The following is a 57,671-nucleotide window of genomic DNA, read 5'->3' as shown; positions in this document are numbered from 1 at the left end:
TTTTAGCCGGCCTTTGCCTGTTAATTACGTCATTGTCTCTCATTGGTTTTTCTGTTTATAACGCAGTGAATAACCAACAAGCAATAAAACAACAAAGTTCAGATTCTGTGATCAATAAATCGCAGCAGTTATTAGAAACTCGGGCGCGGCTCAATGCCACCGAAGTATCTGAATATCTCAGTGAAGCCATGTATCGGGCTCAGATGCTTGCTGATACGGCCTTGTTTTTCAAATCAAATACCGAAGAAAATTTTGGTGAAAGCGAAGCGTTAAGGACATCTTTAGATGAAATGGTTCGCAAGACGGTAGTCAATTATCCCAATGTTCAGGGGGCTTATCTCGTCTTTAAGCCAAATTTGCTCGATAGCGAGGATGACAACTACCAGAATGCTGACTATGTAGGCTCAAATGAAATAGGTCGATTCGCTGCATACTGGATAACGTCCTCCAATGGTGAAAATGTGGTGGCAAATGTATTAAGCGAAGTGGCATTGAAGGATGAAGGAAACAGTGAGCGTTTCGCCTGCCCGTTAACAACAGCTAGTGCATGTATCTCATCGCCTAAAATCGTGATTCAAGACAATGAAACGTTTCTTACTTCTTCTCTCTCTGTGCCCATTTTGATTGATGGCGTTGCGATTGGCTTTTTTGGCATCGATTTAAAGCTTAGCCCACTGGTAGCTATTGCACTGAGTTCAGATCAAAGTCTATTTGGCGGTAGTGGTAAGGTCTTTATTGTCAGCTTAAATAACACGCTTATTGCGACTGATGAGCGTGAATTAACCTTAGGCGCGCCACTGGCTGATTCCGTTTTGACTACAAAGGAGATCGCCAATCTTCTAGCCGAGGGTAAAGTCCATTCTCAATGGAATTCAGATCGGCAGTGGTTGTCTGTCTTTGCTCCTATTCAGGTGGCGAACCAGACTTGGGGCGTGGTTTTTGAAATGCCGACATCGAGTGTGCTAGCTGATGCCAATCAACTGGATCAGATCATTACTCAACAGGTAGAGAATGGCGTTAGAGCGGAGTTATTAGTCGGCGCATTGCTAGTCTTTTTAGGGCTCGCAATCATTGCGCTAGCTGCCACCCAAATTGTGAAACCTATTCGAGCGGTCGTGGAGCGGTTACAAGATATTGCTTCTGGCGAAGGGGATTTAACTCAGCGGCTTGTCATCAGTAGCCATGATGAAATCGGTGATTTGGCACGCGGCTTTAACCAGTTTTTAGACAAATTACAGGCTATCATTCAGCAGATCGTAGAAAGTGCGAACCAAGTAGCTCAAACGACTGAACAGGCACGGCAGTCTGCCGTACAAACACGTAGCCGTAGTGAGTCTCAATTTAAAGAGATGGATATGGTGGCGACTGCCTCTGAAGAAATGACACAAACAGCAAGTCTCGTTGTGCAAAATGCCGAGGCTGCGGTGCAAGCCGCTTCGCAAGCTAATCACTCCGCACTGACTGGGCAGGATGTCATCCGTGCCTCTGAAGCTGAGATGCATAAGCTGGTGGTGCGAATGAGTGATGCGGTGCCGGTTGTTGAAGAGTTGGCTCAAAACAATATCAATATTACCGAAATTTTAACGGTCATTGAGGGAATTTCACAGCAAACCAATTTGCTCGCATTAAATGCGGCTATAGAAGCGGCTCGGGCCGGAGATCAAGGGCGAGGGTTTGCTGTTGTCGCCGATGAGGTACGTAATTTGGCCCAGCGGACTCAGAATTCTGTGGGTGAAATACGCAAAGTGATAGAAAAAGTTCAACAAGGTACTGAGGGCGTAGTTGAGGTGATCCAGCAAGGAAACGCGTTAGCAAATGGAACTGCGATACAAGTCCAAAAGGCCGTTGCTGAATTAGAAATAGTGTTTGAATCCATCTCAGCAATTAACGATATGAATAGCCAGATTGTGAAAGCGGCCCAAGAACAGCAAGCCGTCTCTGGTGAAGTCAACCTCAGCCTATCCAATATTCGTGATCTTAGCGCGCAGATATTGACACTGGTCGGTGAATCAGAATCGGTTGGTGCTCAGATAAGCCAACTCTCGGCTAAGCAGCAACAGTTGGTTGGGCAATTTAAAGTCTAACGGCTGAAAGAGTAAGAAGTAGATGTTTGCTTCTTACTCTCTCGCAGTATCATCCAGTTTACGCAATAAATCCTGCTGTACGATTTTCAGCGCTTCAAGTGCGGTGTGTGGTTCAATCTGATTGGTTTCTAATAAGTAGATGAGATCGACAGCGAGCTTTATCTCTTCAGACGCACCGTCTAGCGGTACAGTAGGATCATTCATTTTATTGGTTTTTCTCCCTGAACGTAATTTGTTTCTCAATTTTGGCTTTGGCTTCTTGGCAACGCTTGAGCCGCTGCTCTACGGTCAATAACGCTTTTTGTGCTTGCTGCTGACTAACAGCAGAATTTTGCTTGAGCCCGAGCTCTTTTTCTCTCACCATATCCATCAGCCTCCGCTCCCATTCTTGGTGCTGGGCCAGCTCTTGATATAACGCGTTGATCGGTTTGCGATAATAGCTGCGATGCTTGGGCTCACTTTTTCTGATCGATACTGTCGATATTTCGCGTTGGATTGCCGCAATTTGTGCAAGCAGTCGATCGGTTAGATATTGAGCTCGTTGACTGGTTAGCCGTTGGCTCTCTTGTTCGCGCACGATGGAATCAAAGGTCGCTTTTGCTTCCATAACACAAGGGATTAATAAGTGCGCTTTACAGTGGAACAGGCGCTCATCAAACAGAGCCTGATGGTGTTCACCACGAGTTCGGTCAACACTGGCGGCTTGTTGCTTCAACTCTTCAATTAAGGACTTCAATTGAGAAAAATGGTTCATAAGCCTGCAAACCACGCATCATAAGTCAGCTTAATTGCAAGCACACTGACCACACTCACAAACACCGGACGAATAAATTTAGCGCCGAAACGAATCGCTGAATGTGCGCCAACAAAAGCTCCAACCATCAAACAAACTCCCATAGTCAGTCCCAACACCCAGTCAATATGCCCCAAAATGGCAAAGGTAACCAATGACGTTACATTACTGGTAAAATTCATCGCTTTAGCAAGGCCAGAGGCCAATAAAATGTTGAGTCGGTATAACGCCATCGAACTGACTGTCCAAAATGCGCCAGTCCCCGGCCCTGCCAGCCCGTCATAAAATCCAAGTATCAAGCCTTGCGCATACTGCTTTTTGTGAAGTACAGGGCAGGGGGGCGGGCTGACATTCTGGTGTGCATGTGGTGTTTTATGCCATATCGTATAGATAGCGGCAGCTAGAATAATGAGCGGCAGCACTTTTTGTAGCCAATCGGTGCTGATCGCATCGACAGCAAAAGTACCTATGGTTGCGCCAATTAAGGTGGCAATGAAAGCTCTGACCCAGCAACTTGGTTGAAACAACTTCTTCTGATAGTAGGTTAATGCGGCAGTTGATGAGGCAAATGTTGCTGCCAGCTTATTCGTTCCTAGTGCGATGTGCGGCGGAAGACCGATTGATAATAACGCGGGTACAGTAAGCATGCCACCGCCGCCAGCGACGGCATCGATAAAGCCAGCAATAAAAGCAACAAGCGCCAACACAATCAAAGTGGTTGGCTCAACAAATTCCATGAATAAAATCGGTCCTGAGTAATGAGATGAAAGGGTGCAGCGTTAAGCCCCTAGCTAATATTCTATTGTTCTTTTAAATGGAGGAAGCGAGTCCAATAATGATTTTCCGTAGCGTTTTGAAACGATTCGGCGATCGAGAATCACGACTCTACCAGAATCACGCTCTTTGCGCAGCAATCTCCCGACGGCTTGGATCAGCTTTTTGCTGGCTTCAGGAACGGTTATCTGAATAAAAGAGTTTCCGCCTCGCTTCTCTATGTATTCGGCGTGAGCTTGCTCAACTGGAGAGGTTGGTACGGCAAACGGAATTTTTGTGATCACCAGATTCTCCAAAAGTTCTCCTGGTAAGTCTAGCCCTTCCGAAAAGCTACTGGTGCCAAACATCACGCTCGTTTTACCACACTGCACTAGCATTTTATGTTTATTTAGAATTTCTGTGCGTGATATTTCACCTTGGACTTGCAGCGCCCAGCCTCGTTTAACAAAATCTGTTGATATTTTTTCAGCCACTTCGCGCATTTGCCAGTAAGAAGCAAATAGCACTAAATTAGCTTTGTTTGGCTGAATAAACTCAGCGAGCCGCTCTACCAGATAATCAGTATACTCTTTCGCTTGCGGTTCAAAACGCATGGCTGGAATGAGTAACTCGGCCTGATTTTGATAATCAAACGGTGAAGCGAGTGCTAGGAAACGTGTGCCATCTTCGGCCTTTTCACTGATCCCTGCTTGCGAGCAAAAGTAGCTGAACGAGTTAAGAGCTCGCATCGTCGCAGAGACTAAGATTGCGCCGATGCAGCGGCTCCAGATCTGTTGATCAAGTTGCCAACCAATTTCTAGCGGTGAAACGTTAACAATGAAATCACCTTCACGTTCAGGGTGAATTTCAAGCCAACGTGCCAAAGGGGCTCCTTTTTCTCGCTTAGGTTCCGCCATCAGCAGCCATACTTGGGCAAGGTTCTCTAAACGTTGAATATAAAAGCCTAATTCAGCCAGTGCTGGTTCTGCCAACCGAGCGGCGAGTTCGCCTTCTTTAACTCGCTCAGCAATCAAGTCCGCAATTTTAGCGACGGATTGATTGGCTTTTTGAGAGAGCCGCTTCAGGGTTTTAGACTCTTCTTCAAGCCATTGTGGCAGTTCGCCATGCTCAAAACGGTATCGCTTTTCTTCAAATTGTTCGGGTACAAACTGCTTTGTCAGTTGGCTCAAGCTTGGGATAAGTTGTTGCAGTGTCTCTTGCAGTTCATTACGAAAACGTGCCACTCGTTTTTCTTCGGCTAAGCTTGAAAACTTGGTTACGGATTGATTGAGTTTTTCTAACCAACTTGCTGCGCCTTTCAAGCTTGCGGACGCTGAAGCGTGATCTCGTGCTACATGAGGTAAGTGGTGTGCTTCATCAAAAATGTAAATGGTGTTTTCGGGCTCAGGCAGAATGACACCACCGCCAAGGTCAGCATCCGCCATGACCAAGCTGTGGTTGGCAATAATGACATCGGCTTTATCCAGTTCTGAACGCGCCTTTTGAAAAGGACAATCTCTGTGGCCAGCAAAGCTACCATTACAACTATGCTTATCACTAACAATCAGTTGCCATAACTCATCTTTAATCGCTTTTGGCCACGAGTCGCGATCACCGTTCCATTTTCCTTGAGTCAGTTTTTCATACATGGTGGTGAATAATTCAACGTCTTTTTTTTGTGGCTTTGATTCGAACAGGGCAATTTGTGATCCATCTACTCCACACGCAGCCGCGAGTTTTTCGGTGCAACAGTATCGTTGACGTCCTTTGGCAAGGATAAAAGAGAATTGACGATCAGTGATGCGTCTAAATAAAGGCAAATCTTTGCTGATCAGCTGTTCTTGAAGTGCCACTGTGGCTGTCGAAACAACAACCTTTCTATTATTCAACACTGCAACAGGAACCGCTGCCATTAAATAGGAGAGTGATTTCCCTATTCCTGTACCCGCTTCAGCAATCAAGATTCGGTTGGACTTGTGATATGAACCACACAATGTTTTTGCAATCTCAGCAACAAGATAATTTTGTCCTCGACGAGGAATGAAGTTTTCGAGCTGAAATTGCAGGTTTTGATAACTATCCCGAATGGATTTTTGGATTTTTGTTGTAAGCATACACAGACCTAAATAGCAGAGTGCCGAGTCTAGCACAGTTCACTAAAGGATACGCAGTTCACGAAATCGTATGCTTTTAGATCAAATCTAGATCTTGTTCACAAAAAAAAACTGAACCTTCAGGAACTTATGTTTAATTCTCATTGTGGAAAATATAAAACTACCCATTCGGTTAAATGATGGCCTTAATATCTATTTAATCTTGCCAAAATGAATTTTATTGGTGTTTAATTCTGATGCTTCATGGTTGTTAGTTTTTAGATTGTGTGATGTTTTTGCTTGGAAGTCGCCCGTAATTTTATGAAAACATCATGTAACCATATGTTTTTAATTGTTTTTACCTTTATTTTTGTTTGTTTTTTAGGATATTTGACATGCAGGATAATCTTTTGCAATCTAATCCTTGAGATTTAATGGCGGCAACGAACCGAGTTTAAATTTGGAAGTTGCCAGCAAAAACAAAGGGAACCGGATAAGGAATTCCCATACATAAGAAAAGGCAGTGGATTAATTATGAAAAAGACTCTATTAGCACTAGCAGTGCTTGCGGCAGCAAGCTCAGTTAACGCAGCAGAAATTTACGCTAACGACACGACAGCCGTGAAGCTCAAAGGCGAAGTTGATGCTTATTTGGCAACAACTAAATCTACAAATACCGCTCAAGTAGAAACAAAAACCGATCCAGATGTTAATGTTTGGGGAAAAATCCAGCTTGATGCAGAAACAAAACTGACTGATACCCTGAAAGCGTTTGGTTCTTTTGAAATAGAGGCTGGTTCTGATTACGAGTCTACTGATAGCAAAGCATCATTTGACGATTTGTATGTCGGCGTTAAAACTGAGACTTGGGGTGTTGCTGTAGGTGAAGTTGGAGATCTAGCTGACTCTATGGATGCTATCCAAAAAGATGATATTACCAATGAAGGTAAATACATGGGCTCTACAGGTGGTCACCGTAGCGAGTCAACAGGTCACGGCGCTGTATTTAAAGCTAAAGTTGTAGACGGTTTAGTATTTGTAGCTGATGTCAATACAGAATCTAACGAAAATATTGACAATACCTACGGTGTATCACTTGACTACACTGTAGATATGTTTTCTATCGGTGCTTCATACCTAACAGGTGAAGCTGCAGCTGATACTGATTACTCTGTAGCAGGTATCTCGGCTTCTGTTGATGTATCTGGCTTTTTCTTCGCTGTGACTTATGGCCAATATGAAGGTAACAACAAGTATGGTTTCTTCACAGCCTCAGATTTCTATTCTGGTGATGCGATTGGTGTAGCTGCTTCTTACTCATTTAATGATGTACGCCTCTATTCAACTTATGCTGTTATGAGTATTGATGAAGTTACTAAAACCGGTGTAGATGCTAAAGGTGATACAGAAAACCTAGTTGTCGGTGTTGATTATGCTCTAGCAAGCAACATTACGGTATTTGCTGAATATCAAACTGCAGAAACATCAAATGATTTTGCTGCAGGTGGTAACCAAGAAAAAGATGTTGCTCTAATCGGTGCTTACTACACGTTCTAAAATACTTTAATTTTTAAGTATCATAAAAGCCAGTGCAGTGCATTGGCTTTTTATTTATCGGGAGATTTGATTTGTTGTTGAGAGCCTTTATTTGTATTTTAGTTTTCTTATGTAGCTCAACAGTGGCTAATGGGTATGAATTGTCTGTAGACTCTGGCATCGAGATACTTTACGTAAATGGGCAGAAGGCTGATAACTCTCTGACCTTTGACAGTGAATATTTGCAACTTGTTCTCCGGTATTCTGGACGCCTAAAAAGTGGTGGAAAAATGGAGTATTATGCTACCTACCCTTATTTGGTTACCCTGACATTCCAGGGGCAGAAAGACATAAATAGTAAAGCATTTATAAAATTGATTTCTAATCGTTATGACAAAATTAATGCTGAAAACGAACGGAAAAAACCAGTTTTTGATATTCAAACTTCTGAGGATGTGAGTGTCGAACAGAAAATTCTTCCTTCGACAGTCGAAGTATTCCCATATATGGATGTGGGATCTTTAGTTAAATCATATAACATTGACAACGCAATATTTTTTTCTGACAACCTCAAGAAAATAGATATGGTGAATAATTCTGATGCCATTAGCACAACTGAAGACTCTCTGACCCAACTTCAAATATGGTATCTAAAGTCAACAAAGGAAGAGCGCAAATCGTTTCGAAAATGGATTATCGAACAAGAGTGATCGCCATCAAATATGAAATGCCAAATTTCTCTAGTTTGGCGTTTTAATTTAAGCACAACACTTCTTAAATTTCTTGCCGCTACCGCAATGACATGGGTCATTTCGTCCTAGCTTCGTTGGTGTGTTCTCCTGTGGAAATTCACCGTCAACGTAGAACCAGATACCATTTTCTCGTATAAATCGTGAACGTTCTTGCAGACAAAATTGCTGTTGATTCTGTGTGTAATAGGCTTTGAAATGAACGAAGCCTTCATTTTCGTTGTTGCGGATACTTGCGGAGATGACGTCTAGCCCACACCATTGACTGCTGATTGATTCTTCAATCGCGTCACGTTGCTGTGGTGCATTGCAACTCGGATGATAGGTATTGATGACGAAATCAACCAAACCCAGAACATGGGCACTATAGCGGGCTCTCATCAGTTGCTCTGGATAGATGGCTAAAGCTGAATCACTGTGGATTGGTTCACAACAGTGTTGGTAATCTAAATGACTACCACAATAGCATTGGTTCATAAATCCTCTCAAATTGCCCATTCATATAAGACGGGGAAGTTTAAGGAGATCTAAACTCGATGTCTACTCAGGAGTGGACACCCAGTAAATCGGCTGTCCATTTCACAGCTTCGTTGTAACACTCTTTCACCACGGGCTCTTCGATATTTAACGCATTAGCAATTTTCTCAACCTTTTGCCAGTCAGCCTGTTCATAAGCTCGAGTTAACTCGAGTACCAGACCTAATTCTCCTTTCCCTTCTATTAATGCAAGTTTAACGTATTCGTCGATAGGCATCTCTTCCATGATACTTTCTAAAGGTTGATCAAGTAGGCTATCGAGTAGCGAAAACATTCCTGTCAGGAAGGCCGAACCGGGTTCGACGTTCATTTTTGCTTTCACACCGATCAGCTCGCAATATCTTGCCCTTTGAATGGATAAACCATACAAATAGTCCGGTTTAGATTCTTGCGTCGAAGCAATAGCAACCAAGGAGATAAACTTTCTCAATCGTTGTTCACCGAGATAAATCAGCGCTTGTTTAAATGAATGGATTTTTGAACTGACTGTTGCGGATGAGTTAACAAAGGTTAACAGTTTGTAAGATAGGGTCAGGTCGGTGGCGACAAGCTCCTCAATGGCTTTGTAATCTAGGTTAGATTTGGCTATTTCTTTGAACAGTTGCACCACAGTAAGAAATGCGGGCTCTAACGCTTTGCGCTGTAACATCTCTGGTTTGCTAAAAAAGTAGCCTTGAAAATAGGTAAAGCCCGCCTTTTTAGCTTGCTTAAACTCTTCATAAGTTTCTACTTTTTCAGCAAGGAACTCAATTTTCGTTGCGCCAAGTTTTTGAATAAAGCGAGCTGCTTTTTCAAGGGAAACAACACGGATGTCAAATTTGATAATTGACACATAGGGGAAGAAGACGAGCCAGCCTGAACTGGGTACAAAATCATCAAGCGCAATTCGGTAACCAAGCTTCGCCATCTTTTTAATTGCTTCTAATAACTCTAAAGTTGGTTTGCAATCTTCCAATACCTCAACGACCAAATTTTGCGCAGGAAAAAGCGTAGGCACGAGGTTAATCAGACTTTGATAAGGAAAATTGACAAACCCTAAATGCTTACCCAGCGTATTGTAATGAGTGGATAAAAAATGATCAGAGAGTAACCGGCTCGTTGCTAAGTCTGGGTCTATATCTGGAAAGGTGTTCTTAGGGCCGTCTCGAAATAGCAGCTCGTAGCCGATAGTTTTTCGGTCACGATCGAGTATAGGCTGTCTGGCGATATAGGAGTATTTCAAGGCAAGACTCTTATCTAATTATTGATATCATTGATATTACTTATTATAGCTTAGCTTTTGATACGAACAATTAATAGTATCAGAGTGCGACTTGGCATCAGTTTTTAGAACTAAATGGCCGAGTTTGCAGTTCGTAACCATCATTAGCATAGACTAAGACTGAGCCTTGAGTGTACCAGTCACCCAAAACAATTCGCGTTGCGGTGCCATGAAGTTGATTTCTGTGATGAATCTCTGGTCGATGAGTATGGCCATGAATCATTAAATCGACCCTATACTGGGTCAGAACTCTATCCACTTCACTTTGTGTGACATCCATAATATCCATAGATTTCATTTGTTTATCATTATGGATGCCCGACTGTACTTTACCCACAATACGAACCTTTACAAAAAATGGCAGCCGATTAAATACCCATTGTAGCCAAGGCTGGTGAACCTTCTTTCGATAGGCTTGATACTTTATATCGTCAATACAGAGTGTGTCGCCATGCAACACCACGGCTTTTTTTCCGTAAAGGTTAATTACTTGTTCTTCTTGGAGAAGGGTGATTCCGGTTTCTTTCGCAAATCGTTTGCCAAGCAAGAAGTCGCGGTTTCCTTGAGTAAAATAGCAAGCAACCCCTTTGCGAGTCAGTTGCTTAAATTCCGATTTTATTTGGTTGGCGAAAGGTGAATTATCATCGTCACCTATCCAAAATTCGAAAAGATCGCCAAGCACGTACAGTGCATCGGCATGAATGGCTTCTTCGCGCATGAAACGGATAAAACACTCAGTGATATCTGGTCGAGAAGGGCTTAGGTGTAAATCAGAAATAAATAGTGTATGCATAATAAAAATAAGGAGCGCATAGCGCTCCTTTTACCTTTACTCTTCGATGGTTGTGCCAGAAATGAACACTTCTTCTAGTGGAACATCTTGATGCATGCCCATAGAGCCTGTGCTCACTGCTTTTATTTTGTTCACAATATCCATACCTTCGATCACTTCAGCGAACACGCAGTAGCCCCAGCCATCTCGGCTTTCTGAACGAAAATCTAGGAATGTGTTGTTGTTCACGTTGATGAAAAACTGAGAACTTGCAGAGTGTGGATCCATAGTGCGCGCCATGGCAAGAGTACCGATCTTATTGCTTAGGCCATTGTTGGCTTCGTTTTTAATCGTTGCGCGAGTTGTTTTTTCTTTTAGGCCAGAGGTCATGCCGCCGCCTTGAATCATGAATCCATCGATAACGCGGTGGAACAGAGTGTTATCGTAAAAACCGTCACGGCAGTACTGTAGAAAGTTTGCGCTTGTTTCTGGTGCTTTTTCTTCATTAAGTTGAATTTTAATATCACCAAAATTCGTGTGAAGGATGATCATGATAGTTACCTTTATCTATTTTTCGTTGAGGCCCGGATTTTAACTGAACTTTGGACACATTCAAATCAACAAATGTCTTTAGGGGCCGTATTATTGCGAGAGAATAAGGATGACCAAGCTAGGCTAGAGTTGTTATACTGTGAAGCCATTTTAGTTCAAACAGTTATTAGATAGAGATCATGCTGAAAATATATAACTCAATCACTAGACAAAAAGAAGAATTCAAACCAATTCATGCCAACAAAGTGGGTATGTATGTCTGTGGAGTCACCATTTATGATCTCTGTCATATTGGCCATGGTCGCACCTTCGTTTCTTTTGATGTGATTTCTCGTTACTTGCGCTACTTAGGCTATGACCTTACATTTGTGCGTAACATCACTGATATTGATGACAAAATCATTAAACGTGCTGCCGAAAATGGTGAATCTTGCGATTCGCTAACCGAGCGCTTAATCGCAGACATGCATGCAGATTTCGATGCATTGAATATGAAACGTCCAGATGTCGAGCCTCGTGCAACCGCTTATATCCAAGAAATCATAGGCTTGGTGCAACGACTGATTGAACGCGGTTTTGCTTACGTTGCTTCTAATGGTGATGTGATGTTTGAAGTCAGCAAATTTGACGAATACGGCAAGTTATCCAAACAAGATCTCGATCAGCTTCAAGCGGGCGCTCGTGTTGATGTTGATCTTGCTAAGCGTAGCCCACTTGATTTTGTGTTGTGGAAAATGTCGAAGCCGGGCGAGCCCACTTGGGAATCCCCATGGGGAGAAGGACGCCCGGGTTGGCACATCGAATGTTCGGCGATGAATTCAGCGATTTTGGGTAATCACTTTGATATTCATGGTGGAGGCTCTGATTTGCAATTTCCTCATCATGAAAATGAAATTGCTCAATCATGCTGCGCACATGACACTTCCTATGTGAACACATGGATGCACAGTGGCATGGTGATGGTGGATAGAGAAAAAATGTCTAAATCATTAGGGAATTTTTTCACAATCCGCGATGTACTTGCTCACTATGATGCGGAAACGGTGCGCTATTTCTTGATGTCGGGCCATTATCGCAGCCAATTAAATTACAGCGAAGATAACCTAAAACAAGCGCGAGCCTCGCTAGAGCGTCTATACACAGCGTTGAGAGGGTTGGATTTAACCGTAGCAGTTGCGGGCGGTGAAGAGTATGTCAGTCGCTTTACGATAGCGATGAATGATGACTTTAATACGCCAGAGGCTTATTCCGTCTTGTTTGATATGGCACGTGATATCAACAAGCTGAAGACAGAAAATCTCCAACAAGCCAGCGCTCTTGGCGCACTTATGCGTGAGCTTGCCGATGTGATTGGCATTTTGCATCAAGATCCAGAAGCGTTTCTTAAAGGGGATGCTAATGGCGACGAACAAGTGGCTGAAATTGAAGCTTTGATCAAACTGCGTAATGACTCACGTGCAGCAAAAGATTGGGCTAATGCTGACGTGGCACGCGATAAGTTGAACGAACTCGGCATCATTTTAGAAGATGGCCCAAGTGGGACTACTTGGCGTCGTAAATAATCAGGCAGTTAACTTGTCGATGATGGGCTTGAACTTTATTGGTTAAGCCCATTTTGTTTTTCGTCCACGATTAAGGTTTTCATGTCAATTATTTTAGGTATAGATCCCGGCTCGCGAATCACAGGTTATGGTGTGATCAGGCAGCATGGACGATATTTGTACTATCTTGGTAGTGGATGTATTCGTACCTCCGAAAAAGAGTTACCTGGGCGGCTCAAGCAAATTTACGCTGGTGTGACGGAAATCATCACACAGTTTCAGCCTGATGTTTTTGCCATCGAGCAAGTATTTATGGCAAAGAATGCGGACTCAGCACTCAAACTCGGGCAAGCAAGGGGCAGTGCTATTGTGGCGGCGGTGAATGCGGATCTTCCAGTCTATGAATATGCCGCTCGATTGGTTAAACAATCTGTAGTTGGTACGGGTAGTGCTGATAAAGCACAGGTGCAACATATGGTCCAGCAAATGCTCAAATTATCGGCTAAGCCACAAGCGGATGCCGCCGATGCTCTGGGTGTGGCAATTTGTCATGCGAATACCAATAAAACCTTGATCGCGTTAGCTGGGCGGGCAAGCAGTGCTAAAAAAGGTCGATATCGCTGAAAAACCGATCTCGAGCGAGGTGGTATTTTTCTACTGGCTATACATCCAGTTATTTATTATCATCCGAGTCAAATAACCTCATTTCTCTAAGGAATTTCCTGTGATTGGACGTCTTCGCGGCATTCTGATTGAAAAGCAACCTCCAGAGCTATTGATTGAAGTCGCTGGCATTGGTTATGAAGTCCAAATGCCAATGAGTTGCTTCTATGAACTCCCTAAATTGGGCGAAGAAGCGGTCATTTATACCCATTTTGTGGTCCGAGAAGATGCGCAGCTTTTATATGGTTTCAACACGGTAAAAGAGCGAGCTTTATTTCGTGAAGTGATTAAAGCGAATGGCGTCGGGCCAAAATTAGGCTTGGGTATTTTGTCCGGAATGACGGCCGGTCAATTTGTTTCATGCGTTGAGCGTGAAGATATCTCCACATTAGTTAAGCTTCCTGGCGTGGGTAAAAAAACCGCTGAACGTTTGGTTGTTGAGATGAAAGATAGGCTGAAAGGTTGGGGAGCCGGTGACCTCTTCACTCCCGCTACTGACGCTGCGCCAGTCGATAACAATTCCTTGGAAGCGCTCACGAGCAATGCGGAAGAAGAAGCGATCAGTGCGTTACTTTCTTTGGGTTATAAGCCTCAACAAGCTTCTAAAGTAGTGGCACAAGTAATGAAAGCTGACATGACCAGTGAAGCGCTGATTAAAGAAGCCTTGAGAGCAATGGTATGATTGAAGCTGATCGCTTAATTGCCCCTGATAGCCCTATTTTTAAAGATGAAGATATTATTGATCGCGCGATTCGTCCCAAAAAATTAGCGGATTATCGTGGCCAAGATCATGTACGTAATCAAATGGAAATCTTCATTAAAGCGGCACAAATGCGCAGCGAACCACTCGACCATCTCCTGATTTTTGGCCCTCCAGGGCTTGGAAAAACAACATTAGCCAATATCGTTGCCAATGAGATGGAAGTGAATATCCGCACAACTTCTGGTCCGGTATTGGAAAAAGCAGGTGATTTGGCGGCATTACTGACTAACCTTGAAGAGAACGACGTTCTTTTTATTGATGAAATTCATCGATTAAGTCCAGTGGTTGAAGAAATTCTTTATCCCGCAATGGAAGATTACCAGCTCGATATAATGATTGGCGAAGGTCCAGCCGCTCGGTCCATTAAAATCGATTTACCCCCTTTTACGCTGATTGGGGCAACAACTCGCGCTGGCTCGTTAACCTCACCCTTGCGTGATCGCTTTGGTATTGTACAGCGCCTTGAGTATTACAAAATTGATGATCTACAGTACATAGTGCAAAGAAGCGCGGACTGTTTAGGATTGTCGATGGAAGCGGATGGTGCACTTGAAGTGGCTAGGAGAGCAAGGGGAACGCCTCGGATTGCCAACCGTTTATTGCGCCGAGTTCGAGATTACGCTGAAGTGAAAGGCAACGGGCACATATGTATAGAGACTGCAGATAAAGCGCTAAACATGTTGGATGTTGATAGCCAAGGTTTCGACTATATGGATAGAAAGCTATTACTAGCAATTATGGACAAATTTGGCGGTGGACCTGTTGGTCTCGATAACCTAGCCGCTGCAATCGGCGAAGAAAAAGATACCATTGAAGATGTGTTAGAACCCTTTCTTATCCAACAAGGTTATTTACAACGGACACCAAGAGGACGAATGGCGACCGATCGCGCCTATCTTCACTTCGGAATTGAAAAATAAGTTTACACCTCATCATCATTTTTAGGTGGTAAGCACAAAGTGTGAACTACATCTTATTTATGATAATTTCCTTATCACTAAAGAGTTAATGATGTGAAGTGTATTGTTAACTCTCTGTGTGATTCGTTGTATTAATTTCTATTCCTTTCACTAAATACTCACAACAATTTCATTCTTCCTTTGATGTGGATCATTTTGTTCTTTTTTTGTTCAGATTTGCCGCGTGAAAATTGATGTAAATCAAGGCGTTTTTCTCCCATAAATCTTTTGAAACAACCTGCATTTAGAAGTAGTATTAGTCCCAGCTATATTAGCTGATGCTTAACAATTAACTAACCATAACGGTACATGCTTGCAACAAAATTCTGATATTTTTCAACATTTGATAAGGTTATATCACTGATGGATTTTGAGGAATTTTAACCCGCTTAGCATGTCAAAAGTGTCATTCAGCCGGCACAAAGGAGTTACCATGATTGACGTCGTTGATCTATCGCGGTTGCAGTTTGCACTGACAGCGATGTATCACTTCCTGTTCGTTCCATTGACTCTAGGTATGGCTTTTCTTTTAGCCATCATGGAATCTTTGTATGTAATGACTGATAAGCAAATCTATAAGGACATGACAAAGTTCTGGGGTAAGCTTTTTGGTATTAACTTTGCCCTTGGGGTGGCCACTGGCCTCACTATGGAGTTCCAGTTCGGTACAAACTGGTCATACTATTCCCACTATGTAGGTGACATTTTTGGCGCCCCTCTTGCGATTGAAGCACTTGTAGCCTTCTTTTTAGAATCAACCTTTGTCGGTTTGTTCTTCTTTGGTTGGGATAGACTATCAAAACGCCAGCACTTGGGCGTGACTTGGTTGGTTGCGCTGGGGTCCAATTTCTCGGCACTTTGGATCTTGATTGCGAATGGTTGGATGCAAAACCCAGTCGGCGCAGAATTCAATTTTGAAACTATGCGTATGGAAATGGTCAGCTTTGCTGAAGTCGTTTTCAACCCAGTTGCTCAAGTGAAATTTGTGCATACCGTCGCTTCTGGTTACACCACTGGCGCGATGTTCATTCTTGGTATTAGCTCATATTACTTGCTGAAAGGTCGAGACGTTGCGTTTGCACGCCGCTCATTTGCTATCGCTGCATCATTCGGCATGGCCGCTATTTTGTCCGTGATTGTGCTTGGTGATGAATCAGGATATGAAGTGGGTGAAGTTCAAAAGGTGAAGCTGGCTGCGATTGAAGCTGAGTGGCACACGGAACCTGCGCCAGCTGCATTTACACTGTTTGGTTTGCCTAACCAAGACGCCATGCACACCGATTATGCAGTAAAAATTCCATACGTGATGGGTATTATCGCTACACGTTCTCTCGATACTGAAGTCACAGGGTTGCGTGATTTACGTGATGATCACGTCGATCGCATCCGTAACGGTATGTATGCCTATGGTTTACTAGAAAAACTTCGTGCGGGTGAAAAATCTCAAGCGAATATGGATGCATTTGACGAAGTGAAAGGTGACTTAGGTTATGGTTTACTTCTTAAGCGCTATACCGACAAAGTGACGGACGCAACGGAAGAGCAAATTCAAGCCGCCGCCGATGATTCAATTCCAACCGTATGGCCACTATTTTGGTCATTCCGCCTGATGGTTGGTGTCGGTTTTGTGATGCTATTTGTCTTTGGTGCAGCATTTATTCAAACTTGCCGTCAGAAAATTGAGCAAAAACAATGGGTACTTAAAGCCGCCTTGTTCAGTATTCCTCTACCGTGGATTGCAATTGAAGCAGGTTGGTTTGTTGCTGAATATGGCCGTCAACCATGGGCTGTTGGTGAAATATTGCCGACCAATGTTGCCGCTTCTGCCCTAACTCTGGGCGAATTATGGACCTCATTGTTTGCGATTCTTGCACTGTACACAGTGTTCTTGATTGCTGAAGTTTACCTGATGGTTAAATTTGCTCGTAAAGGGCCTAGCAGCCTGAAAACTGGTCGTTATCACTTTGAGCAAAACGCAAACTCTGTTGAAGACAAAGTTAGCCGTCAAGTCGAAGCATAAGGCAGGGAGATAGAATAATGTTTGATTACGAAATCTTGCGACTAATTTGGTGGGTGCTGATCGGCGTACTGCTGGTTGGTTTTGCAATCACGGATGGTTTTGACATGGGCGTTGGTGCTCTTGTTCCAGTCATTGGTAAGAATGACAGTGAACGGCGTGTCATGATCAACTCTATTGCCCCACACTGGGATGGTAACCAAGTTTGGCTTATCACGGCAGGTGGTGCACTGTTTGCGGCTTGGCCGTTAGTCTATGCGACATCATTTTCCGGATTTTATTTGGCTATGATTGTTACATTGGCTGCATTATGGCTTCGTCCGATTGGTTTGGATTACCGTTCAAAAATTGAAGATCCAAAGTGGCGTAATACTTGGGATATCTGTATTTCAATTAGTGGCTTTGTACCACCAGTCATCTTTGGTGTTGCCTTTGGCAACTTACTACAAGGCGTGCCATTCCAACTCAGTGATTTCATGATGCCAACGTATCACGGTTCATTTTTTGGTCTGTTGAACCCATTTGCTCTGCTTTGTGGCTTAGTCAGCTTGTTTATGATTATTTTACAAGGTGCCGCTTGGCTACAGATGAAAACCACCGATGAGCTGCATGCACGCGCTCGTGGCGTCGCTCAACTAATGGGCTTGTTGGTTGCTGTTACTTTCGTCGCTGCAGGGTTTTGGATCCAAAACATCGATGGTTACGTGATTACCAGCGTCATTGATACACATGCTGCATCAAACCCACTCAATAAAGAAGTGATACGTGAGGCGGGGGCGTGGATGGTTAATTTCAACGCTTACCCATTGCTATGGATAGCGCCAGCTTTGGGTGTTGCCATGCCACTACTTGCTGTGTTGGCGTCGCGTTTTGAAAAAGGTGGTCTCGCATTCTTGGCTTCTAGCTTAGCTAATGCGGGTGTGATTTTCACCGCTGGTTTTGCGATGTTCCCATTTATCATGCCTTCAAGCTTAGTACCAAGTAACAGCTTGACCATGTGGGACTCAACATCGAGTGAATTGACGTTGAACTTAATGACAGTGGTCGCTTTTGTAATGGTACCTATCATTCTTGGTTACACCACTTGGACTTACTACAAGATGTTTGGTCGTCTTGATAGCAAGTTTATTGAAGAAAACAAAAACTCACTTTACTAAGGAGCATAGATATGTGGTATTTCGCATGGATTCTAGGCGTGCTTTTAGCTTGTGCATTTGGCATCATCAACGCTCTTTGGTTAGAGCATTCTGAAATGATGGACAAAGACAGTGAGTAAACTTGCAATGCAAGTCACTGAGTACCATAAACTGGTTGATAAGACTCTGCTCAGAGTCTTATCGCTCTTGCTTGGTTTTTATCATATCGCCATGATTATGTGGGATCCCGAGCTGTATTCACAGAGCATTGGTGGTTTCAACGCGGTTATTTCACCACTCATGATATGGGCGCTGTGTGCAAGTATGGTTTTTGGTGTTGGCTTTAGACCACGCAAATGGTTTTGGCAATTATTGTTTAGCCCCTACATTTCATTATCGATCTTAATTTACCTAACGATTATTCGACTAGTTTGATATTTACTGTGTATGAATAACCTGTCGAAGGTTGATTAACGACGCACATTAGTGCTGCCTCTTTGAGACAGCACTAATTTTTTGTTTCAAGTTTTGTAAAAGTCCACTCAATGCTTGTACTAACGTCAATGAGTTGCGTTATAGTATCCGCCTAAATCTGTATATGTGTTGGAACCTTTGTGCAAAATACAGCCTCAGCCTTTCATTGGCCTGTAACGATTTACTATGAAGATACGGATGCTGGTGGTGTCGTCTATCACTCAAACTATCTTAAATTCTTTGAACGAGCCCGAACTGAAATGTTACGCGCAGTTGGAGTGTCTCAGCAGACGCTTTTGCAGCAGAACATTGGTTTTGTGGTCAGGCACGTTGACATCGATTTTCTACAAGCTGCACGTTTAGACGATATGCTGACGATAAATACTGTGATTTCGGCGTTGAAAAAAGCCTCATTGATCTTCTGTCAAGAGCTCGTCAATCCTGAAGGTAAAGTATTGTGTAAAGCAATAGTTAAGGTAGCATGCATCGACAATCAGAACATGAGGCCAAAAGCGATGCCTCAATCAATAATTTTGGAGTTAACCCATAGTGACTGCTGATATCTCAATTCTCGATCTGTTTTTGCAAGCCAGCTTATTGGTCAAGATGGTGATGCTAATCCTTTTGGGGATGTCTATCGTTTCGTGGGCGATGATCATCAAACGTAGTAAAGTCCTTTCCCAAGCAGAAAAGAACGCTGATGCTTTCGAAGACAAATTTTGGTCTGGTACTGACTTATCCGTTATTTATCAAGATGTCAAAAAGCGTAAAGATGAACTTTTGGGTACAGAAGAGATTTTTTATTCTGGCTTTACCGAATTTGCACGTTTACGCAAGACTAACGCCACTTCACCCGATTTCATTATGGAAGGGACGGGACGTGCGATGCGAGTTGCTGTCGCAAGGGAAGTGGACGAGTTAGAGACCAGTCTGCCATTTCTAGCGACCGTGGGTTCTATCAGCCCATACATTGGATTATTTGGTACGGTATGGGGAATCATGCACTCATTTATTGCGTTAGGTGCGGTGAAGCAAGCGACGTTAGCAATGGTGGCTCCTGGTATTGCAGAGGCGCTGATTGCGACCGCTATGGGTTTATTTGCGGCTATTCCTGCGGTGATGGCTTACAACAGGTTGAGCAATAAAGTCAGCAAATTAGAGCATAATTACGCCACCTTTTCTGAAGAATTTCATAGCATTCTTCACCGCCAAGCGATGGCTGGTAGGGAATAGACGATGGTGGGTTACCAGCGTAAAAAGCGCAAGTTGACAGCTGAGATTAACGTTGTCCCTTATATCGACGTTATGCTCGTGTTGCTGATTATTTTTATGGTGACATCGCCGTTTGTCACTCAAGGCGTTGATGTCGAGCTTCCTAAAACCACCACTTCAAAGTCAGCGGCTGAGCTGAAAGGTGATAGTGATAGTAGTTTTATCATCGTGGAAATAGATAAAGAAGGTCGTCTCGGGTTGAGCGTAAATAATGAAGAAGTCGAGCGGGGTCTTTCGCTGCAAGATGTGATCATTAGAATCAAAGCTGAATTGTCGTTGAAACCGGATTCACCGGTTGCGGTTGGCGGTGATGCTGCAACGCCTTATGCAGAAGTGATACTGGTTCTGGATGAATTGAATCGTGCGGGCATTTCAAAAGTAGGTCTGCTAACCGAAATTAAAGGATAGTTTGTACTGTTCATGAAAGATCATAAATCCAAAAAAAGCGATTACAAAAAGCCCATCATTATCTCGGCTGCTTTGCATACAGTGTTGATCACTGCTTTGTTATGGGGATCGGATTTTAACCTCACTAAGCCCGAGCCTGTAGGGCCGATGGTTCAAGCCGTGGTGATTGACCCACAATTGGTACAAAAACAGGCACAGCAAATTCGTAATCAGCGTGAGGCCGTCGCCAAAAAAGAGCAGGATCGGCTGGATAAGTTACGCCGCGAAAGTGAGCAGTTGGAAAAAAGCCGCAAAGCGGAAGAAGAGAATATTCGCCAATTAAAAGAGCAACAAGCTCAGGAAGCCAAAGCGGCCAGAGAAGCTGAAAAGCAACGTGCCGCAAAAGAACAAGAGCGTAAAGTAGCAGAAGAGCGAGCCCGTAAAGAAAAAGATCGAGCATTAAAAGCAGAAACGGAACGCAAGATAAAAGAAGAAGCAGTTAAAAAAGCGGAACAGGAGCGCATTGTTAAAGAGGCTGAAATTGCGAAAGCGGAAAAAGAACGCATTGCCCGCGAGAAAGAAGCTGAGCAGGCCAAAGAGAAAGCTCGTAAAGAGCGTGAAGCCGCAGAGCGAGCCGAGAAAGAGCGAATAGCCAAAGAACAAGAAGCGAAAAAAGCGGCCGAGAATGCAAAAAAAGAGAAAGCACGCTTGGAGAGATTGGAACGCGAACGCAAAGAACAAGAAGCGGCACTGAACAACATTTTTTCCGGGTTAGAATCAGAAGCCGAGCAAAATAGCTCAGCTCGTTCCCAATTTGTAATGAGTGAAGCTCAGCGATATGGAGCAATTTATGTGCAGCTCATTCAACAAAATTTGCTGCTTGAAGACAGTTTTAAAAGCAAACAGTGCAAAGTGAACCTACGGCTTATTCCTACGGGAACGGGAGCGGTACTCGGGAATCTAAGCATTATTGAGGGAGACTCTAGGCTATGCGCGGCGACAAAACGTGCTGTTGCGCAGGTGGGCACATTTCCACTTCCTAAAGATGATCTTGATGTAGTCAATAAATTGAAAAACATTAATTTAACTGTAGACCCAAATTAAAAGGAAAAGCTTGTGTTAAAGCGATTGATGTTAGGATGCTTACTTGTCATCGCAAGTAGTGCACAGCTCGCCAACGCCGCATTGGAGCTTGTGATCACCGACGGCATTAATTCAGCAAGGCCGATTGCTATCGTACCGTTTAAGTGGGAAGGCAAAACAAAATTACAGCAGGATGTCTCTGCGGTGATCGCGTCAGATTTGCAACGTAGTGGTAAATTTAGCCCGATTGCGACCAGCAAAATGCCACAAACGCCTTACAATGAAACCGATGTGAAGTTTGATGCTTGGACCAGCATCGGCGTTGATGCTTTGCTCACAGGTAGCATTACGCAAAATGCAGAAGGTAATTATGTCATCAACTACCAATTGGTAGATGTAGTGCGTGGTCAACTGACACAAGGCCAAAGCAAAGCATTAAGTAACGATGGACAGTTGGTGCTTTCTAAAGATCATGTTTTATTCAATAAAGTTGCCACCGTACCAGCAAACCGAATGCGTGAGTATGCGCATCGAATTTCAGATTTGGTCTATCAAGAACTCACGGGTGATAAGGGTGCGTTTCTCACTCGTATTGCCTACGTGGTGGTCAACGACGATGAACAATATCCTTACCAGCTAAGGGTTGCTGACTATGACGGTTACAATGAACGTTTAGTACTTCGTTCAAAACAGCCTTTGATGTCACCGACTTGGTCACCTGATGGTAAGCAACTGGCGTATGTGAGCTTCCAAAACGGCCAAGCGGAAATATTCATCATGAATATTTATACTGGCGAAAGAGAGAAAGTGACCTCGTACCCACGCCATAATGGGGCACCGAGGTTCTCGCCAGATGGGAAAACCCTCGCTTTGGTGTTGTCTAAAACGGGCAGCTTACAGGTTTATACTCTGGACTTGACAACCAAGAAGCTGAAACAAATAACGAGTGGCAGATCAAATAATACAGAACCGTTCTGGCATCCTGATGGTAAATCGCTAATATTTACTTCGGATCGGGGTGGTAAACCACAGATATATCAAGTAAATTTATCAGACGGTTCTACCAATCGTCTGACATGGCAAGGCAGCCAGAATTTAGGTGGACAAATAACGCCTGATGGTCGATTCCTTGTCATGGTAAACCGAAGTAATTCGGGTTTTAATCTGGCGAAACAAGATTTGGAAACTGGTTCAGTGCAAATTCTAACAAAGACTTTGCTCGATGAGTCTCCAAGTATTGCACCCAATGGTGGTATGGTCATATACAGTTCTATTTATAACAAAGCGAATGTACTTTCGATGGTGTCTATAGATGGGCGTTTCAAAGCTAGATTACCGGCAACAAATGGTCGCGTTAGGGCTCCTGCGTGGTCTCCGTTTTTATAGCAAGTAAGTATCAAAAAGTAAGGAAAAAAAATGCAACTTAATAAAGTTCTTAAAGGGCTACTGATTGCGCTACCAGTACTTGCAGTAACTGCATGTAGTTCAAGCGATGAAGCGACAAATGCTTCTGGTACTCAAACTAACCAGTCTACTTCAGGTTCAGCAAACAGCGTTGATACAACTGTAGTTTCTCCAATTGATGCGAATGGCCAACTCTCTGAACAAGAGCTAAAGGAACAAGCTCTTCGTGAAACTCAAACCATTTATTTCGCATTTGATAACGCGACAATTGCTGGTGATTACGAAGATATGCTTGCTGCACACGCAGCTTACCTAAGCAAAAATTCAGCAATGAAAGTTACCATCGAAGGCCATGCTGACGAACGTGGTACGCCTGAATATAACATCGCGTTAGGTGAGCGTCGTGCACAAGCTGTAGCGAAATATCTACAAGCGCTAGGTGTACAAGCTGACCAAATCTCGATCGTTAGCTATGGCGAAGAGAAGCCACTTCTTCTTGGTCAATCTGAAGAAGTGTATGCGAAGAACCGCCGCGCGGTTCTCGTATACTAATCGAGGAATCGCCTCATGTTCAGTAACTTAAAGCGAATTGTAACGCTTACGTTACTGGCAAGTGCAGCGGGTCAAGTACTCGCTGCACCAGCTCCAGTATCCGATCTTAGCAATAGCTCTTCAGCAAGCACATCTCGTGCTCAACAATCATCATCTGAATCTAATGTACAACGTCTTGAACGTCTGCTTGAAAACCGTAATAGCGTTCAACTCAAAATGCAGCAGCAGCTCGATGATATGGCACTTGAAATCAGCGAACTACGTGGCCAGTTAGAGCGTAATAGCTACGATATGCAGCAAATGTTGCAGCGTCAGCGTGAACTCTTTATCGAGTTAGATCGCGTACGTGGCGAAATGAAGAATACAACCGCAAGTTCGTCACAGCCGACAACGGACACTGATATTGCAGGAACGTTTAGCAGCAATGTTGATGAACAAACTGCCTATCAGAATGCGGTTGATTTGATCCTGAAGAAAAGGGATTACAGTGGTGCTATTGCAGCGTTTCAACAGTTTCAAAAAGATTATCCAGATTCTAATTTTGCGTCTAATGCCCATTATTGGTTAGGGCAGCTCTATTTTGCAAAAAAGCAGGATAAAGAAGCGACGCAAAGTTTTGCCGCCGTGCTCACTTACAGTGACTCCAATAAACGTGCTGATGCGCTGGTTAAGTTAGGTGATATTGCCAAGCGCAATAATAATACTGCGCAAGCAAATAAGTATTATCAGCAAGTTGTGGATGAATACCCTACAAGTGCGTCTGCCAAGGTTGCTAAAGAGAATTTGAATTGATAACAATTTGAGTTAATAAAAAGAGGCCTTGTGGCCTCTTTCTTCGACGGCACTATTTTATGAATCGCTTTTGATCCTTCGTTAGGTGCGGTGTACAATGCTCGGATTCTTGGAAGTTGCGTAGAGCAAGAGCAATGAACCACATATTAGATACGATTGAAACTATTTATCCATTTCCGCCAAAGCCCATTCCACTGACGGTTGAGCAAAAACAAGCCTATACAGCAAGTATCAAACAACTCTTAAAAGAAAAAGATGCTGTATTAATTGCGCATTACTATACCGATCCTGAAATTCAAGCTCTCGCTGAAGAAACCGGCGGTTTTGTTGGTGATTCATTAGAGATGGCCAAGTTTGGTAATCGCCATCCTACCAGTACATTGATCATCGCTGGTGTGCGATTTATGGGTGAATCAGCAAAAATCTTAACCCCTGAAAAACGCATTTTAATGCCAACCTTAAAAGCAGAATGCTCCTTGGATCTAGGGTGTCCTGCCGATAAATTCACAGAATTTTGTGATGCACACCCAGATCATACCGTTGTTGTGTATGCAAACACATCGGCGGCGGTCAAAGCTCGTGCCGATTGGGTGGTTACATCGAGCATTGCACTTGATATTGTTGAGCACTTAGATGCGGAAGATAAACCCATAATTTGGGGGCCAGATCGCCATTTAGGCTCATACATCGAGAAAAAAACGGGTGCAAAGATGTTGCTCTGGCAAGGTGAATGCGTAGTTCACGACGAGTTCTCAGCCGATGCATTGCGTAAGATGAAAGCACTGTATCCTGATGCAGCCATCCTTGTGCATCCAGAATCACCAGCCAGTGTGGTAGAACTTGCGGATGCTGTAGGCTCTACAAGCCAGTTGATTAAGGCAGCAAAATCCTTACCTCAACAGAAAATGATTGTGGCGACCGATAAAGGCATCTTTTTTAAGATGCAGCAGTTAGTCCCTGAGAAAGAATTGATTGAAGCACCGACGGCAGGGGCAGGGGCAACATGCCGAAGCTGCGCACATTGTCCTTGGATGGCGATGAATGGTCTTCGAGCGATTGAGTCAGCTCTTATGGAAGGCGGTAAAGATCACGAAATTTTCGTCGATGAAGCCGTGAGAGTGAAATCACTCATCCCATTAAACCGTATGTTGGATTTTGCTGAACAGTTAAATTTGCAAGTCAAAGGGAATGCCTAATTCCTTTCGGTGGTAGTGGATGAAAAAAGGCTCTTATTCAGAGCCTTTTTTATCGCAAGCAAATTGATTTGAAATTAACGTTATTCGAAAATAAAACTATTCAAAAACAAAGTTATTGCTCTAGTGCCAACTGAGCGCCGCGCTGCGTTAAGCCACACAACATCACCGGTATGGCCTGATAGATTTCTTCAAACTGGTCGAGTCCTTGCATACCTTGTTGGGAAAGTGTTGCTAAGGACGTCTCCGGATCATAAAGCATACTCAGCGAAAGGAGCACGCCCCCAAGTAGCGCATTATCTTGGCTATCTTCAGGCATTAACGTTTCCCAATCATCACGCGTAAGTTGCCAACCTTGAAGAAAACCTTCACAAAAATCACGGACATGTTCAGTCACTATTTCTTGTTCATCGAGTGAGCAACCTGCAGGCCAGCTCCATTGATTTTCGAGCAAAGCAGGGCGATAGTCATTCCACATTTCAACGATCAGTTGGAAATAGGTTTCTAGCTGTTTGCCTTCGCTAAATGGCGCGATCTCTTCTCCCCCCCATAGAAAAGGGAGCCATTCCTCTGGCGGGAGCAAGTTAGGCGCTGACGCCATGGATGCGACAAAACCTTGAGTTTTGGCCTCATTAAGCAATTTATCTTCTAGTTCGGGTTGGGTAAGGAGTTCTTGTAAATTCACAGCAGATCCCATCAGTTGCCGAGTGTATTTGCAGCCATTTTAACGTTAAAGCGATACAATGTGCGAATTTTGCTGATAATTTGTTGGCTTTAGTGAGGTTTTACAACAATCAACATATTGCTCGCTAAGATTATTCACTATAATTTGCACAAAAGAAAAAATTGAAAGGATTTATGAGAGCACCTATTTCATTGAAGAAGAAGAGCATTATCGCCCTTTCTTTTTATCTCTGCTTTTTTATTGCGATCACAGGTACCGTCACTTATTGGATTGTCGAAGCGCCACTACGAGCTGAATTAAAACAGAATTTAGATCTTCGTGCAGAAGTGTTATCAGCCCAAATTCGCGAACCTCTCAACCGTTCTATTGGTGTGCTCCAAAGCATTGTCAGCCTTGGGCAAGCTGCAACTAACCAAGCTGAGCAAGACAGAATGCTCTCTTCGCTGTTCACTATACTTGATGATGTTGTCGTCAGTGGTGGGCTATGGCCGAAACCCTACAGTATTAATGCATCTCAGCGATACAGTAGCCTGTTTTATAATCGGGCCGCTGACGGTCAAGTCGACAAATTGCATTCTTGGAACAATCAAGAAGCGCATGGTTACGATAACGAAGAGTGGTACAACGCAGTAAAAGAGAAGCCTGTCGGTAGTGTGGTATGGTCAGAAGTCTATGTTGATGCCTATACGCACGTTCAGATGATCACGGCTTCATCGCCCTATTACGTTAACGGTGAATTTGCTGGAGTAGCAACAATCGATCTGTCATTGGCGGGGTTAGCCACATTTATTGCCAGTCAAGCGGAGCTTTATAACCTTGGCGTATCCTTAAGTGATTCGGGGGGCTCCCTGATCACTGAACATAATTTTATAATACGTGAAGAAGCTAACGTAAGTCATTTCGGTTTTGGTGATTTTGAATGGCGAGTTGATGTTATTAATGCCCATCGGTTAGTGAATGACGAAGTGTTTGATCTGGTGATGAATGTCGAACGGAGTATCATTCCAATCCTTTTAGTGTGCGTTATGATCGGTTATTACTTGATCAATCAATATGTGATCAAACCGATTACCATGATTGCCAAAAAAGTGAGTGATTCTAAACAAGGCGGTATTATTGATATGCCGTATCGAAGCCAAGATGAGATCCGCCAGCTTATCGATTCATTTAACCAAAAAACCGTTTATCTTGAAGCGGAAAAAGTGAAAGCTCAAGCTTCCACTCAAGCCAAAAGTGCCTTCTTAGCAACCCTGTCACACGAAATCAGAACTCCAATGAATGGTGTTTTAGGAACCGCGCAAATCTTATTGAAAACAGAGCTTTCCCCAGAACAGAGGCAACACCTTAATAGTCTGTATGAGTCTGGCGAGCACATGATGGTGCTGCTTAACGAAATTCTCGATTTCTCCAAGATTGAACAAGGGCGATTAGAACTTGATAACACCCGTTTCCCCTTGGATTCACTGATTGGTAGTATTAACAGTGTTTACCATACCTTATGCAATGAAAAAGGACTGCAGTTTAGGATTTACAGCGATATTGTTCACGATCGCTGGTATTACTCAGATAAAGCACGATTGAGACAGATTCTGTTTAATTTACTGAATAATGCGGTCAAGTTTACCTCTCACGGCTTTGTCGAAGTGACTCTAAAAGAGCAGCAGATGGAAGATAAACGGTATCTTTCTATTCGGATACGGGATTCGGGGATAGGTATAGCAAAAGAGGCTCAGGAAAAAATATTCCGCCCATTTGAACAAGCTGAATCATCGACGACAAGGCGTTTTGGTGGAACGGGGTTGGGCTTAGCGATTGTAAAACAAATTGTAGAGCTAATGGATGGGACAGTCACGGTAACCAGTGAGTTAGGAATTGGTACCAGTTTTCACGTTATGCTGGCGATAGAAACAACGACGCCCGGGACCATTGAAGTCAAGCCACGTCGCAAGCTTAATTACCAAGGACTGAAAGCTCTCATTGTGGAAGATAACCGGACCAACTCTATCATCATCGAAACCTTTATGAAGAATAAAGGGTTTACATGCGATTGTGTTGAGAATGGTGAATTGGCAATTCAAGCGGTTGTTGGCGGGAATTATGACCTGATATTGATGGATAACCATATGCCCGTAATGGATGGCGTAGAAGCGGTGTCTGCGATTCGGATCTTAGTTGGGGAGCAACGTAATGTGCTCATTTTTGGTTGTACTGCTGATGTTTTCAAAGAAACTCGTGAGCGAATGTTGTCGGCCGGCGCTGATTATATTGTCACCAAACCCATTGATGACAATGAATTAGATGATGCTCTTTTCCAATTTGTCGAAAAACTGTATCAATATCATCCAGAGTCCTCTATGCCGCTAAAGATAGGCTCAGCAGAGGAATCATTGGTGACGTTTTATATGGCCGTGGAAGATCAAAACATAGAACTTGCATTAGCCATGATTCAACGTTTGGTACAACAGTTGCCGGAGATTGAAAATACTCATATTCATCAAGTGTTAATCGATACCCAAACAAGCTTAGAAAAACACCAGTTACCTACACAACAGCAAGTCGATTTGCTAACGGTGTTGCTTTCCGATTTTTGTAATTAAATAACCATTTTGAGATTTAGTAAGAATGCGTTGTAACAGGAATTTAAACAATAGCGTTAGATTCTAGTTTCCGATTCAAAATTGGTTATAAATTTACCTAAGCTGATTAAAATTGGTCACTAAATCTACAAAATATGTGTTCTAATTCCCTCATTATCTAGCTTGTTGTTATTTTCTAGGTATCTGTATTGCTGATTGGCATATTTAATAGTTATATCTATTGTGTAGAGGGAAGTAATGAAAGCTCGTGGCCCATTTTGTATTCGTCATGCTGCGGCGGACACATTTGCAATGGTTGTTTTTTGTTTTATATCAGGCATGATCATTGAAATTTTCATCTCTGGAATGACCTTCGAACAGTCGCTAGCATCACGTACACTGTCTATCCCAGTTAATATCGCAATAGCATGGCCTTATGGCGTATTTCGTGACTTTATTCTGCGCCAGGGACGTCAATGGTCTGAGACTGGCTTAATGAAGAATGTCTCGGATTTGGTTGCTTACGTTCTATTTCAATCTCCGGTCTATGCCGCCATTCTATGGGCTGTAGGCGCATCTACAGAGCAGATCATAACCGCAGTATCAAGTAATGCTATTGTGTCGTGTGGAATGGGCGTTCTCTATGGCTATTTTTTAGATATGTGCCGCCGTTGGTTCCGTGTCCCTGGTTATCATCGTAGCGCCTAACCGTTACACTCACTGAAGAAAGGCTTGTATTGAATTTGATCAAATAAGTCAATAAGTAGTCAAACGAACCAAAGTGGTGGGCTTTTTTATTATTTTGGCTTGACCTAATCCCATAGAATCATTAAATTAGCGCCTCGTTAGCCAAATGCGCTAACCACAATATAATTTGGTGAGTTGTCCGAGTGGCTTAAGGAGCACGCCTGGAAAGTGTGTATACGGCAACGTATCGAGAGTTCGAATCTCTTGCTCACCGCCATATTCTAAACCGTAGACGATTGTCTACGGTTTTTTTGTGCGTAAAATACCATGCTAACTCAAGCTTAACTCACTGTTTAATCTAAACAATCTCAATGCATCCCCTGCTAACGGTTATTAAATAGCCATTCACTCAAAAATAATTCCAATTAAGAGCTAAACTGTTGTATATAAAATAATTTCACTTATTGGCTATGGTTACGAAAAAGCACAAAGCTCAGACCTTTCATAAAGTTGCAGTGGCTATTGTTGTATTGGTAGTCACTATTGCTATTTTTAATAGGCAACTTGGTCATTTTTATGATGCTAGCCGTGTTGAAGAGCGTAAAGCAGTAAGAATAGCGGTTTCGCAAACGCCACTCTCTTCCTCCTTTATTATTGCCGAAAGTTTGGTTTTTTTTGAACAACAAGGGGTGAATGTCGAACTAGTGCCCTGTTCTGGAGGTGTGGCCTGTTCTCAAGCTTTGTTTAGTGGGAATGTAGACTATGCGACTGCCTCTGAGTCGGTGGTTATGTTTAAGCTTTTCCAGCGTAATGATTTTGCACTATTAACCAGTTTTGTTGAGTCAGATAACGATTTAAAGCTGCTCACGTTAGAGCGATTAGGCATTGTTAACCTGAGTGACTTGGAAGGTAAAAAAGTAGGCATCGTTAAGGCGAGTGCCAGTGAGTTTTACTTTGATTCATTGTTGATTGCCAGTGACCTGAAAGAGATGGCTGTTGAAAAAGTCTATTTACCACCAGAAGCGCTAAATGACTCATTATTCTCCTCACAAGTTGATGCTATTTCTGTTTGGGAACCTTACGGTTATAAAACTGAAACCTCTGCACCATCCGATGTATTGAACCTTGGGCTATCTGGTATTTATCATTTGTCGTTTAATTTACTTTCGATGAAAGCAACCGTCGAAGAGGCGCATGACGAGATAGTGGCAATATTACGCGCATTAAAAGAGGCTAATGAATGGATTAACCTCAATCCTGAACAATCGAGAGAGGTGATTGCACAGGCCTTAAATATTCCGTTACCCCAACTCGAGTGGTCTTGGAATGATTATGTATTTCGTTTGTCGTTAGGTAATGCACTTTTATCTAACTTACAGCTTCAAGCAAGATGGGCGATTGAGGCTGGTATGGTTACGGGCGACAAGCCGGATTTTCGGACAGTGCTTGCTTCCAAGCCGATCGAGGAAGTGCTACGTACTAAGGTATCGATAAAATGATCAGTTCGATTGTACGTAAATTGACATTATTGTTCGCATCCACGGCATTTCTAATCCTTTTGATCACTTTTTCTCTGTGGGGCTTACTTAAAGAACAAGAGCAAACAAAAAAAGATCTAGAAGATATTATGCAGATCCAATTGAGTGTGGATTTGTTGCGTAGCCAACTTTGGATTTTCCTGCAGTATTCTGATGTATCAAGTTTGGACCAGGTTGATATTGCTCAGCAAAGCCTCTCCAAGAGACTGCTTAATCATAAGATGATGGGCAAACATATCGAAAACTTACAACGCATGAATACTAGCCTTGCCGTCTTACTGCAACAAGAAAAAAAGCTTACTCATCAAGATGCTGAAGCAAAAAGCAACTCTTTAATCAGCGCGAAAGGGCTGTTACATTCACGTTACAATATGCTCGTGCAAAATATGACTGAAGAGTTGTTTTACTTACAAAAATCAGTCTTAGCAAAAAGCATTGAGAGTCAACAAATGACCTTGATGGTGAGTGCACTGAAAATATTATTTTTTTCAATCTTAGTGAGTGGCATTGCCTGGTTGATTTTGAAACGTTTCAAAAGGGGGTTTGCGTCAATTAAACAAGGTATCCTAGCTTTGACGTATGGTGACCTTGAAAGCAAGATTGAACCAGTTAATCTGGATATTGAATTTGTAGCTTTGGCTGACTTTTTTAACCATATGAAGGTCTCACTAAAAACGACAACCGTGACAAAAGATGAATTGCAATTAGAGGTTGAGCGACAAACCTCAGAGTTAAAAATTCAAAAAGATCAGCTTCAGTTTCTATCTGAACATGATTCGTTGACGGGGCTACTTAATCGGCGAGCGTTTGAAAAATTGTTGGATAACGCCATCGTAAAAGCCAACAGGACTAAGGTGAAGTTCGCGCTGCTCTTCATTGATTTGGACAATTTCAAAACCATCAACGACACTCAAGGCCACTGCGCGGGAGATGAAATTTTAAAGCAAATCGCGATTCGCTTAGAGGCCAGTATCCGCCAATCTGATTTTTCGGCAAGGCTTGGAGGCGATGAATTTGTAGTGTGCCTCGATCTGATTGATGAGTACGATTTTGTCGCAGAGAAAGTCAAACAAATTATCAAATGCTTAGGGCTGCCCATTGAGTTTGAAGGGCAAAGCCTAACCGTTGGTGTTAGTGTCGGTATCAGCTATTTCCCCTTACAAACCAATAGTATGCACCATTTAATGGCCTTGGCTGATGAGGCGATGTATCAAGCGAAAGAGGTGGTGGGTAACACTTATTGTCAAAACATTGATCCCCTAAGGGGAGTTTTTACAGTGGAAGACGTGGTGAGTTAACACCATTTTTCTGTATAGGGAGTGGCCGTGTCGAGCTTGATGCATGAGTAGATAGTCGCAATCCCTGAATAATACCGTTTATCAATTGAACCTGACTCAGTTTCCTTTTACCCTGTTCTCTCCCCCCTTATTTATCGCTAGGAGCATCGTCATGCAGCTTCGTGATCCTCAACTTTTTAAACAACAATGTTATCTCAATGGTCAATGGGTTTGTGCATCCAACTCGCTCACCTCAACCGTTTACAACCCTTATGACGGCACTCTGATTGGAACGGTTCCGCAGCTAGTTAGTGCGCAAGTTCAACAAGCGATTGAGGGTGCAGAGCTTGCGCAGAAACTGTGGAAAAAACAGCCAGCGGCGGACAAAGCGAGAGTGCTTAGAGCTTGGTATGAATTGATTGTTGAACACAGCGATGATCTGGCACTGATTTTAACCAACGAGCAAGGCAAACCTTTAGCGGAAGCGAAAGGCGAGATCAGCTATGCTGCCAGCTTTGTCGAATGGTATGCCGAAGAGGCAAAACGAGCTTATGGTGAGCTTGTTCCGAGTCATAAAGCGGATGCAAGAATACTGGTATCGAAAGAACCTATTGGTGTGGTTGCTGCGATCACGCCTTGGAATTTCCCTGCGGCTATGGTGACTCGTAAATGTGCTCCAGCGATTGCGGCTGGGTGCGCAGTGGTACTCAAACCAGCACCAGATACGCCTTTTACTGCTCTTGCTTTGGCGGAATTGGCGCATCGTGCTGGGCTTCCCGCTGGCTTATTGCAAGTGGTGACCGGAGAGGCAATCGCAATCGGGCAGCAATTAACCAGCAGCAAAGTGGTACGCAAACTCTCATTTACTGGCTCAACAGGAGTGGGGAAAATATTAATGGCACAGTGCGCGCACAACATTAAAAAGTTGTCGCTCGAGCTGGGTGGTAATGCCCCTTTTATTGTGTTTGATGATGCCGACATTAATGCCGCCGTAGAGGGTGTGATGGTGGCGAAGTTTCGTAACGCTGGTCAAACTTGTGTCTGTGCCAATCGAATCTATGTGCAAGAGGGCGTGTACGATAAATTTGTTAAAAAATTGGTTGATAAAGTCAGCAAGCTGATTGTGGGAAATGGGTTGGAATCGGGCGTAACAATGGGGCCTTTAATCAATGATGCGGCGGTGGCTAAAGTCAAATTACATATTGCGGATGCCACCGCGCAAGGCGCTTTAGTGCAATATGGCACTCTGCCTCAAGCCGGTAGCCGTTTGTTTGAGCCTCACGTATTAACTGAGATGACAGAAGAGATGTTGGTGGCTCAAGAAGAAACCTTTGGCCCACTTGCACCTTTGTTCCGTTTCTCTCACGAAGAGGAAGTGATTGAACGTGCAAACCACACGGATTCTGGATTAGCTGCATACTGCTATACGCAGTCATTGGCTCGGGCTTGGCGATTGAGTGAGACACTGGAAGTCGGCATTGTTGGTATTAACGAAGGTTTGATATCAACTACAGTCGCACCGTTTGGTGGCATCAAAGAGTCAGGTCTTGGCCGCGAGGGAGCAAAGCAGGGGTTAGACGAATATTTGGAAGTGAAATACACCCTAATGGGAGGCTTAAACTAATCCTCCTCTCACTATTTTTGTTGAGTCAGTAACACCCATCTTAAGGGGCCATTGGTTTCAAAATCATTGGCCTCTTGGCAGATCATATACAGCTCACCGACTTGAATCACTGCACCGATAGAATAAGCTTGGTCCTTATAATAGCAAACACGTTGCAAAGCTTTACCTTCTGTAGCCACCACAACCGGTAGCGAAGCGGTATTGATTACTTTCGTGTAGCCAAAGCTAGGAGCAATCAATAATAACCAAACACAGCACTTCAGCATGGTGTATCTCCTATTTATAGTGAGGTAGTTAATCAAATTGCCGCTGATAGCGGGGCAGCATACTTTCATTGCCCAGTAACCCACCTTGATGAATATAAATCACCGTTTTTTCTGGATGAGCTTCCATCCAAGGTAACAAACATTGCCACATCATAGGGTCATACAACAGATCAAATTCCACATGAGTCTGCTCAAGTAGATTTTGCCACATCCGATAATCGGCTTCGTACAATCGTCCAAAGTGATGCTTTTTCTCTGTAGATATAATCGTAGGGTACTGGCGCTCTTCAAGCTCGTCAAATTGTTGGATGAGGTAGTCATTTCCCCCTACACAAGCACAGGTCAGAACCTCAATGTCGTGCGGTTTTAGATATTTTTGCAGGTAGATCGCAGTGGTTCCTGTCCCGGAGGGCAACGCAACGACGAATTGCGTTTTTGTCTCCATCCTCATCCAGTTGAGAATTTCTAGAGCCAACTGCTTAATGCCCGTTTCGGCCATCTTTGAGCGACCGCCTTCCGGTACGACTAAGCATGAAGCATCAGGCTGGCGGATCGTATCAATATACTGCTCGGGGGCCATTATATTGATGGGGCTAACTTCGATGATGTGCGCTCCTAAATCCAGTGCACCACGATAGTTGCCAATCGGCCTTTGTTGTAACCACGTTGGAATGTGGTCTACATAAAACTCAAATTTCCACCCTTTAATGCGCGCAAGAGCTGCCAGAGAATAGAGAGCATTCGATTGCGCCGAACCATAGCTGATTAAAGTGTTGATGCCGGGGAGATCGCTATCCAATAACGCCATGAACTTACGCGCTTTATTTCCGGAAAAATGGCTGTGAAGTTGATCATCACGTTTTAAATAGAAGCGGTTATTGGCAAAAGTATGTTGAGTTATGGGGGTGTCAGACAGTTTCATGATGATTTTCGAGCAGAAAAGGGCCGTAGTATATACTGACCTGAGTAAAAATTGCAGTGTTGGCCGATTTTATCGCTCGTCAGTTACTGCTTTGCCTCTCATGTGGCAAAAAAAAAGCCCAGAGCAAAAGGCGCTGGGCGGATACAAATAAACATAGGAGTTAATAAGAAAAAGCAGCATATCGGTAGTTACAGTAAGAAGAAAAATTTGACGGCCTGTAAAATTCTTAATGCTCTGCTAACTACACTTATTGAGACTGAGCATTTCACAATCAGTTCCATCTCAAAGCCATTTTTTTCAATTTATTTTTAAAATATTTATCTTTCATTAGCTTACTTCTATTTTACTCTTCAGCTCCGATCATTTCGTAAAAATGTGATGTTAATTGCTTGTTAATCAATTGTGTCGATAGTATATTTCAAACACCTGTTTGATACGAGTGATTGAAATGGCACCAAGAAGTAGTACCAAAGAAAAAATCCTAGATGTTGCAGAGGGATTGTTTGCTGAACATGGCTTCAACGATACATCGTTACGAGCTATCACCAGCAAAGCTGGAGTAAATCTAGCCTCGGTTAACTACCATTTTGGTGATAAGAAAACGTTAGTGCGTGCAGTGTTGAATCGTTATTTAGAAGCATTTATGCCTGCCGTTCAACAAGCGCTGCAGGAGTTAAACTCCCAAGATGAATATCAAATGTCGGAAGTGTTTGAGTCATTGCGTACACCATTACGTGCGTTGAATGATGTTAGGCCCAACGGTACCAGCCGTTTTATGTTGTTGATTGGTCGCGGCTATACCGATGTGCAAGGTCATTTGCGTTGGTTTATCACCACACGCTACAGCGATGTATTGTCACTGTTTACTCAGTCAGTGATGAAGGCGAATCCAAAACTGACGCCTGAAACTCTATTCTGGCGTTTGCACTTCACGTTAGGCACGTGTGTTTTTACCATGGCGTCGAGCCAAGCATTGGCTGAGATTGCCGAAAGTGATTTTGGCAACCAAGTGGATGCCAAAGCCGTCGTCGACTTACTTATTCCTTATTTAGCCGCCGGCGTTGCGGCTGATTAACCCAATTAAATCTATTATAAGAAGTAACAATCCAAGCGAACAAAAGGATCTGATCATGAGCTCTCTACGAAGAAAATGGATAAGCGACCCCGCCTTTAAACTGTTTAAGCAAGTTTTGCCTCCGTTATCGGAGACAGAAAAAGAGGCGATGGAAGCGGGCAGCGTTTGGTGGGATGGTGAACTGTTTTCAGGTCGTCCAGACTTTACCAAGCTGCATCATTACCCAAAACCAACCTTGTCAGATGAAGAGCAATCTTTCATTGATAATGAATTGGAAACGCTGCTGTCTATGTTAGATGACCATAAAATCGTGAAAGAAGATCGCGACTTGCCAGCGGAAGTGTGGACGTTTCTGCGTAAAGAGCGTTTCTTCTCTTTGATTATTTCAAAGGCCTACGGTGGTCGTGAATTTTCCGCACTCGCCAATTCCACCATAGTGTCACGGATTGCGACGCGCAGTATCAGTACCGCTGTTACAGTGATGGTGCCAAACTCGCTTGGCCCGGGAGAGCTTCTCTCTCACTACGGTACACAACAACAGAAAGACTACTGGCTTCCTCGCTTAGCTGACGGTACGGATATCCCTTGTTTTGCGCTGACCGGGCCAGAAGCAGGCTCCGATGCTGGCGGCATTCCTGATCAAGGCGTGGTGTGTTACGGCAAGCACGAGGGCAAAGAAGTCCTTGGGATTAAACTCAGTTGGAATAAGCGTTATATCACGCTTGCTCCGGTTGCAACTGTGCTAGGCCTAGCTTTCAAACTCAGTGATCCTGAAAAACTTCTAGGCGATAAGCTCGATATCGGTATTACCTGCGCGCTGATCCCTGCTAATCACAAAGGCGTGGAAATTGGCGAACGACACGATCCACTCGGCCTTGCGTTTATGAATGGCCCAACGCGTGGTCAAGATGTTTTCATCCCGATGGATTGGCTCATCGGTGGTGCTGACTATGCGGGTAAAGGCTGGCGCATGCTGGTGGAATGTTTGTCGGCAGGGCGTGGTATTTCATTACCCGCACTTGGTACGGCGATTGGTCACTTAACTTCGCGCACGACAGGTGCATACGCTTATGTGCGCAAGCAATTTGGCATGTCGATTGGTAAATTTGAAGGGGTAGCTGAAGCACTGGGCCGTATCGGTGGCTTAACTTATTTGCTTGAAGCGACACGAACCTTAACCACAACCTCGCTCGATTTGAAAGAAAAGCCGGGCATAGTGACTGCCATTGCCAAATATCATATGACAGAAATTGCGCGCACAATTTTAAATGATTCGATGGATATTCACTCTGGTCGAGCGATTCAAGATGGGCCAATGAACTACCTCGGAACACATTATCTCGGTATCCCGGTCGCAATAACGGTTGAAGGGGCCAATATCCTAACTCGCAATTTGATGATCTTTGGCCAAGGTGCCACTCGTTGTCACCCTTATGTTTTGAAAGAGATGGAAGCGGCGGCTAATCCTGATACAGAGCAAGGCGCGAAAGATTTCGATAAGCTGTTGTTTAAGCACATTAGCCACGCGACCAAAAATACCTTTGGGGCGCTCGGTGCTGCATTAACGGGTTCGCGCTTTGTCAAAGCGCAGATGAGCGGCCCAACAAAAGCGTATTACCAACAGTTAACGCGCATTAGCCGAGCACTTGCCGTGAGTGCCGATTTCGCTATGTTGACGTTAGGTGGTGATCTTAAACGTAAAGAGATGATTTCCGCGCGTTTAGGTGATGGTTTGAGTTATCTGTACATGGCTTCAGCGACCTTGAAAAAGTATGAAGATGAAGGCCGCCAACAAACCGATTTAGATTACGTGCACTACGCGGTGCAATATTGTTTGTACCACGCGGCTAAATCTTTGCAAGAGGCGTACAGCAACTTCCCCAACAAAGTGGTTGGGCGCTTACTTAAAGTGTTGGTCTTCCCTTTGGGCAACCATTATGACAAACCTAGCGATGAGCTGTCGGTCAAACTGGCGGAAAGCTTAATGACTCCTGGAGCACATCGAGATCGTCTCACTCATCTTTGCTACATTGGGCCAGAGGAAGACGATAGCGTTGGCTTGATGGAAAAAGCGTTTTTGGCGATGTACGGTATCAGTGCACTTGAGCGCAAGCTGTTCCGCGCAGCCAAAGAGGGTAAAATTGCGCGTAAAGGTGCTCTGACTGAGCGATTAGCTCAAGCCTTAAGCGAAAATGTGTTGACTCAAACTGAAGTAGACCAAATTTTGGCCGCAGACAAACTGCGTTATAAAGCGATTCAAGTTGATCACTTTAGCCATGACTTGAGCGAGGTGATGACCAATAAGCCGGGAAAGCCAAAGCTTAATCATGTCGCCTAGTCGCGAATATCGTCACTAAAAGTGTGACCATATATCAGGGCATCCTAGTCGGGTGCCCTGATTTTTTGAGCCACGAGAGATCCAACCACTTGCAATTTCTGCCTGTTTTTAAAGAAATAGGGTGAGATCTTCGAGCGAAACTTTTATCCTAGCGGAGATTTTTGAAGGAAGTTGAATATGATCATCAAACCTAAAATTCGTGGATTTATCTGTACGACAACGCACCCTGTGGGTTGTGAAGCTAATGTAAAAGAACAAATTGCTTACACCAAAGCACAAGGCCCTATCAAAAATGCACCGAAACGTGTACTTGTTGTAGGCTCATCCAGTGGCTACGGCCTTTCGTCTCGTATTACCGCCGCTTTTGGTGGAGGTGCTGCGACCATCGGTGTTTTCTTTGAAAAACCGGGCACGGATAAAAAACCAGGCACCGCCGGTTTTTATAACGCAGCCGCGTTTGACAAGCTTGCTCACGAGGCGGGTTTGTATGCTAAAAGCCTAAATGGTGATGCATTTTCTCACCAAGCAAAACAGAAAGCGATCGAGCTAATCAAACAAGACTTAGGTCAAATTGATATGGTGGTTTACTCGCTTGCTTCACCAGTGCGTAAGTTACCTGAAACTGGCGAACTGATTCGCTCATCATTAAAACCGATTGGCCAAACATACACCGCGACAGCGGTTGATACCAATAAAGACATCATCATTGAAGCCAGTGTTGAACCTGCAACTGAGCAGGAAATTGCAGACACGGTAACGGTTATGGGCGGTCAAGATTGGGAGCTATGGATCCATGCACTTGCTGAAGCTGGCGTATTGGCCCAAGGGTGTAAAACCGTGGCTTATAGCTATATCGGTACTGAGCTAACTTGGCCAATCTATTGGGATGGTGCGCTAGGTAAAGCGAAGATGGATTTAGACCGCGCCGCATCGGCACTGAATGAACAGCTTTCTGTATTAGGCGGTACGGCTAATGTGGCCGTTCTTAAATCGGTTGTTACTCAAGCCAGTTCAGCTATTCCTGTTATGCCTCTTTACATCGCAATGGTGTTTAAGAAAATGCGTGAGCAAGGTGTACATGAAGGATGTATTGAACAGATCTATCGCATGTTTAGCCAACGTCTTTATAAAGAAGACGGTAGTGCGCCGGAAGTAGATGAGCAAAATCGTCTGCGTCTGGATGACTGGGAACTGCGTGAAGATATTCAAAAGCATTGCCGTGAGCTTTGGCCACAGATCACTACTGAAAACCTAAAAGAGCTGACGGATTACGTTGAATACAAAGAAGAATTCTTGAAGTTATTCGGTTTTGGTGTTGATGGCGTTGATTACGAAGCCGATGTCTATACTGAAGTGGCATTCGATGTAATTGATATCTAATCTATTGGTGTCACAGTGACACAATAAGATGTTCTAATCTCAAAGGTCTAGCCACAGTGCTAGGCCTTTGCCGTTATGGAGGGTAATACAGCATTATTCACCCTCAACAGCATTTTCTCGATCAATGAAACGGTTGCTGTTTCCCTGCAACAAAAAATACATCACAGTGGTGCTCGGCCGCTAATTGCTTGAGTAGGTGTTGGTTGATAGGCTCAATAGTATTTGACGCGATTATCGCACTGGCATTTCCGGAGCGGATAGCTTTAATCACAATCTCTAATTCCGATAACGTTTGAGAGGGTTTCATGTGGATCACTCTGTCGCAATGTATATTGAAAGAAGCAAACTGTTCATACTGTGGTCGAGGACATTCAGAGGTGAATAAGATCCACTGCTGTTGGTGCTGGGATAGCTTAGCAAGCTTTGACATCATGGCTTGTTCAATCGTATTGACTGAGCGATGGGCATTAGCCAAAGGGTACTGAGCTGATAGTTGAGAAGCGAAATTTACTTGAAGCATAATACTGTCCTTTCATACATGCTGTATGTGTATACAGTATTTGAGTTGTAGATACTGATCAAGTTTTTTTTGCTGAATTTATCAGCATAACCAAGCTTGAATTCGTTAGATTTTGTTTTAATTATTGATTAATAACTATTTTTAGCAAACAATCAAATTGTTCAAAGATAAAGCGCTGTTGTCTGTTTTGTGATCAATGTAAGTATCCTAGTAACAGTGTCTCGTCACTAATTAGATAAGTTATCATAGTCGCTGAAATGGGTGTGCTTTAAAAATAGGCAGTAAAAAAGCGCCGTGTTGGCGCTTTTTCATGTATAGCTATTGATGCCTAATGTGACAGTGACTGTCGATCTCGAAATGCTTGCTCTGCAATATTAAACTGCCTGACATCCATGCGCGCAAACTCATTGCAACTTTCACATGAGTGGTGCGATTTCCCATCAATATATTCGTGTTTTATTAATAGCTTTGGTTGTTTACACCAATCGCAAATACCTTCAATCGTAAACATGTTTTCTCCCCACCTAGAAGATTTAGGTGTAATTTTCGCGGCGCATTATCCCATATAAAAGAGAATTAAGTTAACTATTTGTTACTTTAAGTGAGATGGAGATCGATTGCGTTGTCTATCTTTAGCGAGTGTTTTAATCGCGAGCGGTAATATTTCGCATTAAAAATAACATTTACTTAACGTGAGGCAGGATGATTTTTAACGCACCATTGAGTCGTTTCATTTCGTCTTGTGAGCCTTGAAGATCTGGGTGGTATATTTTGCACAGTTGCTTGTAGCGAAGCTTGATGCTTTTTTCATCGGGAAGTTCACTGGGTTTAAAGCCAAATAATGCACAGGCTAATAGTAATTTTTGATCCTGAGATTGAGCCACATGATTGTTTTGCAGTCTTTTGATCTCTTTGAATAAGCTTTCAAGCTGCCTTTTTTGCTGTTTGATCATAAAGGCCTGCGATTCGATTTCTTGCTGGTGTTGACTATTTTTATCGTGTTGTTGAGTCTTACGTTTTCGGCTCCAGAAGCGGAAAAGATAGATAAGCATCAAAAGGAGTAACATCAGCAACAACAGAGATAAGTAATCCGTCATGATAGAGCTTGTCGAGTCGTGCTCAACGGGTGCAGTGCTGACCACCATGTCAGCTTCATCGCTGCTGTCAAAAGCGCTGTCTAATTGGCTGATGGAGGAGACTTGTTTTGCACGTTGTTGATTGAATTTTTCTTGCAATACACGGGCATAACCCTCTTCGGCTTGGCTACTCTTACTTGCCGCAATGCGATACCACATTTCTGACAATTCTAACGCAGAGGGTGGCGAAGGGAGTGTTTCGTAAGTTCTAGCGAGTTGTAATTGAGCATTCACATCGCCGCTAGTGGCTAAGTCTGTCAGCCAAAATAGAGCTTGAGGGATGTCTTTTGGGGTTCCTTGTCCCTTTAAATAGAGATTGGCTAGCCTAGATTTGGCTAAGGGGTGTCCATTCTGCGCCGCTTGCTGAAACCAATAAAACGCATTGTTTAGGTTAACAGCAACTTTGTCCCCTTGCTGATAAGCCAGCGCCAATTGATATTGTGCATTTGAGTTTTGTTGCTGAGCTTGGGCAGTTAGCTCGGCAACAGGAGAAGCCAGTACTAATGAGGAGAAAAACAGGCACAAACTAAGGACAACTCTCAAATTTTCACCATGTTTTGTGGGGCTAATTTCTGTTCAAATAGTAGCGCATTTCTATCGAATGCACAGAGCAGAATAGCGCATTAATGGTTATCTAAGACGTTTTGGAGCAGGTGCGCCATCAATCGGTCGGTTTACAGATACTTTACGGCCTTTTTTTAACCCAGTTTCGTAATCCGCGGTAATATTTTTCATAGCATCACGCAGCTGCTGCTTGAAGGTTTCACGGTCAATATTTTGAAACTCTTTATCAATGTAATTATTGATTTTGTTATTGGATTCATCATCGGCGGTGATCACTGGAAGTTTTTCTAATGCCCCTTCAATCCAACCCGAAACGAACGAATTGACGCGCCGTGTGACTTCCATGCTGGAAGTGCCACTACCCGCGAAACTATTTCGAAATTGGCCTGTGTGCTCGTTCATTTCTCGGTAAATGATATCAAAAGCGAATGCGGCAAAAATAGCGCGATCGGCCTCACCAATAAACTCAACACGTTTGAGTCCTTTATGATTGAGTAGCACCGCTTCTACACCAAACTTAGTATTGATACCGCGGATCACTCGCAGTAGTGATGAGGTGATCGATGCGGGTAGTAAATGGGTTGATTGGGTTTTGCCCATCTTGATAAATTCGATGTCATCTTTATCAAGCCCATACTTCAGCATCAGGCTATGCGCCATCTTGATGGCATTGGCCGCTTCATTCACATTCGCGGAATTACCAAGTTCAAGACATTTAGCGATCTTCTTTAGAGCTTTCTGTTTATCCATTAATTCGCAAATACAATTCTACAACTTCAGAAAAGTCCGACATTTTAGCGGTTTTATGCTGGAAGTGAAAGCGAAGTGGAGAATCGCTGCCCAAAATCAGGCAGCGAGTCGAGAGGAGGTTGGTGGTTTAAATACCAAGTTCATCCAATAGGTCTGTAGTCAAATCATCATCACTGTTGTTTTGCTTGTCGTTTTTTGCTTTGGCAGACAGTTTTTGCTGAGTCGCTTCTAAAATTGAATCAGGGCTTTCATCTTCTTGAACTTCAAACTCTTCAAGTTGGATGAATTCGGTTTTATCCATTGCCAGTTCAAGATAGAAAATATTATTACTTTCTGTCGAGAAGGTAACTCGGCGTGCTTGTGGACGATCTAAATTAGTATCCACCGACAAAATTACCTGTTTGTTGAGTGACAGCATCTTCGGTTGGTTTTGGGTAATGTTGGTTTGCAGTTCTTTGCGGATTTTATTTGTGAAGTCGCCTACGAGTTGATTCATCAATTCGCCCAGTACATCGCCCACCTCGTCAGAAGTGTGCAGCACGGCCAGCTCTTCTTCTGGCATTCCCATGTTGCGCATATAACTGGTGTAAATTTCCAGCGCAGCCTTGGCCGTAAAGTTGATAACAACGAGCCCAGAGAAGCCACCATCAAACAAAACGAAACAGCCGAAATCTGGCTTTAGTGACGTTTTGTTGATTTTTTGTACCATCGCTGAGTAAGCAATGTTGGTCGCCGTTGCAGAACTGAGCACTCCTGACACTGATTGACAAAGCTTAAGCAAAATATCTTCAGTGGTAACAATCTTGTTTTTTTTCATTCTGATATCCGTAATGTGCATTGCAGTTTAAAAGCGGTATTTAACTCTCTATATCAATATATAAAGCATAAAGCGTTAATTAACTATATATAGCTAAAATGTTGTGTACAGGAAAAATGTCGTACTGATGACTTTTTAGAGAGATTCATTCTTGCATTGAGATTCTGATTTGATCACCTTTTTAAATGTTGTAAAGTGACGAAATTCAAAGATTAATATCAAAATAACCATTAACCCACAGCTGATTGGATCAGCGCAGTAGGGGCAGGAAGCAAATGTTACCAAGACTTCATCACCAAACGGACGTCGATCCCGTCGTTTTGAGCTTTTTACAACAACTCGAAAACGAGGGGTTTAGCGGCGATATCGAATCACAATACTCTAGCCGACTTGCTGTTGCGACTGATAACAGTGTCTATCAGCAATTGCCTCAAGCCGTTGTGCATCCCAAATCAACTCATGACGTAGCACTTATTGGTAAGATTAGCTCAAAACCAGAGTTTGAGAGAGTCACTTTTTCACCGCGCGGTGGTGGCACAGGTACCAATGGCCAGTCGTTAACCAAAGGTATTGTGGTTGATTTATCTCGTCACATGAACCAAGTGCTTGAAATTAATGCTGATGAAGGTTGGGTAAGAGTACAAGCTGGCGTGGTGAAAGACCAATTAAATGATGCGGTCAGACCATTAGGTTATTTTTTCTCACCGGATCTTTCGACCAGTAACCGAGCCACACTTGGTGGCATGATCAATACCGATGCGTCAGGGCAGGGCTCTTTAAAATATGGCAAAACGTCGGATCATGTCTTGTCTCTGCAAGCCGTTTTTGCCGATGGCTCGGTACTTGAATCGGATCTCTCATTAGGCTTGCCTGAAAGTGGTACTTTTGCTGCGAATGCTTTGCAAGTGACCGAAGCGGTATGCCGTGACAAGCGCGAACAAATTGTGGCGAAATTTCCACCTCTTAACCGCTTTCTGACGGGCTACGATCTTAAAAATGCGCTTGATGAAGAAGGTGATCACTTTAATCTCACTCGGGTACTTTGTGGCGCAGAAGGCTCTTTGGTCTTCATCACAGAAGCAACCTTGAATCTGACGCCTATCCCCCAAGCTCGTACCTTAGTCAATGTGAAGTACAACAGCTTTGATTCGGCATTGCGTAATGCCCCTTTAATGGTAGCGGCCAATGCGTTATCGGTTGAAACCGTCGATTCCAAAGTATTAAATTTAGCTAAGCAAGATATTGTTTGGCATAGCGTCAGCGAGTTATTAGCGGATGTTCCGGGCAAAGAGATGCAAGGCATCAACATGGTCGAATACGCAGGCCAAAGCGAGCAAGAGGTCGCCGCGCAGGTCGCTTCATTGACGCAGCGTCTTGATCAGATGCTTGAGCAAGAACAAGCGGGCATCATTGGCTATCAAGTGTGCAGTGATTTGGCGAGCATTAACCTGATTTACAACATGCGCAAAAAAGCGGTGGGGTTATTAGGGGCGGCCAAAGGGAAGGCTAAACCCGTTGCTTTTGCTGAAGATACTTGTGTTCCTCCTCAACACTTGGCTGATTTTATTAGCGAATTCCGTACCTTGCTGGATGACAAACAGCTCAGTTATGGCATGTTTGGCCACGTGGATGCCGGCGTGCTGCATGTGCGTCCTGCTTTGGATTTGTGTGACCCACAGCAAGAGCTTCTGATGCATGAAGTGTCTGATGAGGTAGTCAAGCTGGTGGCAAAATATGGCGGTTTAATGTGGGGCGAACATGGCAAAGGTTATCGCTCCGAATATGGCCCCGCGTTTTTTGGTGAGGAGCTATTTACTGAATTACGACGCGTTAAAGCCGCCTTTGACCCGCACAATAAAATGAACCCCGGCAAAATATGTACGCCACTTGAGACCAATTTTGAATTGGTCAAAGTCACGGACACCAAACGCGGCTATTTTGATCGTCAAATCGATGTGAAGGTCCGTGACAGTTTCAAACAGGCGATGGAGTGTAATGGTAACGGTTTATGCTTTAACTATGACACCAGTTCGCCGATGTGTCCGTCGATGAAAGTCACGGCGGATCGTCGTCACTCACCGAAAGGCCGTGCCGGTTTGGTGCGTGAATGGTTACGCCAACTTACCGAGCAGGGTGTAGATATTCTCGACCTAGAGAAACAAGTGTTGGAGTCAAACCCAACCATCAAAACCATGATTGATCGCGTGCGTAACTCTTTCAATAAATCGCGCGAGTACGATTTTTCACATGAAGTGTATGAAGCGATGAACGGCTGCTTGGCGTGTAAAGCGTGTGCCAGCCAATGTCCAATCAAAGTGGATGTGCCGAGTTTTCGCTCTCGTTTTTTAAATATCTACTACTCACGTTATCAGCGTCCGGCTAAGGATTATCTCGTCGCGAATATTGAAACGCTTTTGCCGGTCATGGCAAAGGCTCCGCAAGTGGTGAACGGGGTATTGGCTCAGAAATGGGTACAAAGCCTCACCGCTTCAACCGTTGGTTACGTTGATGCGCCCTTGCTTTCGGTACCGACGTTGGCAAAGCGTGTCGCAGGCCAAGTGGTGAAATTCGATATGCAGCGCCTCGCTGGGCTGTCACAGCAAGATCGCGCTGAACATGTGATTATCGTTCAAGACCCATTCACCAGTTATTATGATGCTGAGGTGGTTGAAGATTTCGTGCAATTGCTGATCAAATTAGGCAAAAACCCGATACTGTTGCCATTCAAACCCAATGGTAAAGCGCAGCATATCAAAGGATTTTTAAAGCAATTCACAGCCACTGCGAAAAACACCGCTGCGTTTTTGTCGCAGGTAGCGGATCTCAATATTCCAATGGTCGGTGTCGATCCAGCGTTAGTGCTTTGCTACCGTGATGAGTATAACGAAATTCTTGGCGATAAGCGTGGTGAGTTTGATGTGTTGACCGTTCATGAGTGGCTGTTGCCACGTTTGTCGGAGTTTAACCATCACCAAAACCACAGTGACGCGCCTTGGTATCTGTTTGCTCATTGCACGGAAAAGACCAAACTACCGAATGCAGAAAAAGAGTGGGGCGCGATATTTAGCCATTTTGGTTCCCAGTTAAAAACGGTGCCAGTTGGTTGTTGTGGCATGGCAGGAACCTTTGGCCACGAACAGGATAAGCTGGAGATGTCGAAAGATATTTATGGTTTAAGCTGGAAGCCAAGTTTAGAAAAACTGCCCAAAGAGCGTTGCTTGATCACAGGGTATTCCTGCCGCAGTCAAGTGAAACGATTTGAACAGGTAAAACCAAAGCATCCGTTACAAGCTTTATTGGCATTGTTGTAAACCCTAAGCCCAGACCTTGCTGGGCTTTTTACTATACTGTCGATATTGGTTTGGAGCGAAGCACAGTCAGGTGGAGCAGCATGGAAAAATTTGAACTGAAAATACCCCCAGTGGCGATATTTATTGTGGCGCTACTGTTGATGCATCGTATCTCATACAGTTTTGAGTTTGCAAGCCTCGCTTTACCTCTGCCTCGAGCGGTCTTTGCGATTTGCTTTGTTTTATCTGGCATCGTTGGTTTACTGGGGATTTACGAATTTCGTCGCAAGAAAACTACGGTCAATCCAACCAAACCAGAAACGACATCGTGTATTGTGGATAGCGGTATCTACCGTTATTCGCGGAATCCGATGTATCTGGGGCTCTTTTTCCTGTTGTTTGGCGTGGCTTATTGGCAACACAATGGGTTGAGCCTCGTGGTCGCATTTTTATTTGTGTGGTTTATGAATCGTTTTCAGATTTATCCAGAAGAGCGAGTGCTGGAAGCGCGTTTTGGCGAAGAGTATGTCGATTACAAGCAGCGTGTCAGGCGCTGGATATAGTTGAATGTTGTAAGGCATCCGAAATCAAAAGCCCCGCAAGAATAGCGGGGCGACAATCTATGCAACGAACATGGTTCTAGACAACAAATATGGTTCTAGATAATGAGCAAAAGAGCTCAAATCATAGTAAAAAGAATACGGTTAGGCTGCTTTTGAAAATTGAGCTAAAAACATCTCTTTACGTTCATTGAAGCGATTAACTAAGTCATCGACTGCTTCTTGGTCATAAGGTTTCAGGCCACTGGCTACCATGCGCTTTACCCCTTTCCCTACGATTTGACCGTTTTCTTTAAAGGCAAAGTTAAGCGTGACAATGCCACGTTTACCGTCAACATCAAACGTCGCACCAGAAAACTCAACTTCAGGTGAAGTGAGGTCTAAACGTTCAAATTCCACTTCCATGCTTTCATAGATGACTAATGGGCGCTGGCAGTTAATCATCATCTGCGCTTCTTCCATCAATGGCACCATGATGTGCGGGAAGTTCATACCAGAAAACTGTACATAGTTCGTCACAACGTGTTCGATAAATGCGGTGTTGTGGCTTACTTGGCCTTCACGGCTCATGTGTAGATACTCTTTGCCCGCAGTATCGACAAGAGCGCTCTCTTTCATACACTTATTTTCAATGTGCAGTGCAATGCCATCGCTGACCATGCCTGAAAAATCAAAACGCATCTTTTGGCTAATGCCTTCTTTTTGCAGCAATACTGCAAAGAGCAAATCGCCCGGAACACAGAAACGCTTGCTGTCTTCGTCGTGGATTGGGTTGAAATCTCCCGCCACTTTTTTAGCAAAGTGACTCGCTTGTTGGCGAGTGAACTGGAATTTTTGATCTTGATGAGAGAAATAAGATGTAAGAGACATAATGTACGCTGTATAGCCAAAACTGACGCGATTATAAGTCAACTCCACTCGATGAATGGTCCAATCAGTAAAAAGAGCCTCACAGAGAGCGAGGCTCAATAGCGTAACATTATAAGCTAGAGAGAAGATTTTCCGGCATGAGCGAGTTATGTACCGCCAGCTCTAGCAAGGTATTAGCTTGTTCAATATCTGGCGAGAAGTAGCGATCCTTATCGTAAAACGAAACTTTTTTACGCAGGATTTGTTTTGCTTCTTCGACTAATGCGGAGGATTTATTGGGCGCTCTGAAATCGAGCCCCTGCGCGGCAGAAAGATACTCGACCGCTAAAATACCACGCGTGTTTTCGCTCATATCACGCAGACGACGACCAGCAAACGTTGCCATCGACACGTGATCTTCTTGGTTGGCTGAAGTGGGTAAGCTGTCTACCGAAGCCGGATGGGCGAGCGTTTTATTTTCACTGGCTAGCGCTGCCGCCGTCACTTGCGCAATCATAAAGCCAGAGTTAACGCCACCGTTGTCCACTAAAAATGGCGGAAGCTTGCTGAGCGCGCTGTCAATCAAGAGTGCCATGCGTCGTTCTGACAAACTGCCGATTTCGGCAATTGCTAGCGCCAAGTTATCCGCAGCCATCGCGACGGGCTCTGCATGGAAATTTCCGCCAGAGATGATGTCGCCATCGTCTGCAAACACCAGAGGGTTGTCGGAAACGGCATTGGCTTCCACTTCTAGCGTTTCAGCCGAATTGCGAATTTGCTGTAAGCACGCGCCCATCACTTGTGGTTGGCAACGCAGTGAATACGGATCTTGTACTTTTTCACATGCGGTGTGGGATTCACCAATCTCGCTGCGGCTGTCAAGTACATGGCGATAAGCGCTGGCGGCATCCATTTGCGCGCGATGGCCGCGAACGCGATGAATGCGCGGATCAAACGGGCGGCGACTGCCCAGCGCCGCTTCGACCGACATCGAACCACACACAATGGCGGAGGCAAATAAGTCTTCTGCGGCAAATAACCCCTCTAGGGCAAATGCGGTAGAAGCTTGTGTGCCATTGAGCAGCGCGAGCCCCTCTTTTGGCGCTAAAGTAATAGGAGTTAGCCCTGCGATTTTCAACGCGTCCAGCCCAGAGATAATTTCGCCGTTGTGGCGAGCTTGCCCTTCGCCGAGCAGTACCGTACTCATGTGTGCTAAAGGCGCTAAATCACCCGATGCGCCAACCGATCCCTTTTGTGGAACACAGGGGTAGACTTGGTGATTAACTAACGTCATCAAGGCGTTGATCACCTCAAGCCGAATACCGGAATACCCACGGGAAAGGCTATTGATTTTGAGTACCATCATCAAGCGAACGGTTTCATCCGCCATGAATTTACCAATACCCGCAGCGTGTGAAAGCACGATGCTGCGCTGCAAGGTTTCTAAATCTTCAGGGGCAATTTTAGTATTGGCAAGTAGGCCAAACCCCGTATTGATACCATAAACAGTACGATTTTCGGCAATCACTTGTTCAACGACTTGTGTGCTTGCTTCAATACCCGCTATCGCGCTGGAGTCGAGTGATACGGTGACCGGCTTTCGGCTTACTTGACGCAGTGCTTTTAAGCTCAATTGGCCCGGTTTAATAACAAGATTTAACATGTTTTTTTTGTCCTTACTATCAGTTGCGCGAGTTCATGGTTGAGCATTGGCAGGTCGAGCTTTTGTTCTTTAGCACAGCGTTTCGCAATGTCATAACCTGCATCAGCATGGCGCATGACACCTGTGGCTGGGTCGTTATGTAAAACACGTGCAATACGTTGTGCTGCGTCATCTGAACCATCGCAGCAGATCACCATGCCAGAGTGCTGAGAAAAGCCCATACCTACGCCACCGCCGTGGTGGAGTGACACCCAAGTTGCGCCACCGGCGGTATTGAGCAGTGCGTTGAGCAGCGGCCAATCGGAAACAGCGTCTGAGCCATCTAGCATACCTTCAGTTTCACGGTTTGGGCTTGCTACCGAGCCGGAATCTAAATGGTCGCGACCAATCACGACTGGCGCTTTTAACTCGCCACTTTTCACCATCGCGTTAAAGGCTTGGCCTAAACGTTCGCGATCTTTCAAACCCACCCAACAGATGCGAGCTGGTAGGCCTTGGAATTGAATGCGTTCGCGCGCCATGTCTAGCCAGTTATGTAGATGGGGGTTATCAGGGATTAACTCTTTCACTTTTTGGTCGGTTTTATAAATGTCTTCGGGATCGCCAGACAGGGCGACCCAGCGAAAAGGTCCAATCCCCTCACAAAATAGCGGGCGAATGTAGGCTGGCACGAATCCTGGGAAGTCAAAAGCGTTTGCCACTCCTTCTTCGAGAGCCATTTGGCGGATATTGTTGCCGTAGTCGAGTGTGGCAGCGCCGCGTTTTTGCAGCGTTAACATCGCTTGAACTTGGACCGCCATCGATGCTTTGGCCGCCTTGACCACTTGGCTTTCATCTTGAGTGCGCATTTGAGCGGCGTGTTCCATGCTCCAATTTAAGGGTAAATAACCATTGAGTGGGTCATGGGCCGAGGTTTGGTCTGTCACCACATCGGGGGTGATATTACGCTCAACTAGCTGTGGAAAAATATCGGCGGCATTACCTAACAAACCGACAGAAATCGGTGTCTCCGAGCTATCGATCATCGCCAAGGCTTCATCTAAACTGGTGGCTTTTTTATCGACATAACCAGTGCGTAAGCGGTAGTCGATGCGCGATTCATCACACTCGACCGCAATCATGGAAAACCCAGCCATGGTTGCCGCTAATGGCTGAGCGCCGCCCATGCCACCTAAGCCGCCAGTCAACACCCAGCGGCCTTTTGCGCTACCAGCAAAATGCTGTTTAGCGATGGCGACGAAGGTTTCGTAAGTACCTTGTACAATGCCTTGTGAGCCGATGTAGATCCATGAGCCAGCCGTCATTTGACCGTACATCATCAAACCTTGCTTATCGAGCTCATTAAAGTGCTCCCAGTTGGCCCAATGTGGTACAAGGTTTGAGTTGGCAATTAGCACACGTGGTGCATTTTTGTGCGTCGGGAAAACACCGACAGGTTTGCCTGATTGAACCAAGAGCGTTTGATCCTCTTCAAGGCGTTCAAGCACTTCAACAATTTTATCAAAGCACGGCCAATTTCGGGCCGCGCGGCCAATGCCACCATACACCACAAGTGCATGTGGGTGCTCTGCAACGTCTGGGTCAAGGTTGTTCATGAGCATGCGCAGTGGCGCTTCGGTTAACCACGATTTGGCTCGAAGTGTTGTACCGTGAGGGGCGCGAATGGTGCGCGTGGTATCAAGACGTTGCTCTTGAGTATGGGGTTGCGTCATGTTGAGACTCCTTGTGTTTCACAATGTGGCGCTATTGTTGTTATGGTGCCAGTATCGGGTTTAGTGAGGTGTAGCGATTAATCGTCGGTCATGGCATTGGCGATATCCCAACACAGCCTTGCCGCGAGACGAGCAGTTTGATTGTCTTGGTCAAATTGTGGGTTGTATTCGGCAATGTCGGCAATTAACAGCTTATTTTTGTGGTAGAAAATTTTGTCAAAATAAGGGGCAAGCGCTTCATAACTTACGCCACGTGCCGCTGGGGCGCTGACTCCCGGCGCCGTTGCAGCTGGAAAGACATCTAAGTCAATTGTCAAATAGAGATAGTCACACTGGTCAATGAAGTGTTGCAGTTCACGCAGATGATCAATCGGGCTCAGTGCTGAAAACTGATTATCTTGCATATACCAAACGCCCAGTTCATCGGCTCGTTGAAACAGTGCAGTCGTATTACTTGCTCGGCTCACACCTAAGCAAGCGTAATGAAATGGCCATTGATTTTGCTTGCACCATTGATGAATTTGATTGAAAGGAGTGCCCGAGCTAGGTCGCACCGAAGCGATCTCTGACTCAAAAGCACGCAAATCGAAATGTGCGTCAAAATTGATGATCCCAATCCGTGGTTGGCTGATGGCTTGTTGACTCAGATATTGCGCTGCGCCTTGAAACGTGGCCCAAGCGACTTCATGACCGCCACCCAGTACGATAACGGGCGTTTGTTTAAGCGTATGGGCAATCACATCAGCGCACTGTTGCTGAGCCAGCTCAAGTTCATCATCAATACAGCGAATATTGCCCAGATCAAAAAAGCGAGAGTGCTTATGCCAAGCCATGTTGGCCAGCGCTTGACGAATGGCATCGGGAGCCTGTTTTGCGCCAATGCGCCCTTTATTGCGGGCCACCCCTGCATCGCATTCAAAACCGATAATGGCAATGGCTTTCTCATCTTGGTTTTGTTGAATGGGTAGCGTATTGACGGTGCAACGTTGAGTTTGATGGTGAACGCGTGTACCTAACTCGCCATCTTCGGCATCGTGACGGCCTTGCCACTCGAAGCTGTGCTGAGTGTTGCTAAAGGTAGGGTTATTCATAGGTCAATGCTCCGTCAACTACGCGTGCATGCAAACGCGGTACGCCCACTTGATAACTTAAATCGGCTGGGTGGCTAATATTCCAAATGGCGAGATCGGCATCGTAGCCAGTGGCAATTTTGCCGCGAGAATCAGCAAAACCTAACGCTTGCGCAGCATGTTGAGTCACACCTCGTAAGGCTTCTTGAGGGGTTAAGCCAAACAGTGTGCACGCCATATTCATAATAAGAGTGAGGTCAGCAAACGGCGATGTACCGGGGTTGAAATCACTTGCGATGGCCATTGGAATATGATGCTGACGCAGTAAATCAATCGGTGGGCGTTGGGTTTCACGTAAGAAATAAAAAGCACCGGGCAGCAAGGTTGCTACGGTATTGGAACGGGCGAGTGCAAACACACCTTGCTCATCTAAATATTCGATATGATCGGCAGACAAACCTTGGTAATGGGCGGTTAAAGCGCTTCCCCCTAGGTTTGATAATTGCTCGGTATGACCTTTCACTTGCAGCCCATGCGCAATTGCGGCTTGGAACACTTTTTCTGTTTGTGCCAGCGTAAAACCAATCGATTCACAAAACACATCGACGCTCGAAGCGAGTTTTTGTTCGGCCACCAGAGGGATGATTTCCTGACAAATATGCTCAACATAATCGTCTGATCGGTGTTGATATTCTGGTGGAATGGCGTGAGCGGCGAGCAGTGTTGTGACGACTTTAATGCGGCGATGATCCTCAAGGTGCTTAGCCGCTTTGAGCATTTTTATCTCATCATGGAGCGTTAAACCGTAGCCCGATTTGATCTCAACGGATGTGACACCGGAACGCAGCAACCCCTCTAACCTTGGTAGTGCCAACTCAACCAATTGGTCAATGGATGCTGTGCGGGTGGCGTGGACGGTTGATAAAATACCGCCGCCTTGCTTGGCGATCGCTGGGTAGGGAACACCTTGCAAGCGCATTTCAAACTCATTGGCGCGGTTACCGGCATAGATAAGGTGAGTATGGCAATCTATCAACCCCGGAGTGATAAGCTTGCCTTGGCAATCTATGACTTTGTGTTCTGGTGTGGCAGCTATGGGAATGTGGCTATCAAGGCTGGCGTCAATTTTGCCCGCTTTTATCACCACAGTTTTAGGAGAGCTAGGTTGATAGCCAAGCTCTCCTTGTTCCATGCTGACGATACGCGCGTTGGTCAGTATTAGATCCATCTTTATTGTCACCGTTATCGCTTAGTACGCTGCTGATTTAAATGTATATACAAATAAATAAGGCAAAAGCGCACGCGGTGCAAGATGAATGTTGCAAAAGTGTGATCGAATGTTGAAATGTGTAGCGTTAGTCGAGCATCACTTTAGAGGTTAATTTGTATTTAGAGCCCGGGTGATAAAGCAGTGCAGAGCTGACTAACTTATCGCCACTCCAGGTACGGCGATTAAGTAGTAAACAGGGTTCATTGACGGCCAACTGCAACAATTGTTTGATGTGATGCTCGGCAATAATGGCTTCAACAGTGTGCTCAATGGCACTTAATGGGCAGTTTTGTGAAAGATATTGATTGGGCGTCATGAACGAGAAGTTTTGTTCAAGATAGTGGGGCGCGTAGCGGCTATTGACCCAACGCACTTCCAGTTGTATCGGAGTGTCATTAGCAAAGTGAATGATTTCACTATAAAAAACAGAAGATCCTAGCATGACGCCGAGTTTGATAGCGACACTTTCATCTGCTGTTAACGCAAGTTGTTTTAAGACTTTACTGCGATATTGCTTCCCTCGGCTAGCCACCTCGTCAGCAATATTACGAATATCAAGTAGCGGTGATTCCGCTTTGTCTTCTACAGCGCAAACAAAAGTACCTAGCCTTGGCCGGCGTTGCAGTTTTCCATCAGCCACCAGATCCCGTATCGCTTTATTCACCGTCATCCGACTCACATTAAATTGCTCAGTCAGTTCTAGCTCGGTGCTTATGCGTTGGCCGACAGGCCATTGTCCGGATTCAATGTTATCTAAAATAAATTGTTTTATTTGTCTATAAAGTGGTGAGCTTGACATGGGCATGATGAGTTTTATTTGAATATACAAATAATTAACGAAGTCGCTGGGAAATGCAATATTTAGATAAGGCTTTGCGATCATAATCGGCCAAAACTGTGAATTGGTGAAGCAGCTATCGACGACAAAGGGTCAGTGTCACGGTAAGATGGCGTCGTAACTTGTGTTGTCAATAGTAACCTGTGTTGTAAATAGTAACTTGTGGTTTAAATAATAAAGAGAAAATGCGATGACAGCTCCAACAGAAATGACTTTTTTCGCTCGTTTTGAAGCGGATATTTTGGCGAAAAAGAAAGTGATCACCATTCGTGATGAGAGCGAAAAGCACTACCAAGTTGGCTCTATTGTCGAGGTGAGTACGTTGGAAGAGGGACGAAAGTTCTGCCGCTTGTTAATCAATAAGGTTGAACCGATCCTATTTAGCGAATTAAGCCACTACCATGCAGAGCAAGAAAATATGTCACTCACGACACTGAAAGAGGTGATTCAAGACATTTATCCCAATATTGAACAGTTGTATGTAATTCACTATCAACTGGTTGAAGAAAAAGCTCTGGAAAAAGATCACGCTTAAAAATAATAACGCCAATCAATCACGATTGGCGTTATTGCTGTTTGCCTCAAGACAGTGTCACGACGATTTCATTATAAAACGCAGCAACAGTAATGAGGTTAGTCACGCTTCCACAGAATGTGGCAGAACTTTTGGTCTGGGTCGCGGCTGACGAGCATTCTTGCAAACACATCGTCTAGTACGTCGTCCTCTTCATTGACAAGACCGATCAATACTTCCGCGTAAGCTTCCTTATCGACGTCAAAACCCACGTGTTGAACCCAATCATCACCAACGTCAACCAGTTCAGCCGCGCCACGGTCTTCAAATTGTGCTGTAAACAGGATGACATCAACAGGTTCTAGATTATCGGGTGCCATTTCAAGAAAGATGTCGTAAGCCGCATCAATGGCATCGTCGTAAGAAATCAAATCAGACATTATTATGCTCGGCTCATGTATTTGCGTTCAGCGGTGTTGATAATAATACGGTCGCCAGTTGCGACATATTCAGGAACCTGCACAACAAGGCCAGTGCTTAAACGTGCTGGTTTTGAACGCGCAGAAGCTGAAGCACCTTTGATGGAAGGATCAGTCTCTTCAATCACAAGCTCAACAGATGAAGGGACATCTAGTGCTACCGCAACACCGTCAACGACAACCACATACATACCTTGGATTTCTTCAGTGATGAACAGTAGCTCATCTTCGATATCCGCCTGTTTAAACGTAAATTGAGTGTAATCTTCGTTATCCATGAAGATGTACTCATCGCCATCAACATAAGAAAACGAAACCGCACGGCGGTTCATGTCAACGGTGTCGACAAAGTCATCGGCTTTTAAACGCTCATCAACGCGAGCGCCAGTGTTCAAATCAGTACAACGTAGTTTGTAGATTTTAGAACCACCGCGGCCACCAGGAGTGGTCACTTCGATATCTTTGATCAATAGCGTCTTGCCACCAGAAATAATAGCAAACCCTTTTTTTAATTCATTCGCCTTTGGCATGGAATTTTTCCTTCATACTTAGTTTCGGCGCATTATACCTTGCCGTTTTCGAAAAGGAATATCTTGATTGATTGCTTTGCATAGTAGAACATGACCGCGTGTACTTTTTCTTAAATTAACTAACGCTTTTTGCTATGTATTTATCGGTTATTGACCCAAAACAACCCTTTCAGGCTGAATATCAAGCGGCTATCGATGATCTCATCAAGTTTCTGCGTGCCGGGTTAGGTGACAATCTACATAGTCTTTACCTTTATGGCAGTGTGGCGCGCAGAACTGCGCGTTATGGGCGCTCCAATTTGGATGTAGTGTTGGTCACGCACCGTGATTTCTCCGAGCAACGAGCAACTCTGCTGAATACGATAAAATGGCGATTTCAGAAAAGTTTCCCACATATCACCGAAGTCTCGATCAAAACTGCACTCGTGAGCGAGGTAGCCACTTTAGAGAGCATTTTTACGTGGGGATTTATGTTGCGCCATTGCTGCGTTTGCATCTTGGGTGATGATCTGGCGGAATGCTTTGGCGATTTCGAACCCAGTTGGGAAATAGCCAAACACTGGAATATGGACATCGCAGATTGGGTCTTTTTTTATCGTGATAAAATTGCAAAAACCAGTTCTGAAAGCGAACAGAGCAAGGCGCAAGTAGCCATTGCCAAGAAATTACTGCGCGCCAGTTATTCTTTGATTATGTATCGTGACAAAAATTGGTTTGATGATCCTATCGAATGCGGGCAGCAGTTTTTACGTTATCACCCGGAGAAAAAAATCGACATTGAGAGATTGGGTATTTTGCTCTCTGGACGAGTGATCGCTAAACGCTCAGTGATTGGAATTCTAGACAGTTATGGGCAATGGCTTGCAAAGCAATATCAAAAAACAGAGTTTCGGATTGGTTAACCGCTGGCTAGATCGTCGTACTTCTTAAAATAACCCAAGTTGTGGCTGGCTGAGCTGTTCGAAATTCAAGCCAACAAAAGGCAAAATGGCTTCTGCGACTGGCTGCAATTGTTTATCGATATAGTGCTGATAATCGATAGGACTTTTTAAATACTCTTTAGGCTCAGGGCCATTCAGTGTGATGAGGTATTCGATACGACCTCGATTTTGATATTGCAATGGTCGGCCTAACTGCTGGTTTATCGTATCAGCAAGTCGTGCGGCTCTTACTTGTGGTGGTACGTTTTTTTGGTATTCATGCAGCTTGCGACGCAACCGTTTTTGGTACACGAGCTCATGGTCGAGTTGACCGGTTTGAGTTTGCTCAACGATTTCACGAATAAACGCCGCAGGGTCTTCACCATTAAAAATCATCGAATAAAGTTGGTGCTGAAAGCGTTGTGCGAGCGGAGTCCAGTCCGTTCTTGCACTCT

The 57,671-nt window shown here is 44.3% G+C and carries 56 protein-coding genes and 1 tRNA gene (2 of these 57 running past the window's edge); 32 read left to right on the top strand and 25 right to left on the bottom strand.

Annotated elements, in window-relative coordinates:
• Window positions 1-2,084, top strand: the 3' portion of a protein-coding gene (locus tag EXZ60_RS03885) for a methyl-accepting chemotaxis protein (RefSeq protein ID WP_277435307.1). 34 nt of this gene lie to the left of the window's left edge; only the last 2,084 of its 2,118 coding nucleotides appear in the window; its start codon lies off the left edge, out of view; its stop codon occupies window positions 2,082-2,084.
• A 33-nt stretch (window positions 2,085-2,117) separates the two neighbouring features.
• Here EXZ60_RS03885 and rsmS read toward each other — a convergent pair whose 3' ends face one another.
• Genes rsmS through dinG form a run of 4 tightly spaced genes read right to left on the bottom strand, consistent with a single transcriptional unit; the run spans window position 2,118 to window position 5,744 of the window.
• Window positions 2,118-2,288 (bottom strand): pleiotropic regulatory protein RsmS, encoded by a 171-nt coding sequence (gene rsmS, locus EXZ60_RS03880; RefSeq protein WP_013856554.1) that lies wholly within the window; start codon window positions 2,286-2,288, stop codon window positions 2,118-2,120.
• Window position 2,289: 1 nt separating this feature from the next.
• Window positions 2,290-2,838: a primosomal replication protein gene (locus EXZ60_RS03875; protein WP_026027178.1), complete on the bottom strand. Its 549-nt coding sequence runs from the start codon at window positions 2,836-2,838 to the stop codon at window positions 2,290-2,292.
• The gene (locus EXZ60_RS03870; RefSeq protein WP_017042283.1) at window positions 2,835-3,614 is read right to left on the bottom strand and encodes a TSUP family transporter; all 780 of its coding nucleotides are present in this window, start codon (window positions 3,612-3,614) and stop codon (window positions 2,835-2,837) included. The genes EXZ60_RS03875 and EXZ60_RS03870 overlap by 4 nt, the downstream gene beginning before the upstream one ends.
• A 54-nt stretch (window positions 3,615-3,668) precedes the next feature.
• Window positions 3,669-5,744, bottom strand: coding sequence for an ATP-dependent DNA helicase DinG (gene dinG / locus EXZ60_RS03865; RefSeq protein ID WP_038198259.1), 2,076 nt, complete (start codon window positions 5,742-5,744; stop codon window positions 3,669-3,671).
• A gap of 513 nt (window positions 5,745-6,257) precedes the next feature.
• On the opposite strand from dinG, the gene EXZ60_RS03860 reads away from it, so the two are divergent.
• Together EXZ60_RS03860 and EXZ60_RS03855 are read left to right on the top strand one after the other, a co-directional pair.
• Window positions 6,258-7,280 (top strand): porin, encoded by a 1,023-nt coding sequence (locus EXZ60_RS03860; protein WP_088728948.1) that lies wholly within the window; start codon window positions 6,258-6,260, stop codon window positions 7,278-7,280.
• A 140-nt stretch (window positions 7,281-7,420) separates the two neighbouring features.
• The gene (locus EXZ60_RS03855; protein WP_157724195.1) at window positions 7,421-7,969 is read left to right on the top strand and encodes a DUF2057 family protein; all 549 of its coding nucleotides are present in this window, start codon (window positions 7,421-7,423) and stop codon (window positions 7,967-7,969) included.
• Between the two features lie 48 nt (window positions 7,970-8,017).
• Here EXZ60_RS03855 and EXZ60_RS03850 read toward each other — a convergent pair whose 3' ends face one another.
• The 4 genes from EXZ60_RS03850 to EXZ60_RS03835 all read right to left on the bottom strand — a co-directional run bounded on the left by EXZ60_RS03850 (window position 8,018) and on the right by EXZ60_RS03835 (window position 11,130).
• Window positions 8,018-8,485 carry a YchJ family metal-binding protein gene (locus tag EXZ60_RS03850; RefSeq protein ID WP_115339105.1) on the bottom strand — a complete coding sequence of 156 codons (468 nt, stop codon included), beginning with the start codon at window positions 8,483-8,485 and terminating at the stop codon, window positions 8,018-8,020.
• A gap of 67 nt (window positions 8,486-8,552) precedes the next feature.
• Complete coding sequence (locus EXZ60_RS03845) at window positions 8,553-9,767, bottom strand: EAL and HDOD domain-containing protein (protein ID WP_277435306.1); 1,215 nt, start codon at window positions 9,765-9,767, stop codon at window positions 8,553-8,555.
• Window positions 9,768-9,864: 97 nt separating this feature from the next.
• Window positions 9,865-10,599, bottom strand: a complete 735-nt coding sequence (lpxH, locus tag EXZ60_RS03840) for a UDP-2,3-diacylglucosamine diphosphatase (RefSeq protein ID WP_277435305.1) — start codon at window positions 10,597-10,599, stop codon at window positions 9,865-9,867.
• A 36-nt stretch (window positions 10,600-10,635) separates the two neighbouring features.
• A complete protein-coding gene (locus tag EXZ60_RS03835) occupies window positions 10,636-11,130 on the bottom strand; it encodes a peptidylprolyl isomerase (protein WP_010319203.1) in 495 nt (164 codons plus the stop codon).
• 179 nt (window positions 11,131-11,309) lie between these two features.
• On the opposite strand from EXZ60_RS03835, the gene cysS reads away from it, so the two are divergent.
• The 16 genes from cysS to nadA all read left to right on the top strand — a co-directional run bounded on the left by cysS (window position 11,310) and on the right by nadA (window position 25,369).
• Window positions 11,310-12,692: a cysteine--tRNA ligase gene (cysS, locus tag EXZ60_RS03830; RefSeq protein WP_277435304.1), complete on the top strand. Its 1,383-nt coding sequence runs from the start codon at window positions 11,310-11,312 to the stop codon at window positions 12,690-12,692.
• A gap of 81 nt (window positions 12,693-12,773) precedes the next feature.
• Window positions 12,774-13,295: a crossover junction endodeoxyribonuclease RuvC gene (gene ruvC, locus EXZ60_RS03825; protein WP_013856565.1), complete on the top strand. Its 522-nt coding sequence runs from the start codon at window positions 12,774-12,776 to the stop codon at window positions 13,293-13,295.
• 100 nt (window positions 13,296-13,395) lie between these two features.
• Window positions 13,396-14,016: a Holliday junction branch migration protein RuvA gene (ruvA, locus tag EXZ60_RS03820; RefSeq protein ID WP_013856566.1), complete on the top strand. Its 621-nt coding sequence runs from the start codon at window positions 13,396-13,398 to the stop codon at window positions 14,014-14,016.
• Window positions 14,013-15,017 carry a Holliday junction branch migration DNA helicase RuvB gene (gene ruvB / locus EXZ60_RS03815; RefSeq protein ID WP_017042275.1) on the top strand — a complete coding sequence of 335 codons (1,005 nt, stop codon included), beginning with the start codon at window positions 14,013-14,015 and terminating at the stop codon, window positions 15,015-15,017. The genes ruvA and ruvB overlap by 4 nt, the downstream gene beginning before the upstream one ends.
• Window positions 15,018-15,489: 472 nt before the next feature.
• Window positions 15,490-17,076 (top strand): cytochrome ubiquinol oxidase subunit I, encoded by a 1,587-nt coding sequence (gene cydA, locus EXZ60_RS03810; protein ID WP_026028788.1) that lies wholly within the window; start codon window positions 15,490-15,492, stop codon window positions 17,074-17,076.
• Between the two features lie 17 nt (window positions 17,077-17,093).
• Window positions 17,094-18,230 carry a cytochrome d ubiquinol oxidase subunit II gene (gene cydB / locus EXZ60_RS03805; protein WP_277435303.1) on the top strand — a complete coding sequence of 379 codons (1,137 nt, stop codon included), beginning with the start codon at window positions 17,094-17,096 and terminating at the stop codon, window positions 18,228-18,230.
• 11 nt (window positions 18,231-18,241) lie between these two features.
• Window positions 18,242-18,349, top strand: a complete 108-nt coding sequence (gene cydX / locus EXZ60_RS03800; protein ID WP_000270284.1) for a cytochrome bd-I oxidase subunit CydX — start codon at window positions 18,242-18,244, stop codon at window positions 18,347-18,349.
• Complete coding sequence (gene ybgE, locus EXZ60_RS03795; protein ID WP_013856571.1) at window positions 18,342-18,644, top strand: cyd operon protein YbgE; 303 nt, start codon at window positions 18,342-18,344, stop codon at window positions 18,642-18,644. The genes cydX and ybgE overlap by 8 nt, the downstream gene beginning before the upstream one ends.
• 179 nt (window positions 18,645-18,823) lie before the next feature.
• Window positions 18,824-19,243: a tol-pal system-associated acyl-CoA thioesterase gene (gene ybgC, locus EXZ60_RS03790; protein WP_017042272.1), complete on the top strand. Its 420-nt coding sequence runs from the start codon at window positions 18,824-18,826 to the stop codon at window positions 19,241-19,243.
• The gene (tolQ, locus tag EXZ60_RS03785) at window positions 19,233-19,916 is read left to right on the top strand and encodes a protein TolQ (protein WP_013856573.1); all 684 of its coding nucleotides are present in this window, start codon (window positions 19,233-19,235) and stop codon (window positions 19,914-19,916) included. The genes ybgC and tolQ overlap by 11 nt, the downstream gene beginning before the upstream one ends.
• A gap of 3 nt (window positions 19,917-19,919) precedes the next feature.
• Complete coding sequence (gene tolR, locus EXZ60_RS03780; RefSeq protein ID WP_277435302.1) at window positions 19,920-20,363, top strand: protein TolR; 444 nt, start codon at window positions 19,920-19,922, stop codon at window positions 20,361-20,363.
• Window positions 20,364-20,375: 12 nt separating this feature from the next.
• Window positions 20,376-21,446, top strand: coding sequence for a cell envelope integrity protein TolA (gene tolA, locus EXZ60_RS03775; RefSeq protein WP_277435301.1), 1,071 nt, complete (start codon window positions 20,376-20,378; stop codon window positions 21,444-21,446).
• A 12-nt stretch (window positions 21,447-21,458) separates the two neighbouring features.
• Window positions 21,459-22,811, top strand: a complete 1,353-nt coding sequence (gene tolB, locus EXZ60_RS03770) for a Tol-Pal system beta propeller repeat protein TolB (RefSeq protein ID WP_277435300.1) — start codon at window positions 21,459-21,461, stop codon at window positions 22,809-22,811.
• 30 nt (window positions 22,812-22,841) lie between these two features.
• Window positions 22,842-23,381, top strand: coding sequence for a peptidoglycan-associated lipoprotein Pal (pal, locus tag EXZ60_RS03765; protein WP_013856577.1), 540 nt, complete (start codon window positions 22,842-22,844; stop codon window positions 23,379-23,381).
• A 15-nt stretch (window positions 23,382-23,396) separates the two neighbouring features.
• On the top strand, window positions 23,397-24,173 hold the full coding sequence (gene ybgF / locus EXZ60_RS03760) for a tol-pal system protein YbgF (protein ID WP_019280925.1): 777 nt from the start codon (window positions 23,397-23,399) through the stop codon (window positions 24,171-24,173).
• Between the two features lie 134 nt (window positions 24,174-24,307).
• Window positions 24,308-25,369: a quinolinate synthase NadA gene (gene nadA / locus EXZ60_RS03755; RefSeq protein WP_194566934.1), complete on the top strand. Its 1,062-nt coding sequence runs from the start codon at window positions 24,308-24,310 to the stop codon at window positions 25,367-25,369.
• A 112-nt stretch (window positions 25,370-25,481) separates the two neighbouring features.
• Here nadA and EXZ60_RS03750 read toward each other — a convergent pair whose 3' ends face one another.
• On the bottom strand, window positions 25,482-26,063 hold the full coding sequence (locus EXZ60_RS03750) for a UPF0149 family protein (RefSeq protein WP_013856580.1): 582 nt from the start codon (window positions 26,061-26,063) through the stop codon (window positions 25,482-25,484).
• Window positions 26,064-26,212: 149 nt separating this feature from the next.
• Here EXZ60_RS03750 and EXZ60_RS03745 point away from each other — a divergent pair, with 149 nt between their 5' ends.
• The 6 genes from EXZ60_RS03745 (at window position 26,213) to EXZ60_RS03720 (ending at window position 33,753) form a co-directional block, all read left to right on the top strand.
• Window positions 26,213-28,648, top strand: a complete 2,436-nt coding sequence (locus EXZ60_RS03745) for a hybrid sensor histidine kinase/response regulator (protein ID WP_277435299.1) — start codon at window positions 26,213-26,215, stop codon at window positions 28,646-28,648.
• A gap of 237 nt (window positions 28,649-28,885) precedes the next feature.
• Entirely contained in the window at window positions 28,886-29,335 is a 450-nt protein-coding gene (locus EXZ60_RS03740) for an L-alanine exporter AlaE (protein ID WP_017042265.1), read from the top strand.
• Between the two features lie 168 nt (window positions 29,336-29,503).
• A tRNA-Ser gene (locus tag EXZ60_RS03735) sits at window positions 29,504-29,591 on the top strand.
• Window positions 29,592-29,778: 187 nt separating this feature from the next.
• Window positions 29,779-30,813, top strand: coding sequence for an ABC transporter substrate-binding protein (locus EXZ60_RS03730; RefSeq protein ID WP_277435298.1), 1,035 nt, complete (start codon window positions 29,779-29,781; stop codon window positions 30,811-30,813).
• Window positions 30,810-32,150 (top strand): diguanylate cyclase, encoded by a 1,341-nt coding sequence (locus tag EXZ60_RS03725; RefSeq protein ID WP_277435297.1) that lies wholly within the window; start codon window positions 30,810-30,812, stop codon window positions 32,148-32,150. The genes EXZ60_RS03730 and EXZ60_RS03725 overlap by 4 nt, the downstream gene beginning before the upstream one ends.
• An 85-nt stretch (window positions 32,151-32,235) precedes the next feature.
• Window positions 32,236-33,753 (top strand): NAD-dependent succinate-semialdehyde dehydrogenase, encoded by a 1,518-nt coding sequence (locus EXZ60_RS03720; protein ID WP_277435296.1) that lies wholly within the window; start codon window positions 32,236-32,238, stop codon window positions 33,751-33,753.
• A gap of 11 nt (window positions 33,754-33,764) precedes the next feature.
• Here the strand turns inward: EXZ60_RS03720 and EXZ60_RS03715 are convergent, their stop codons facing one another.
• Together EXZ60_RS03715 and EXZ60_RS03710 are read right to left on the bottom strand one after the other, a co-directional pair.
• Complete coding sequence (locus tag EXZ60_RS03715; protein ID WP_258429263.1) at window positions 33,765-34,019, bottom strand: YnjH family protein; 255 nt, start codon at window positions 34,017-34,019, stop codon at window positions 33,765-33,767.
• A 28-nt stretch (window positions 34,020-34,047) separates the two neighbouring features.
• Entirely contained in the window at window positions 34,048-34,941 is an 894-nt protein-coding gene (locus tag EXZ60_RS03710) for a pyridoxal-phosphate dependent enzyme (RefSeq protein ID WP_088732599.1), read from the bottom strand.
• Between the two features lie 448 nt (window positions 34,942-35,389).
• Between EXZ60_RS03710 and EXZ60_RS03705 the strand changes: the two genes are divergently transcribed.
• The 3 genes from EXZ60_RS03705 (at window position 35,390) to fabV (ending at window position 39,734) form a co-directional block, all read left to right on the top strand.
• Window positions 35,390-36,016, top strand: coding sequence for a TetR/AcrR family transcriptional regulator (locus EXZ60_RS03705; protein ID WP_010319039.1), 627 nt, complete (start codon window positions 35,390-35,392; stop codon window positions 36,014-36,016).
• 55 nt (window positions 36,017-36,071) lie between these two features.
• Window positions 36,072-38,354, top strand: coding sequence for an acyl-CoA dehydrogenase (locus EXZ60_RS03700; RefSeq protein WP_026028135.1), 2,283 nt, complete (start codon window positions 36,072-36,074; stop codon window positions 38,352-38,354).
• A 177-nt stretch (window positions 38,355-38,531) separates the two neighbouring features.
• Complete coding sequence (fabV, locus tag EXZ60_RS03695; protein ID WP_088728932.1) at window positions 38,532-39,734, top strand: enoyl-ACP reductase FabV; 1,203 nt, start codon at window positions 38,532-38,534, stop codon at window positions 39,732-39,734.
• A 121-nt stretch (window positions 39,735-39,855) separates the two neighbouring features.
• Here fabV and EXZ60_RS03690 read toward each other — a convergent pair whose 3' ends face one another.
• The 5 genes from EXZ60_RS03690 to EXZ60_RS03670 all read right to left on the bottom strand — a co-directional run bounded on the left by EXZ60_RS03690 (window position 39,856) and on the right by EXZ60_RS03670 (window position 43,521).
• A complete protein-coding gene (locus tag EXZ60_RS03690) occupies window positions 39,856-40,254 on the bottom strand; it encodes a hypothetical protein (RefSeq protein WP_017045220.1) in 399 nt (132 codons plus the stop codon).
• Window positions 40,255-40,582: 328 nt separating this feature from the next.
• Complete coding sequence (locus EXZ60_RS03685; RefSeq protein WP_010319035.1) at window positions 40,583-40,765, bottom strand: hypothetical protein; 183 nt, start codon at window positions 40,763-40,765, stop codon at window positions 40,583-40,585.
• 172 nt (window positions 40,766-40,937) lie between these two features.
• Window positions 40,938-41,915 carry a J domain-containing protein gene (locus tag EXZ60_RS03680; RefSeq protein WP_019283307.1) on the bottom strand — a complete coding sequence of 326 codons (978 nt, stop codon included), beginning with the start codon at window positions 41,913-41,915 and terminating at the stop codon, window positions 40,938-40,940.
• Window positions 41,916-42,020: 105 nt separating this feature from the next.
• Window positions 42,021-42,704, bottom strand: a complete 684-nt coding sequence (locus tag EXZ60_RS03675) for a DUF2786 domain-containing protein (RefSeq protein WP_017042255.1) — start codon at window positions 42,702-42,704, stop codon at window positions 42,021-42,023.
• A 127-nt stretch (window positions 42,705-42,831) separates the two neighbouring features.
• The gene (locus EXZ60_RS03670; protein ID WP_026028133.1) at window positions 42,832-43,521 is read right to left on the bottom strand and encodes a DUF3334 family protein; all 690 of its coding nucleotides are present in this window, start codon (window positions 43,519-43,521) and stop codon (window positions 42,832-42,834) included.
• 275 nt (window positions 43,522-43,796) lie between these two features.
• Here EXZ60_RS03670 and EXZ60_RS03665 point away from each other — a divergent pair, with 275 nt between their 5' ends.
• Both EXZ60_RS03665 and EXZ60_RS03660 read left to right on the top strand, forming a co-directional pair.
• Window positions 43,797-46,832: an FAD-binding and (Fe-S)-binding domain-containing protein gene (locus tag EXZ60_RS03665; protein WP_174223791.1), complete on the top strand. Its 3,036-nt coding sequence runs from the start codon at window positions 43,797-43,799 to the stop codon at window positions 46,830-46,832.
• 50 nt (window positions 46,833-46,882) lie between these two features.
• A complete protein-coding gene (locus EXZ60_RS03660) occupies window positions 46,883-47,374 on the top strand; it encodes an isoprenylcysteine carboxylmethyltransferase family protein (RefSeq protein WP_115339085.1) in 492 nt (163 codons plus the stop codon).
• A gap of 141 nt (window positions 47,375-47,515) precedes the next feature.
• On the opposite strand, the gene EXZ60_RS03655 is transcribed toward EXZ60_RS03660, so the two are convergent.
• The 6 genes from EXZ60_RS03655 to hutC form a co-directional block, all read right to left on the bottom strand.
• On the bottom strand, window positions 47,516-48,241 hold the full coding sequence (locus EXZ60_RS03655) for a DUF3581 domain-containing protein (protein ID WP_026027168.1): 726 nt from the start codon (window positions 48,239-48,241) through the stop codon (window positions 47,516-47,518).
• 109 nt (window positions 48,242-48,350) lie between these two features.
• Window positions 48,351-49,883 (bottom strand): histidine ammonia-lyase, encoded by a 1,533-nt coding sequence (gene hutH / locus EXZ60_RS03650; protein ID WP_277435295.1) that lies wholly within the window; start codon window positions 49,881-49,883, stop codon window positions 48,351-48,353.
• Window positions 49,877-51,595, bottom strand: coding sequence for a urocanate hydratase (hutU, locus tag EXZ60_RS03645; protein WP_277435294.1), 1,719 nt, complete (start codon window positions 51,593-51,595; stop codon window positions 49,877-49,879). Before hutU ends, hutH begins: the two co-directional genes overlap by 7 nt.
• A 77-nt stretch (window positions 51,596-51,672) precedes the next feature.
• Window positions 51,673-52,686 carry a formimidoylglutamase gene (gene hutG, locus EXZ60_RS03640; protein WP_064625491.1) on the bottom strand — a complete coding sequence of 338 codons (1,014 nt, stop codon included), beginning with the start codon at window positions 52,684-52,686 and terminating at the stop codon, window positions 51,673-51,675.
• Window positions 52,679-53,893, bottom strand: coding sequence for an imidazolonepropionase (gene hutI, locus EXZ60_RS03635; protein ID WP_026028673.1), 1,215 nt, complete (start codon window positions 53,891-53,893; stop codon window positions 52,679-52,681). Before hutI ends, hutG begins: the two co-directional genes overlap by 8 nt.
• A gap of 127 nt (window positions 53,894-54,020) precedes the next feature.
• On the bottom strand, window positions 54,021-54,734 hold the full coding sequence (gene hutC / locus EXZ60_RS03630; protein WP_277435341.1) for a histidine utilization repressor: 714 nt from the start codon (window positions 54,732-54,734) through the stop codon (window positions 54,021-54,023).
• Between the two features lie 229 nt (window positions 54,735-54,963).
• On the opposite strand from hutC, the gene yqfB reads away from it, so the two are divergent.
• Window positions 54,964-55,308, top strand: a complete 345-nt coding sequence (gene yqfB, locus EXZ60_RS03625; protein WP_010319023.1) for a N(4)-acetylcytidine aminohydrolase — start codon at window positions 54,964-54,966, stop codon at window positions 55,306-55,308.
• 98 nt (window positions 55,309-55,406) lie between these two features.
• Here yqfB and EXZ60_RS03620 read toward each other — a convergent pair whose 3' ends face one another.
• Both EXZ60_RS03620 and yeiP read right to left on the bottom strand, forming a co-directional pair.
• Window positions 55,407-55,727 (bottom strand): HI1450 family dsDNA-mimic protein, encoded by a 321-nt coding sequence (locus EXZ60_RS03620; protein WP_017048043.1) that lies wholly within the window; start codon window positions 55,725-55,727, stop codon window positions 55,407-55,409.
• Window positions 55,728-55,729: 2 nt separating this feature from the next.
• The gene (gene yeiP, locus EXZ60_RS03615) at window positions 55,730-56,296 is read right to left on the bottom strand and encodes an elongation factor P-like protein YeiP (protein ID WP_013856610.1); all 567 of its coding nucleotides are present in this window, start codon (window positions 56,294-56,296) and stop codon (window positions 55,730-55,732) included.
• 134 nt (window positions 56,297-56,430) lie between these two features.
• On the opposite strand from yeiP, the gene EXZ60_RS03610 reads away from it, so the two are divergent.
• Entirely contained in the window at window positions 56,431-57,198 is a 768-nt protein-coding gene (locus EXZ60_RS03610; RefSeq protein ID WP_013856611.1) for a nucleotidyltransferase, read from the top strand.
• A gap of 24 nt (window positions 57,199-57,222) precedes the next feature.
• On the opposite strand, the gene EXZ60_RS03605 is transcribed toward EXZ60_RS03610, so the two are convergent.
• Window positions 57,223-57,671, bottom strand: partial view of a DNA polymerase II gene (locus tag EXZ60_RS03605; protein ID WP_277435340.1) — the final stretch only. The gene runs 1,915 nt beyond the window's last position; only the last 449 of its 2,364 coding nucleotides appear in the window; its start codon lies off the right edge, out of view — the gene reads right to left on this strand; the stop codon is at window positions 57,223-57,225.

The organism is Vibrio sp. 1151_11 (assembly GCF_029478525.1).
Taxonomy (GTDB): Bacteria; Pseudomonadota; Gammaproteobacteria; order Enterobacterales; family Vibrionaceae; genus Vibrio; species Vibrio anguillarum.
The sequence above is the reverse complement of the archived record's forward strand: the minus strand, read 5'-3'. Positions and strand labels throughout refer to the sequence as shown.

Coding starts and splice junctions, on each gene's coding strand:
- rsmS (WP_013856554.1), bottom strand. CDS start 2,288: ATGAATGATCCTACTGTACCGCTAGACGGTGCGTCTGAAGAGATAAAG.
- EXZ60_RS03875 (WP_026027178.1), bottom strand. CDS start 2,838: ATGAACCATTTTTCTCAATTGAAGTCCTTAATTGAAGAGTTGAAGCAA.
- EXZ60_RS03870 (WP_017042283.1), bottom strand. CDS start 3,614: ATGGAATTTGTTGAGCCAACCACTTTGATTGTGTTGGCGCTTGTTGCT.
- dinG (WP_038198259.1), bottom strand. CDS start 5,744: ATGCTTACAACAAAAATCCAAAAATCCATTCGGGATAGTTATCAAAAC.
- EXZ60_RS03860 (WP_088728948.1), top strand. CDS start 6,258: ATGAAAAAGACTCTATTAGCACTAGCAGTGCTTGCGGCAGCAAGCTCA.
- EXZ60_RS03850 (WP_115339105.1), bottom strand. CDS start 8,485: ATGAACCAATGCTATTGTGGTAGTCATTTAGATTACCAACACTGTTGT.
- lpxH (WP_277435305.1), bottom strand. CDS start 10,599: ATGCATACACTATTTATTTCTGATTTACACCTAAGCCCTTCTCGACCA.
- EXZ60_RS03835 (WP_010319203.1), bottom strand. CDS start 11,130: ATGATCATCCTTCACACGAATTTTGGTGATATTAAAATTCAACTTAAT.
- cysS (WP_277435304.1), top strand. CDS start 11,310: ATGCTGAAAATATATAACTCAATCACTAGACAAAAAGAAGAATTCAAA.
- ruvC (WP_013856565.1), top strand. CDS start 12,774: ATGTCAATTATTTTAGGTATAGATCCCGGCTCGCGAATCACAGGTTAT.
- ruvB (WP_017042275.1), top strand. CDS start 14,013: ATGATTGAAGCTGATCGCTTAATTGCCCCTGATAGCCCTATTTTTAAA.
- cydA (WP_026028788.1), top strand. CDS start 15,490: ATGATTGACGTCGTTGATCTATCGCGGTTGCAGTTTGCACTGACAGCG.
- cydB (WP_277435303.1), top strand. CDS start 17,094: ATGTTTGATTACGAAATCTTGCGACTAATTTGGTGGGTGCTGATCGGC.
- cydX (WP_000270284.1), top strand. CDS start 18,242: ATGTGGTATTTCGCATGGATTCTAGGCGTGCTTTTAGCTTGTGCATTT.
- tolR (WP_277435302.1), top strand. CDS start 19,920: ATGGTGGGTTACCAGCGTAAAAAGCGCAAGTTGACAGCTGAGATTAAC.
- tolA (WP_277435301.1), top strand. CDS start 20,376: ATGAAAGATCATAAATCCAAAAAAAGCGATTACAAAAAGCCCATCATT.
- pal (WP_013856577.1), top strand. CDS start 22,842: ATGCAACTTAATAAAGTTCTTAAAGGGCTACTGATTGCGCTACCAGTA.
- ybgF (WP_019280925.1), top strand. CDS start 23,397: ATGTTCAGTAACTTAAAGCGAATTGTAACGCTTACGTTACTGGCAAGT.
- nadA (WP_194566934.1), top strand. CDS start 24,308: ATGAACCACATATTAGATACGATTGAAACTATTTATCCATTTCCGCCA.
- EXZ60_RS03750 (WP_013856580.1), bottom strand. CDS start 26,063: ATGGGATCTGCTGTGAATTTACAAGAACTCCTTACCCAACCCGAACTA.
- EXZ60_RS03740 (WP_017042265.1), top strand. CDS start 28,886: ATGAAAGCTCGTGGCCCATTTTGTATTCGTCATGCTGCGGCGGACACA.
- EXZ60_RS03725 (WP_277435297.1), top strand. CDS start 30,810: ATGATCAGTTCGATTGTACGTAAATTGACATTATTGTTCGCATCCACG.
- EXZ60_RS03715 (WP_258429263.1), bottom strand. CDS start 34,019: ATGCTGAAGTGCTGTGTTTGGTTATTATTGATTGCTCCTAGCTTTGGC.
- EXZ60_RS03710 (WP_088732599.1), bottom strand. CDS start 34,941: ATGAAACTGTCTGACACCCCCATAACTCAACATACTTTTGCCAATAAC.
- EXZ60_RS03705 (WP_010319039.1), top strand. CDS start 35,390: ATGGCACCAAGAAGTAGTACCAAAGAAAAAATCCTAGATGTTGCAGAG.
- EXZ60_RS03700 (WP_026028135.1), top strand. CDS start 36,072: ATGAGCTCTCTACGAAGAAAATGGATAAGCGACCCCGCCTTTAAACTG.
- fabV (WP_088728932.1), top strand. CDS start 38,532: ATGATCATCAAACCTAAAATTCGTGGATTTATCTGTACGACAACGCAC.
- EXZ60_RS03690 (WP_017045220.1), bottom strand. CDS start 40,254: ATGCTTCAAGTAAATTTCGCTTCTCAACTATCAGCTCAGTACCCTTTG.
- EXZ60_RS03685 (WP_010319035.1), bottom strand. CDS start 40,765: ATGTTTACGATTGAAGGTATTTGCGATTGGTGTAAACAACCAAAGCTA.
- EXZ60_RS03675 (WP_017042255.1), bottom strand. CDS start 42,704: ATGGATAAACAGAAAGCTCTAAAGAAGATCGCTAAATGTCTTGAACTT.
- EXZ60_RS03670 (WP_026028133.1), bottom strand. CDS start 43,521: ATGAAAAAAAACAAGATTGTTACCACTGAAGATATTTTGCTTAAGCTT.
- EXZ60_RS03665 (WP_174223791.1), top strand. CDS start 43,797: ATGTTACCAAGACTTCATCACCAAACGGACGTCGATCCCGTCGTTTTG.
- EXZ60_RS03655 (WP_026027168.1), bottom strand. CDS start 48,241: ATGTCTCTTACATCTTATTTCTCTCATCAAGATCAAAAATTCCAGTTC.
- hutH (WP_277435295.1), bottom strand. CDS start 49,883: ATGTTAAATCTTGTTATTAAACCGGGCCAATTGAGCTTAAAAGCACTG.
- hutU (WP_277435294.1), bottom strand. CDS start 51,595: ATGACGCAACCCCATACTCAAGAGCAACGTCTTGATACCACGCGCACC.
- hutG (WP_064625491.1), bottom strand. CDS start 52,686: ATGAATAACCCTACCTTTAGCAACACTCAGCACAGCTTCGAGTGGCAA.
- hutI (WP_026028673.1), bottom strand. CDS start 53,893: ATGGATCTAATACTGACCAACGCGCGTATCGTCAGCATGGAACAAGGA.
- hutC (WP_277435341.1), bottom strand. CDS start 54,734: ATGTCAAGCTCACCACTTTATAGACAAATAAAACAATTTATTTTAGAT.
- yqfB (WP_010319023.1), top strand. CDS start 54,964: ATGACAGCTCCAACAGAAATGACTTTTTTCGCTCGTTTTGAAGCGGAT.
- EXZ60_RS03620 (WP_017048043.1), bottom strand. CDS start 55,727: ATGTCTGATTTGATTTCTTACGACGATGCCATTGATGCGGCTTACGAC.
- yeiP (WP_013856610.1), bottom strand. CDS start 56,296: ATGCCAAAGGCGAATGAATTAAAAAAAGGGTTTGCTATTATTTCTGGT.
- EXZ60_RS03610 (WP_013856611.1), top strand. CDS start 56,431: ATGTATTTATCGGTTATTGACCCAAAACAACCCTTTCAGGCTGAATAT.